This is a genomic window from Sphingobium lactosutens (assembly GCF_013393185.1).
GTDB lineage: Bacteria > Pseudomonadota > Alphaproteobacteria > Sphingomonadales > Sphingomonadaceae > Sphingobium > Sphingobium lactosutens_A.
In genome coordinates this window covers 61,695-115,998 of record NZ_QJQX01000080.1, presented here as the reverse complement: position 1 = coordinate 115,998, position 54,304 = coordinate 61,695, and the positions used below count along the sequence as shown (strand labels likewise).

Annotated in this window: 59 protein-coding genes and 1 pseudogene (2 of these 60 only partly in view); 26 read left to right on the top strand and 34 right to left on the bottom strand. The window is 64.9% G+C overall.

Going from position 1 to position 54,304, the window contains the following annotated elements:
* Window positions 1–147, top strand: partial view of a DUF1134 domain-containing protein gene (locus DM806_RS23360; protein ID WP_179045554.1) — the end only. Its footprint begins 663 nt before the window's first position; 147 of the gene's 810 nt are visible here — the last part of the coding sequence; its start codon lies off the left edge, out of view; the stop codon is at window positions 145–147.
* Window positions 148–153: 6 nt separating this feature from the next.
* Here the strand turns inward: DM806_RS23360 and dinB are convergent, their stop codons facing one another.
* From dinB to DM806_RS23340, 4 genes are read right to left on the bottom strand one after another with little or no spacing between them, the layout of a single operon-like run.
* Window positions 154–1,233, bottom strand: coding sequence for a DNA polymerase IV (gene dinB / locus DM806_RS23355; RefSeq protein WP_179045553.1), 1,080 nt, complete (start codon window positions 1,231–1,233; stop codon window positions 154–156).
* 52 nt (window positions 1,234–1,285) lie between these two features.
* Window positions 1,286–1,837, bottom strand: a complete 552-nt coding sequence (locus tag DM806_RS23350) for a hypothetical protein (RefSeq protein ID WP_179045552.1) — start codon at window positions 1,835–1,837, stop codon at window positions 1,286–1,288.
* 3 nt (window positions 1,838–1,840) lie between these two features.
* The gene (locus DM806_RS23345) at window positions 1,841–2,365 is read right to left on the bottom strand and encodes a DUF177 domain-containing protein (protein ID WP_179045551.1); all 525 of its coding nucleotides are present in this window, start codon (window positions 2,363–2,365) and stop codon (window positions 1,841–1,843) included.
* Complete coding sequence (locus DM806_RS23340; protein ID WP_179045550.1) at window positions 2,362–2,886, bottom strand: ubiquinol-cytochrome C chaperone family protein; 525 nt, start codon at window positions 2,884–2,886, stop codon at window positions 2,362–2,364. The genes DM806_RS23345 and DM806_RS23340 overlap by 4 nt, the downstream gene beginning before the upstream one ends.
* Window positions 2,887–3,050: 164 nt before the next feature.
* Here DM806_RS23340 and DM806_RS23335 point away from each other — a divergent pair, with 164 nt between their 5' ends.
* Complete coding sequence (locus tag DM806_RS23335; protein WP_179045549.1) at window positions 3,051–3,560, top strand: outer membrane protein assembly factor BamE; 510 nt, start codon at window positions 3,051–3,053, stop codon at window positions 3,558–3,560.
* 52 nt (window positions 3,561–3,612) lie between these two features.
* On the opposite strand, the gene DM806_RS23330 is transcribed toward DM806_RS23335, so the two are convergent.
* The 3 genes from DM806_RS23330 to DM806_RS23320 all read right to left on the bottom strand — a co-directional run bounded on the left by DM806_RS23330 (window position 3,613) and on the right by DM806_RS23320 (window position 5,700).
* Window positions 3,613–4,509 (bottom strand): pirin family protein, encoded by an 897-nt coding sequence (locus tag DM806_RS23330; protein ID WP_179045548.1) that lies wholly within the window; start codon window positions 4,507–4,509, stop codon window positions 3,613–3,615.
* Window positions 4,510–4,544: 35 nt separating this feature from the next.
* Entirely contained in the window at window positions 4,545–4,865 is a 321-nt protein-coding gene (locus DM806_RS23325; protein ID WP_179045547.1) for a hypothetical protein, read from the bottom strand.
* 136 nt (window positions 4,866–5,001) lie between these two features.
* Entirely contained in the window at window positions 5,002–5,700 is a 699-nt protein-coding gene (locus tag DM806_RS23320; protein ID WP_179045546.1) for a pirin family protein, read from the bottom strand.
* 124 nt (window positions 5,701–5,824) lie between these two features.
* On the opposite strand from DM806_RS23320, the gene DM806_RS23315 reads away from it, so the two are divergent.
* Both DM806_RS23315 and DM806_RS23310 read left to right on the top strand, forming a co-directional pair.
* Complete coding sequence (locus tag DM806_RS23315) at window positions 5,825–6,754, top strand: LysR family transcriptional regulator (RefSeq protein ID WP_179045545.1); 930 nt, start codon at window positions 5,825–5,827, stop codon at window positions 6,752–6,754.
* A 249-nt stretch (window positions 6,755–7,003) separates the two neighbouring features.
* Window positions 7,004–7,555 (top strand): arsenate reductase/protein-tyrosine-phosphatase family protein, encoded by a 552-nt coding sequence (locus DM806_RS23310; RefSeq protein WP_179045544.1) that lies wholly within the window; start codon window positions 7,004–7,006, stop codon window positions 7,553–7,555.
* On the opposite strand, the gene DM806_RS23305 is transcribed toward DM806_RS23310, so the two are convergent.
* The 4 genes from DM806_RS23305 to DM806_RS23290 form a co-directional block, all read right to left on the bottom strand.
* Window positions 7,527–8,738, bottom strand: coding sequence for a carboxylate--amine ligase (locus tag DM806_RS23305; protein WP_179045543.1), 1,212 nt, complete (start codon window positions 8,736–8,738; stop codon window positions 7,527–7,529). The genes DM806_RS23310 and DM806_RS23305 overlap by 29 nt on opposite strands.
* Window positions 8,735–9,715 (bottom strand): polysaccharide deacetylase family protein, encoded by a 981-nt coding sequence (locus tag DM806_RS23300; RefSeq protein ID WP_179045542.1) that lies wholly within the window; start codon window positions 9,713–9,715, stop codon window positions 8,735–8,737. The genes DM806_RS23305 and DM806_RS23300 overlap by 4 nt, the downstream gene beginning before the upstream one ends.
* A gap of 158 nt (window positions 9,716–9,873) precedes the next feature.
* The gene (locus DM806_RS23295) at window positions 9,874–10,371 is read right to left on the bottom strand and encodes a flavin reductase family protein (protein ID WP_179045541.1); all 498 of its coding nucleotides are present in this window, start codon (window positions 10,369–10,371) and stop codon (window positions 9,874–9,876) included.
* Window positions 10,372–10,492: 121 nt separating this feature from the next.
* Window positions 10,493–12,754 (bottom strand): NADP-dependent malic enzyme, encoded by a 2,262-nt coding sequence (locus DM806_RS23290; RefSeq protein ID WP_179045540.1) that lies wholly within the window; start codon window positions 12,752–12,754, stop codon window positions 10,493–10,495.
* A 139-nt stretch (window positions 12,755–12,893) separates the two neighbouring features.
* Between DM806_RS23290 and mutS the strand changes: the two genes are divergently transcribed.
* The gene (mutS, locus tag DM806_RS23285; protein ID WP_179045539.1) at window positions 12,894–15,554 is read left to right on the top strand and encodes a DNA mismatch repair protein MutS; all 2,661 of its coding nucleotides are present in this window, start codon (window positions 12,894–12,896) and stop codon (window positions 15,552–15,554) included.
* Window positions 15,555–15,563: 9 nt separating this feature from the next.
* Window positions 15,564–18,326, top strand: a complete 2,763-nt coding sequence (locus tag DM806_RS23280; RefSeq protein WP_179045538.1) for a [protein-PII] uridylyltransferase — start codon at window positions 15,564–15,566, stop codon at window positions 18,324–18,326.
* 70 nt (window positions 18,327–18,396) lie between these two features.
* Here DM806_RS23280 and DM806_RS23275 read toward each other — a convergent pair whose 3' ends face one another.
* From DM806_RS23275 to DM806_RS23215, 13 genes and pseudogenes are all read right to left on the bottom strand, one after another.
* A complete protein-coding gene (locus DM806_RS23275) occupies window positions 18,397–18,900 on the bottom strand; it encodes a L,D-transpeptidase family protein (RefSeq protein WP_179045537.1) in 504 nt (167 codons plus the stop codon).
* On the bottom strand, window positions 18,897–19,970 hold the full coding sequence (gene ribA / locus DM806_RS23270; protein WP_179045536.1) for a GTP cyclohydrolase II: 1,074 nt from the start codon (window positions 19,968–19,970) through the stop codon (window positions 18,897–18,899). The genes DM806_RS23275 and ribA overlap by 4 nt, the downstream gene beginning before the upstream one ends.
* Window positions 19,970–20,767 carry an exodeoxyribonuclease III gene (gene xth, locus DM806_RS23265; RefSeq protein ID WP_179045535.1) on the bottom strand — a complete coding sequence of 266 codons (798 nt, stop codon included), beginning with the start codon at window positions 20,765–20,767 and terminating at the stop codon, window positions 19,970–19,972. Before xth ends, ribA begins: the two co-directional genes overlap by 1 nt.
* 269 nt (window positions 20,768–21,036) lie before the next feature.
* Window positions 21,037–21,678, bottom strand: a complete 642-nt coding sequence (locus DM806_RS23260; protein ID WP_179045534.1) for a LolA family protein — start codon at window positions 21,676–21,678, stop codon at window positions 21,037–21,039.
* A 419-nt stretch (window positions 21,679–22,097) separates the two neighbouring features.
* On the bottom strand, window positions 22,098–24,425 hold the full coding sequence (locus DM806_RS23255) for an FtsK/SpoIIIE family DNA translocase (RefSeq protein WP_179045533.1): 2,328 nt from the start codon (window positions 24,423–24,425) through the stop codon (window positions 22,098–22,100).
* A 113-nt stretch (window positions 24,426–24,538) separates the two neighbouring features.
* Window positions 24,539–25,018 (bottom strand): GNAT family N-acetyltransferase, encoded by a 480-nt coding sequence (locus tag DM806_RS23250; protein ID WP_179045532.1) that lies wholly within the window; start codon window positions 25,016–25,018, stop codon window positions 24,539–24,541.
* Entirely contained in the window at window positions 25,015–25,926 is a 912-nt protein-coding gene (locus DM806_RS23245; protein WP_179045531.1) for a DMT family transporter, read from the bottom strand. The genes DM806_RS23250 and DM806_RS23245 overlap by 4 nt, the downstream gene beginning before the upstream one ends.
* Window positions 25,927–25,934: 8 nt before the next feature.
* Window positions 25,935–26,063, bottom strand: a pseudogene (locus DM806_RS23240) (biopolymer transporter ExbD); the annotation flags it as partial.
* A 203-nt stretch (window positions 26,064–26,266) separates the two neighbouring features.
* Window positions 26,267–27,427, bottom strand: coding sequence for a flavodoxin-dependent (E)-4-hydroxy-3-methylbut-2-enyl-diphosphate synthase (ispG, locus tag DM806_RS23235; protein WP_179045530.1), 1,161 nt, complete (start codon window positions 27,425–27,427; stop codon window positions 26,267–26,269).
* Window positions 27,428–27,479: 52 nt separating this feature from the next.
* Window positions 27,480–28,781, bottom strand: coding sequence for an OmpP1/FadL family transporter (locus tag DM806_RS23230; RefSeq protein WP_179045529.1), 1,302 nt, complete (start codon window positions 28,779–28,781; stop codon window positions 27,480–27,482).
* Between the two features lie 422 nt (window positions 28,782–29,203).
* Entirely contained in the window at window positions 29,204–30,580 is a 1,377-nt protein-coding gene (pgmG, locus tag DM806_RS23225; protein WP_179045528.1) for a phosphoglucomutase/phosphomannomutase PgmG, read from the bottom strand.
* Complete coding sequence (locus DM806_RS23220) at window positions 30,577–31,017, bottom strand: J domain-containing protein (RefSeq protein ID WP_179045527.1); 441 nt, start codon at window positions 31,015–31,017, stop codon at window positions 30,577–30,579. The genes pgmG and DM806_RS23220 overlap by 4 nt, the downstream gene beginning before the upstream one ends.
* A complete protein-coding gene (locus tag DM806_RS23215; RefSeq protein ID WP_179045526.1) occupies window positions 31,017–31,823 on the bottom strand; it encodes a division plane positioning ATPase MipZ in 807 nt (268 codons plus the stop codon). Before DM806_RS23215 ends, DM806_RS23220 begins: the two co-directional genes overlap by 1 nt.
* A 109-nt stretch (window positions 31,824–31,932) precedes the next feature.
* Here DM806_RS23215 and panC point away from each other — a divergent pair, with 109 nt between their 5' ends.
* Window positions 31,933–32,778, top strand: coding sequence for a pantoate--beta-alanine ligase (panC, locus tag DM806_RS23210; protein ID WP_179045525.1), 846 nt, complete (start codon window positions 31,933–31,935; stop codon window positions 32,776–32,778).
* A 105-nt stretch (window positions 32,779–32,883) separates the two neighbouring features.
* Here the strand turns inward: panC and DM806_RS23205 are convergent, their stop codons facing one another.
* Both DM806_RS23205 and hemE read right to left on the bottom strand, forming a co-directional pair.
* On the bottom strand, window positions 32,884–33,324 hold the full coding sequence (locus tag DM806_RS23205) for a CopD family protein (protein WP_179045524.1): 441 nt from the start codon (window positions 33,322–33,324) through the stop codon (window positions 32,884–32,886).
* A 69-nt stretch (window positions 33,325–33,393) separates the two neighbouring features.
* Window positions 33,394–34,437: a uroporphyrinogen decarboxylase gene (gene hemE / locus DM806_RS23200; RefSeq protein ID WP_179045523.1), complete on the bottom strand. Its 1,044-nt coding sequence runs from the start codon at window positions 34,435–34,437 to the stop codon at window positions 33,394–33,396.
* Window positions 34,438–34,726: 289 nt separating this feature from the next.
* Here hemE and DM806_RS23195 point away from each other — a divergent pair, with 289 nt between their 5' ends.
* The 12 genes from DM806_RS23195 (at window position 34,727) to DM806_RS23140 (ending at window position 42,224) form a co-directional block, all read left to right on the top strand.
* Complete coding sequence (locus DM806_RS23195) at window positions 34,727–35,554, top strand: pyruvate, water dikinase regulatory protein (RefSeq protein ID WP_179045522.1); 828 nt, start codon at window positions 34,727–34,729, stop codon at window positions 35,552–35,554.
* Window positions 35,551–36,168 (top strand): Maf family protein, encoded by a 618-nt coding sequence (locus DM806_RS23190; RefSeq protein ID WP_179045521.1) that lies wholly within the window; start codon window positions 35,551–35,553, stop codon window positions 36,166–36,168. The genes DM806_RS23195 and DM806_RS23190 overlap by 4 nt, the downstream gene beginning before the upstream one ends.
* Complete coding sequence (aroE, locus tag DM806_RS23185) at window positions 36,165–36,992, top strand: shikimate dehydrogenase (protein ID WP_179045520.1); 828 nt, start codon at window positions 36,165–36,167, stop codon at window positions 36,990–36,992. The genes DM806_RS23190 and aroE overlap by 4 nt, the downstream gene beginning before the upstream one ends.
* 13 nt (window positions 36,993–37,005) lie before the next feature.
* Entirely contained in the window at window positions 37,006–37,599 is a 594-nt protein-coding gene (coaE, locus tag DM806_RS23180) for a dephospho-CoA kinase (RefSeq protein WP_179045519.1), read from the top strand.
* Window positions 37,600–37,631: 32 nt separating this feature from the next.
* A complete protein-coding gene (gene dnaQ, locus DM806_RS23175; RefSeq protein ID WP_179045518.1) occupies window positions 37,632–38,324 on the top strand; it encodes a DNA polymerase III subunit epsilon in 693 nt (230 codons plus the stop codon).
* Between the two features lie 84 nt (window positions 38,325–38,408).
* Window positions 38,409–39,002, top strand: a complete 594-nt coding sequence (hpf, locus tag DM806_RS23170) for a ribosome hibernation-promoting factor, HPF/YfiA family (protein ID WP_179045517.1) — start codon at window positions 38,409–38,411, stop codon at window positions 39,000–39,002.
* Window positions 39,003–39,124: 122 nt separating this feature from the next.
* Entirely contained in the window at window positions 39,125–39,592 is a 468-nt protein-coding gene (locus DM806_RS23165) for a PTS sugar transporter subunit IIA (RefSeq protein WP_179045516.1), read from the top strand.
* Window positions 39,552–40,049 carry a PaaI family thioesterase gene (locus DM806_RS23160; protein WP_179045515.1) on the top strand — a complete coding sequence of 166 codons (498 nt, stop codon included), beginning with the start codon at window positions 39,552–39,554 and terminating at the stop codon, window positions 40,047–40,049. Before DM806_RS23165 ends, DM806_RS23160 begins: the two co-directional genes overlap by 41 nt.
* Window positions 40,039–40,380: a DUF1491 family protein gene (locus tag DM806_RS23155; RefSeq protein ID WP_256869448.1), complete on the top strand. Its 342-nt coding sequence runs from the start codon at window positions 40,039–40,041 to the stop codon at window positions 40,378–40,380. The genes DM806_RS23160 and DM806_RS23155 overlap by 11 nt, the downstream gene beginning before the upstream one ends.
* 175 nt (window positions 40,381–40,555) lie before the next feature.
* Complete coding sequence (locus tag DM806_RS23150; protein WP_179045514.1) at window positions 40,556–41,206, top strand: cell wall hydrolase; 651 nt, start codon at window positions 40,556–40,558, stop codon at window positions 41,204–41,206.
* A gap of 107 nt (window positions 41,207–41,313) precedes the next feature.
* The gene (locus DM806_RS23145; RefSeq protein WP_179045513.1) at window positions 41,314–41,808 is read left to right on the top strand and encodes an MmcB family DNA repair protein; all 495 of its coding nucleotides are present in this window, start codon (window positions 41,314–41,316) and stop codon (window positions 41,806–41,808) included.
* 17 nt (window positions 41,809–41,825) lie between these two features.
* Window positions 41,826–42,224 (top strand): hypothetical protein, encoded by a 399-nt coding sequence (locus DM806_RS23140; RefSeq protein ID WP_179045512.1) that lies wholly within the window; start codon window positions 41,826–41,828, stop codon window positions 42,222–42,224.
* A gap of 21 nt (window positions 42,225–42,245) precedes the next feature.
* On the opposite strand, the gene DM806_RS23135 is transcribed toward DM806_RS23140, so the two are convergent.
* A complete protein-coding gene (locus tag DM806_RS23135; protein WP_179045511.1) occupies window positions 42,246–42,857 on the bottom strand; it encodes an ankyrin repeat domain-containing protein in 612 nt (203 codons plus the stop codon).
* Window positions 42,858–42,898: 41 nt separating this feature from the next.
* Between DM806_RS23135 and DM806_RS23130 the strand changes: the two genes are divergently transcribed.
* The 4 genes from DM806_RS23130 to DM806_RS23115 are packed head-to-tail and all read left to right on the top strand — an operon-like array spanning window position 42,899 to window position 44,954.
* Complete coding sequence (locus tag DM806_RS23130) at window positions 42,899–43,567, top strand: SCO family protein (protein WP_179045510.1); 669 nt, start codon at window positions 42,899–42,901, stop codon at window positions 43,565–43,567.
* Window positions 43,555–43,992 carry a YcgN family cysteine cluster protein gene (locus tag DM806_RS23125; protein WP_179045509.1) on the top strand — a complete coding sequence of 146 codons (438 nt, stop codon included), beginning with the start codon at window positions 43,555–43,557 and terminating at the stop codon, window positions 43,990–43,992. The genes DM806_RS23130 and DM806_RS23125 overlap by 13 nt, the downstream gene beginning before the upstream one ends.
* Window positions 43,973–44,689, top strand: coding sequence for a M48 family metallopeptidase (locus DM806_RS23120; protein WP_179045508.1), 717 nt, complete (start codon window positions 43,973–43,975; stop codon window positions 44,687–44,689). The genes DM806_RS23125 and DM806_RS23120 overlap by 20 nt, the downstream gene beginning before the upstream one ends.
* 4 nt (window positions 44,690–44,693) lie before the next feature.
* A complete protein-coding gene (locus DM806_RS23115) occupies window positions 44,694–44,954 on the top strand; it encodes a hypothetical protein (protein WP_179045507.1) in 261 nt (86 codons plus the stop codon).
* Window positions 44,955–45,020: 66 nt separating this feature from the next.
* Here DM806_RS23115 and DM806_RS23110 read toward each other — a convergent pair whose 3' ends face one another.
* Window positions 45,021–45,281, bottom strand: coding sequence for a hypothetical protein (locus DM806_RS23110; protein WP_179045506.1), 261 nt, complete (start codon window positions 45,279–45,281; stop codon window positions 45,021–45,023).
* A 72-nt stretch (window positions 45,282–45,353) separates the two neighbouring features.
* Window positions 45,354–46,178 (bottom strand): oxygen-dependent tRNA uridine(34) hydroxylase TrhO, encoded by an 825-nt coding sequence (gene trhO / locus DM806_RS23105; RefSeq protein ID WP_179045505.1) that lies wholly within the window; start codon window positions 46,176–46,178, stop codon window positions 45,354–45,356.
* A 65-nt stretch (window positions 46,179–46,243) separates the two neighbouring features.
* Here trhO and pdeM point away from each other — a divergent pair, with 65 nt between their 5' ends.
* Both pdeM and DM806_RS23095 read left to right on the top strand, forming a co-directional pair.
* Window positions 46,244–46,903: a ligase-associated DNA damage response endonuclease PdeM gene (pdeM, locus tag DM806_RS23100; RefSeq protein ID WP_179045504.1), complete on the top strand. Its 660-nt coding sequence runs from the start codon at window positions 46,244–46,246 to the stop codon at window positions 46,901–46,903.
* Window positions 46,904–47,091: 188 nt separating this feature from the next.
* Window positions 47,092–49,890 (top strand): TonB-dependent receptor, encoded by a 2,799-nt coding sequence (locus tag DM806_RS23095; protein WP_179045503.1) that lies wholly within the window; start codon window positions 47,092–47,094, stop codon window positions 49,888–49,890.
* Here the strand turns inward: DM806_RS23095 and DM806_RS23090 are convergent.
* The gene (locus DM806_RS23090) at window positions 49,868–50,614 is read right to left on the bottom strand and encodes a YggS family pyridoxal phosphate-dependent enzyme (protein WP_179045502.1); all 747 of its coding nucleotides are present in this window, start codon (window positions 50,612–50,614) and stop codon (window positions 49,868–49,870) included. The genes DM806_RS23095 and DM806_RS23090 overlap by 23 nt on opposite strands.
* A 22-nt stretch (window positions 50,615–50,636) precedes the next feature.
* Here DM806_RS23090 and DM806_RS23085 point away from each other — a divergent pair, with 22 nt between their 5' ends.
* On the top strand, window positions 50,637–51,209 hold the full coding sequence (locus tag DM806_RS23085; RefSeq protein ID WP_179045605.1) for a thiamine phosphate synthase: 573 nt from the start codon (window positions 50,637–50,639) through the stop codon (window positions 51,207–51,209).
* 55 nt (window positions 51,210–51,264) lie between these two features.
* On the opposite strand, the gene DM806_RS23080 is transcribed toward DM806_RS23085, so the two are convergent.
* The 4 genes from DM806_RS23080 to ruvB form a co-directional block, all read right to left on the bottom strand.
* Entirely contained in the window at window positions 51,265–51,666 is a 402-nt protein-coding gene (locus DM806_RS23080; protein ID WP_179045501.1) for a type II toxin-antitoxin system VapC family toxin, read from the bottom strand.
* Between the two features lie 3 nt (window positions 51,667–51,669).
* Window positions 51,670–51,903 carry an antitoxin gene (locus DM806_RS23075; RefSeq protein WP_179045500.1) on the bottom strand — a complete coding sequence of 78 codons (234 nt, stop codon included), beginning with the start codon at window positions 51,901–51,903 and terminating at the stop codon, window positions 51,670–51,672.
* Between the two features lie 43 nt (window positions 51,904–51,946).
* Window positions 51,947–53,689: an AMP-dependent synthetase/ligase gene (locus DM806_RS23070; protein WP_179045604.1), complete on the bottom strand. Its 1,743-nt coding sequence runs from the start codon at window positions 53,687–53,689 to the stop codon at window positions 51,947–51,949.
* Between the two features lie 190 nt (window positions 53,690–53,879).
* Window positions 53,880–54,304 carry the final stretch of a Holliday junction branch migration DNA helicase RuvB gene (gene ruvB, locus DM806_RS23065; RefSeq protein WP_179045499.1) on the bottom strand. It continues 595 nt past the right edge of the window, so only the last 425 of its 1,020 coding nucleotides appear in the window; its start codon lies off the right edge, out of view; it ends in the stop codon at window positions 53,880–53,882.

Genomic DNA, 54,304 nt, shown 5'->3' with positions numbered 1-54,304 from the left:
GCTTATCTGGTGGGCGGCTTCACCGCGAGCTATCTGCGCTGGGGTAATGTTGTGCTGATCCCGATCCGGCTGGGGGTGGGCTATCGGCTGGGCGTCAACGCCGGTTACATGAAGTTCACCGAAAAGCGGAACTGGCTGCCCTTCTGACAGGCGTCACAGCAACAGGGCGAGCTGCTCGCCCTGTTCGCCTTCTTCTTCCGCCTCCAGATTATGCACCCCCAGCCCCAATAGCCGCGCGCCCATGCGCAGCGGCAACTGAGCCCGCAGCAAGTCCCGCGCCGCCTGCGCCAGTTGATCCGGCGATCGCACCGGCGCTGAAAAGCTGCGCGACCGGGTGATGATGCGGAAATCCGCGAACTTCACCTTCAGCACCACCGTCCGGCCCCAGGCCTGCGCCTTCTCGATCCGGGTCCAGAGATTCGCCGCGATCCGGTCCAGTTCCGCCACCAGAGCCGCCTCCTCGACCAGATCGTCGAAGAACGTATCCTCGACGCTCACCGACTTGCGCTCCTGCCGTTCGCGCACTGGCCGGTCGTCCTCGCCGCGAGAGGCGCGGTAATAATAGTCGGCCGAACTGCCGAAATGGGCGTGGAGAAAGCGCATGTCGCGGTCGCGCAGGTCCGCGCCGGTCTCGATCCCCAGTTCCTGCATCCGCTTCGCCGTGACCGGCCCCACGCCATGGATGCGCCGCACCGGCATGGCGGCGATGAAGGCCGCCCCCTCGCTCGGCCGCACCACGCAGATGCCGTCGGGCTTGTTCTGGTCCGACGCCAGCTTGGCGATCAGCTTGTTGTAGGACACGCCGGCCGATGCGGTGAGACCGGTTTCCTCCCGGATCATCCGCCTGATCTCTTCGGCCACCTGCGTCGCCGACGCGATGCCGAACTTGTTCACCGTGACGTCCAGATAGGCCTCGTCCAGCGAGAGCGGCTGGATCATGTCGGTGAAGCGGCTGAATATCTCCCGCACCTGCGCGGACACGGCGCGATACACCTCAAAGCGGGGCTTCACGAAAATGAGGTCGGTGCAGAGCCGCCGCGCCCGCGCACCGGGCATGGCCGATCGCACACCAAACTTGCGCGCTTCATAGCTGCATGTCGCCACCACCCCGCGCGGCCCACCGCCGCCCACCGCGATCGGCTTGCCGCGCAGCGCGGGATCGTCGCGCTGCTCCACCGACGCATAAAAGGCGTCCATGTCGATATGGATGATCTTGCGCAGCGGCGAGTCCATGGCGTCACCCTATGCCACAGCGCGGAACGAAAGGGAAACGCCGGAGCTGTCGTCAGCGAAGGATACGCAGATTGTCGAGCAGCGATTCGAGATGCGCGCGGCTCAACCGGCTCCAGACATTATAGGTGCAGCGCTGCCCGCCGATCCGCAGATAGGCGAGCGATTCAAGCCCCTTGCCGGACGGATTGGCGGCCGGATAGGGCTTTGCGCCCATCAGCCCATAACCGGCGAAGGCGGGCGCGGGCAGCTTGCGCAGATCACGCGTCGATGGCCATTGCTTCGTCAGCCGCTCGCGCTGGACGCTATCGGGCTGGTCATCATCGGGCAGCAGGCCGGTCCCGGCAAAGCCATAGGCGCTGCGCATGCCGGGAAGGTCGAAGGCCACCGCCCAGCCGCCGCTGAAATTGGCGGCCCGCGCCACACCCTGCGCCCGCCCGTCCGACACCAGACCAAGCGGCGCGCAATCAGCGCGATTCTCCGCCTTGGCCCATTGGCCGCGCACGATCGTCTCACCAATCAGGGGCGCCGAGATCCGTCGTGCCGGCCGCGCCTGCACGCCCGCTGCCCCGCCAATCAAAAGCGTGGCGGGGATCAGCCGCCGCATCGTCTATTTCTTGTCCTTGAGGCCAAGCAGCGCGGCGAAGGGGCTGGCCTGCTCCTCGCTCAGCACGCCCGCCTCTTTCAGATAGGTATCGGCATCCGGCGATCGCGGGAAAGGCGTCACCGCCAGCGCCACCGTCTCGGCCACTGCTTCGCCCATATCGACCACCTGCCCGTCAAAGCCGATCGTGTCGCAATCCTCGGCGTCCAGTTCCAGTTCCTCGCCCTCGGGCACGCCTTCGCCCTCGACCACGAAACGCAGCACGAAATCGGTGTCGATCGTCTCGGGCACCGGCACACCGGTCGCGACGCAGGGCTGGGCCAGCGCCGCGCGCACCCGTCCCCGCGCCATGATCGCGCCATTCTCTTCCGTCAGGCTGTAATCCGCCTCCAGCCGATCGAAGGACGACAGGCCGAAGCGGCGCGCCAATGCCTCGCGCTCGGTCGCATCGGCTTCGATATGGGTATCCCCGGTCAGCCGCTTGACCTGATCGGCCTTCACGGGACGGGAAAATTCAGGGGTATCGGTCATCCAAGATCTCCTGCCAGCAGGGCGTCGCGCGTCAGGCAACCCAGCCGCGTCCAGCGCTCGCGCAGCCTGCCCTCGACATGAGCGACCGCCGCATCGGCGACGCCTGCGCCGCGATAGAGGTTACGGCGCAGCGCCTCAGCAAAATCCGCGCCTTCGGTCAACGCCGCACGATAAGCGCTGATCCGTCCGCCGAGCGCGCTCATCATTCGGCCAACATGCTTGCCGACCACGACATCGCCCACGCCCTCCTGCCGCAACTGCCCGTCCATGTCGTCGACGAACAACTCGGTCAGCCAGACGCTTTCCTGGGTTGCGCCCAACTGCTCCAGCCGGATCAGCGCCTGCGCCAATATGGCGACGATCATGTCGAACCGGCCGTCGAGCGTGTCGGGCACGGCGCCGTCCACATACCAGTGCGGCTGCCGCCCTTCGCCGACCACCGCATGATAGAGCGGCCGCAACCCCTCCCGCGGATCGGTGCGACCGAAGAAGCGCTGGAGGAAGGAGGAGGTGCTGGGCATGATCGGGACGGCTTTTCATGACGGATCGGCCGGCCACGCGCCGTCCGATGTTTTGCGCCCCTTGCCGGGGCTTGCGCATTTCCATATTGATCGCTGCGCCGCCCAATGCAATGGCGGCATCAGTTTTATCGGGTTCGCGGGACATGCCCCCGCAGGAGACGTTCATGCCTCAGTTCAGCCGCCATTCCCGCCGCGGGCGCGTCTTGATCGCCGTCGGCCTCAGCGCGCTGCTGCTCGGCACGTCAGCCTGCACCCGCATCCGCACGCATCAGGGCTATCAGGTCGATAAGCTGCTGGTGGACTCGGTCCAGCCCGGCATCGACAATCGCGCATCGGTGGAAGGCACGCTGGGCCGCCCCAGCTTCGCCTCGCAATTCGGTGAGCAGGACTGGTATTATGTCTCGCGCAACATGCGCTCGCTCGCCTTCTCCAACCCCAAGCCGGTCGACCAGACCGTGCTGCGCGTGCGCTTCGACGCGGCCGGCAACGTCGTGGCGGTCGATCGCATGGGGCTGGAACAGGTCGCGCACATCTCGCCGACCGGCGACAAGACCCCGACGCTGGGCCGCCATCGCAGCCTGTTCGACGAGATTTTCGGCAATATCGGCGCGGTCGGCGCCGGCGGCATGGGCGGTGCGGGTGGTCCCGGCAGCGGCGGCCCGAACGGCAGCTAGAAAGCATAACGCCCGGCCTCTCCAGAGACCGGGCGTTTGCTTTTGGGTGATATCAGGCCGGCAGCGGGATGAACTCGCTTTCCTCCGGCACCGGGGCGAAGCGCTGGGCCTGCCAGTCGGCCTTGGCCTGCTCGATCCGATCGGCCGAGGAAGAGACGAAGTTCCAGTAGATGTTGCGCTTCTCCGGCAGCGGCTCGCCGCCCAGCAGCATCAGCCGCGCACCGCCCCTGGCCCGCAGGACGATCTCCGCGCCGGGCTTGAACACCACCAGTTCCCCGGTTGCAAAGCCGCCGGTCTGGCCGATCACCTCGACCTCGCCCGCCACGACATAGATGGCGCGTTCGACATGCTCGGCCTTGAGCTGATAGCGCGCGCCGTCCTGCAGCGCGATGTCGGCATAGACCATGTCGGAATAGGTCTTCACCGGCGACACTAGGCCGTCGGAGCTGCCCGCGATCAGGGTGAGGCGCGTCCCCGCATCCTCGATGGTCGGAATCTCGTGCGCTTTGTGATGGGAAAAACCGGGATCGGTTTCCTCAAACTGCGTCGGCAGCGCAACCCAGGTCTGGAGGCCGAACAGCTTGCCGCCCCTGGCGCGGTTCTCGTCGGAGGTACGTTCGCTATGGACGATGCCGCTGCCCGCCGTCATCCAGTTCACCTCGCCCGGCCGGATCGGCTGGATCGACCCGACCGAGTCACGATGCAATATCTCACCATCCAGCAGGTAGGTCACGGTGGCGAGGCCGATATGCGGGTGGGGACGGACGTCCAGCCCTTCGCCACTGTTGAAGACTGCCTCGCCCATCTGGTCGAAGAAGATGAAAGGCCCGACCATGCGGCGATGCGCGGACGGCAGCGCCCGGCGGACGGAAAAGCCGTCGCCCAGGTCACGGACGGGGGGAAGGATGATCATGTCGACGCCGTCGACCTCGGAAGTGCGGATGGACATGGGACTGGACCTTTCGGGATCGGAAAATGGGAGGGTCAGGCGCCGAGCAGCGCCAGCGCTTCGATCTGGCCGCGGGAAAAGCCCTGCGCGGCGAGCGTGGGAACATGGCGTTCCGCGATCCGGCGGGTACGGCCGGTTTCGCAGAGGAAATCGCGGACCGGAAGCAGATGGGTGGGCAGGGCCACCGGGGCATCCTTCTTCGGCCCGATCAGCGCGTCGACCGCATGGGCGATGCGCGATCGCATCGAACCGGCGGCGGCGGGCTGGCCGCAACCGCAATCGGCGACGGCGGAAAGGGTGGCCTGCACGTCCTGCCATTCGGCGGGGCTGAGGCGCGGGGTTGCGATGTTCAGCATGGGCAGAGCCTCCTTCGTCTTCGTCCTGATGCAATCCTTCTAGCCCATCAACACTTTGCGGATCAGAGGGATAAAATCGGTGGATCTGTTCGATAGAGTTGAAAAGGGCGCGCGGGTTACGCGCCCTCTCCTGTCGTCAGGCTGCGTCGACCAGCACGATCTCGCTATCCTCGATCGCGGTGACGCGGATCACGTCGAGATCGCTGATCGCAACGCCATCACGAGCGTTGACGCGGACGCCGTCGATTTCGATCGCGCCGGTCGCGGGCACCAGATAGGCCTTGCGATCCTTGGCCGTAGGATATTCGGCGCTGTCACCGGCCTTCAGCGTCGCCGCGACGATCCGCGCATCGGTGCGGATCGGCAGCGCGTCATTGTCATTCTCATAGCCCGACGCCAGCGTCACGAACTGACCGGAGCGTTCGCCCTTGGGAAAGGGTCGCGCACCCCAACTGGGCGCTTCGCCGTCGCGGGTGGGGAGAATCCAGATCTGGAAGATCTTCGTGGTCACATCCTCCAGATTATATTCCGAATGGCGGATGCCGGTGCCGGCGCTCATCACCTGCACGTCGCCCGCTTCGGTGCGCCCCTTGTTGCCCAGGCTGTCCTGATGGGTGATCGCGCCTTCGCGGACATAGGTGATGATTTCCATGTCGCGATGCGGGTGCGGCGGGAAGCCGGTCTGCGGCGCGATGGTGTCGTCGTTCCAGACGCGCAGATTGCCCCAGTGCATCCGCTTCGGGTCATGATAGCCCGCGAACGAGAAATGATGCTTGGCATCCAGCCAGCCATGGTTAGCGCCGCCGAGGCTGTCAAAAGGGCGAAGTTCGATCATGTCCGTATCTCCTGTGGGACGCCGCCAAGGGAAGTGGGCGTCCCTGTTGGAGATGGCTCTAGACCTTGCCGACTTTCTTGGTCAGAGAGATAAAATCAGTCTAACTGTTCGAGGAAATGGAAAAGTGAATAATCCCGGCACGCCGACCTTCGACCAGTTGCGGATCTTCCTGACCATCGTCGACACGGGCAGCTTCGCCGGCGCGGGGCGCAAGCTCAACCGCGCCGTGTCCGTCATCAGCTATGGCATCGCCAATCTGGAGGCGCAGCTGGGATTGCTGCTGTTCGACCGGGAAGGGACGAAGAAGCCGCAGCTAACCGTGGCCGGGCGCGCGCTGCTAGCGGAGGTCCGCTCCATTTCGCACGGGATCGACGGGCTGCGCGCCAAGGTGAAGGGGCTGCTCGACGGGCTGGAGGCGGAGGTCAATCTGGCGGTCGACGTCATGCTGCCGGCCGAACGACTGGGCAAGGTGCTGCGCGCCTTTGCGAAAGAATTTCCGACGGTGCAGTTGCGCCTCCATGCCGAAGCGCTGGGCGCGATCGTCGCCATGGTGCTGGACAAGGGCGCAGTGATCGGCCTGTCCGGCCCGCTATCGGCGGGCGTCGAGGGGATAGAGAGCATGGCGGCCGGATCGGTGCCGATGGTGCCGGTCGCCGCCCCCGATCATCCGCTCGGCCGGATGGAGACGATCCTGCCGGGTGCCGGGCGCGACTATACCCAGCTGGTGCTGACCGACCGGTCGCGCTTCACCGAGGGGCAGGATTATTCGGTGTCCAGTCCCAAGACCTGGCGCCTGGCCGATCTCGGCGCAAAACATGCGCTGCTGCGCGAGGGGATCGGCTGGGGCAATATGCCGCTGCCGATGATCGAGCCGGATCTGGTGGCGGGTACCTTGGTGCGCCTCGCCATGCCCGATCACAGCGGCGGCACTTATCGCTTTTCGGGCATATGGCGGCGCGACACGCCGCCCGGTCCCGCCGCCTCCTGGCTGCTCGACCAATTCGTGGCGCTGGGCCGGGACGACCGGGAACTGGATGGCATGGGCGACGTCTGACCGGCCGCCATCGCGAGCGACCGATCGACAACGGGCCTACGCTGACGCAAGACATCCCGGTCCCGAGTCACCGGAGCCGCGATATGGCAACGGAACGGCAAGACTTCCCGCGCTACCATGACCGATGGGATCGAAGCGTTCACGGTTCCATTTGTCTTTGATGATCGCATATTGCGAGCCGTCGGCTGTTTCAGCCGACTCCAGAATGCTCTAGCGAGGGTTCATGCGCAGCTTATCCCTTCACCATCCATGATCCGCCGCAACTTCGGCACCGTGCGGGGGCTGGTGCGCCTTTGTCTCTCCTATCCGCAACTGATGCTGGGCTTTTCGGCGAGCCGTCGGCCCGATCCGGCCAGCGTGACCCGCCTGGTCTTCGTCTGCCAGGGCAATATCTGCCGCAGCGCCTTCGCCGATGTCGCTGCACGGCGGCTGGGCCTGCGCACCGCCTCCTTCGGCCTGTCGACCACGACGGGGCGGGCGGCCCATCCCCTCGCCATCGCCACAGCCGAAGCGCTGGGGCATGATCTGTCCGCGCATCGCGCCATCGATCTGGCCGATTATGTTCCGGAAGAAGGCGACCTGCTGCTCGCCATGGAAGTGCGGCAGTTGCACCGTCTGGCCGCCGATCCGCGCGTCCGGAATCTGCCGCGCCTGTTGCTGGGTCGCTGGACCCGGCCCCTAATGCCGCATTTGCATGACCCATATGGACTGGACGATCGCTATATGGCGCAATGCCTGTCCCGGATCGATCACGCGATCACGCGGTTGGCGGTCAGCTTTCCCGGCGCACGGCTTTCCTGACCATCTGCATCATGTCCCGCAGCCAGGGCCGGATATCGGACGGCGTGAAGACATAATAGCGGGTCCGCGGATCGACGAAGCCCAGCAGATAGCCCAGCAGATCCGCAACCGGACGCCGGCGGAAGAAGGGATCGCCGATCCGTCCCGGCTTCAACAGCAGACGGACCAGTCGCTTGGTCTCCGGCACCATGTATCGGGCGCGCAGATCATCGCGCGGCGCAGGCGCCGGATCGTCCTGTCCCAGTACCGTGCGCCGATAGGCTTCCCAGGCGAAGTGAGCGCCGCAATGCCAGGCCAGCGGCAGGCTGCCCCAGTAGCGGCCGTTGACCTCCATCAGCCAATAGTCCCCGGTCGCCGCATCATAGCGATATTCGACCATCGCCTGCCCTTCCCAGTCGAGGATATGAAGCAGCTTTTCCGACAAGGCCATTTGCGCGCGGTGATCGCCGGTCGGCTCGGCCCGGCACAGGGTGGAAACGCCGCCTTCGGGCGGCCATTCGTGCAGGCGACGATGCTGGAAACACAGGGTGGCGTGCCCATCCTGCATGTAGAGCATCTGGCCCAGGCCCACGCCACGGCAATATTGCTGGATCATCGGCCAGTGACCCAGCGGAACATAGCGATCCAGCAGCGCCATGAGCTGCTCGGGCGTGCGAATATATTCGGTCTTCAGCCATTCCAGCCCGGCATCGGCCAGGGCCGGCATGATATCCGGCGGATTGGCCCATTTCGCCACCAGCGGGTAGCGCATGTCCGCGACGCGCGCGGCGCAATCCTCCCCCGCCTGCGGCTGCCAGGTCTGGGGCACGCGCAATCCCGCCTGCTTGGCCAGATCGAGCGTGCGCCGCTTGTCGATCACCCGCTCCAGCCGGTCCGGCCGCGGCACCAGCAGATGACAATCCCCCATACGCGGCGGCAACGATGCCAGATCGATGAGGTCATTTTCGGAAATGGCGAAAACCGCGCGAGCGCCGGTGCGGGCGATCAGGCCGGGCAGCCAGGTCGAGGCAGGCCCGTCAGGCCGCGGAATCACTGCGGCGCAATGGCGCGACACGGCCGCGATCGCCAGTGGATCGCGCGCGATTCCGTGCACGCAAACGCCATGCTCGCCCAGTTCCCGAACAATCGTCAGGCTGATCGCATTTTCGAGGCCGACGACCAGCGCAATGGGGCGATCCGTCACGCAGGCATCAGCCGGCGCTCATAGCGCCATGTCGCCCAGGCCTGCTGCGCCAGGCGCAGGCCGGTACGCAAGCGGCTCGGCCGAGCGCGCGTGAAATCCGGCCTGGGCCTGGCGGCCATTTCCGGCGAGAGATCGCGGAAGCCCGCGCCGCGCAGGGGCGGAATCCTGGCCGCTTCCCGGCAAAGCGCTTCAAACCGCGCCTTGACCGAACCATTGGGGCGGCGGCGGTCGCGCGAAAGCATTTCGAAACTGTGAGTCACGACGACGAAGGCATCATGGCCCTGCTGCGCGGCATGGCGCATTCCGGCGCGCATTTCCGCCGCCGACATGGCGCAGACCTGCGCCGGGCGAAAACCCCCTGGCCGATCGGCGATGCCCGATACCGGCAGTTCGATCACATCGCCCATGCGCAACGCTCCAATCTGCCGGGAATCGGCCGATATGCGACAATCCCGGCCGAGATAGGCCGGGTTGACACTGCTGTCCCAGAGGATGCCGATCGCCGCAAGCGCCCGGAGCGTGTCGTCATTGGCGCCGAAATTCCCCGCGCGAAAGGCCGTGATCGGCGGCGCTCCCGCCTCTTCCAGCAACCGTTTGGCAAGGCCCAGCAGGACGATCTGGTCGGCTAGCGTGAAGTCTCCGATATTGCGGCCCTGTCGCCCTTCGACAGGCGACTGCCGCACCCAGGCAAGCCATTCGGTATGGATATGCGCCTGTACTTCATGCCCGCGCCGGACGATCTCCCCGACGACGGGCTTGAGAAAATCGGCGCCATGCACCAGCGCGGGCATGGGATCGAGGAAGAAGACGCCTTTCAGGCCATGGCGATCAAGCCGGTCCATCTGCCAGCCGATGCCGACTTTCTGGCCCTGCGCTTCCGCCCAGATCGACCGGCGCAGATTCTCCTCAAGGCTCGCGCCCCGCTGGTGCAGCGAAGAAGAAAGTTCCGTGTCGATGGTGATGAGCAGCGCGGTCATGCAGCGATCCGGTCAGGGGCAACGGGCCCGACATAGGCAATATGGGTTAAGGAGCAGTAATATGTCCCCCACATGTCCGGCCGGTCACATATCGGAAAGATGGTGCTGACCGTCAATCCATCCTGTCCATGGCAGAAGCCGCCGCAGGCCGCCTTCCTTCACTCCAGCAGGGAAAATTCGCCGTAATTGCCCTGAAAGAAGAGCAGCGGCCGTCCGGGCCGTTCCACTTCCAGCGCCACCACCCGGCCGAGCACGATATAATGATCGCCCGCCTCGTGCACCGCATCGAGCGTGCAGTCGATCCAGGCGACCACATCATCCAGGATCGGCGATCCATTGGCCGAGACGCGATGGGCGATGCCGGCGAACTTGTCGGCTCCCGACCCGGCGATCTGGCGGCAAAGCTGCGTCTGGTCGCTGGCAAGGACATTGACGCAGAAGCGCCCGACCTTCTCGATCCGCGGCCAGCTGCCCGACGTCCTGGCCGGGAAGAAGGCGACCAGCGGCGGATCGAGCGACACGGAGGTGAAGGAGCCGACGACCATGCCCACCGGCGCGCCGTCCGCCTCTACCGCGGTCACGACGCACACGCCGGTCGGATAGTGGCCCAGCACGCGCCGGAAGGTCGCACTATCGAAACTGGTGGCCACGCTCATGCCCTTGGTCGCTCCCTTGGCGGATCATCATCCTTCCCTGTCGCCTGAGGCAGGAGCGTTGCAAGTGAAAAAGCGCGGCCGACCGACAAGCAATGCTCAGCGATCGGCCGATAATCGGGATTCAGAGCGCGGTGCCGCCCGCCGCCAGTACGGCCAGGGTCAGCAGTTCCGACGCGTTGGAGGACATGGTGGCGATCTGCACCGATTTCTCCATGCCGACCAGCACCGGCCCGATCATCGATGTGCCGCCCAGTTCGCGCAGCAGCTTGGCCGAGATATTGGCCGATTGCAGGCCCGGCATGACCAGCACATTGGCCGGGCCGGACAGGCGGCTGAACGGGTAATTTTTCATGACGGCGGGATTGAGCGCCGCGTCGGGCGTCATTTCGCCTTCATATTCGAAATCGACGTCCCGCATATCCAGCACCTTCACCGCATCGCGCACATTGTCGAGGAAGCTGCCCGGCGGGTTGCCGAAATTGGAATAGGACAGGAAGGCGACGCGCGGATCATGGCCCATGCGCCGGGCGACGGCAGCGGTACCCTCGGCAATATCGGCCAGTTCGACCGCGGAAGGCCGCTCATGCACCGTGGTATCGGCCAGGAACACGGTCTTGTCCTTGGCCACCATGACATGGATGCCGAAGGGGGTGCGGCCGGCCGCCGGGTCCATCACCCGCTTCACTTCGCGCAGGGTCTGCGCATAGGGGCGCGTGACACCGCTGATCATCGCGTCGGCGACGCCCATCTTGACCAGCAGAGACCCGAAGATGTTGCGATCGCGATTGACCATCCGTTCGCAGTCGCGGCGCAGATAGCCGCGCCGCTGCAACCGCTTGTAGAGCAGATCGACCATCTCGGGCACCAGCGGCGAATTGACGCTGTTGTGCAGTTCGAAGCTCTCCGGGTCGCGCACTCCCAGTTCCTTCAGCTTGTCGAGCACATGGCCGCGGCCGACCAGCACGGGGATGCCATAGCCATGCTCGCGGAACTGGATCGCCGCACGCAGCACGACCTCCTCCTCCGCCTCGGCGAAGACCACGCGCTTGGGGTTGGCGCGGGCGACTTCATAGGCGGTGGTGAGGACGGTGGTGGTGGGATTGAGACGGGCCTTCAGCGACTGGCGATAGGCGGCCAGGTCCTCGATCGGCTTCTGCGCCACGCCGGTCGCCATCGCCGCCTCGGCAACGGCGGCGGGCACCACTTCCATCAGGCGCGGGTCGAAGGGGGCGGGAATGATATAGTCCGGGCCGAAGCTGTGCGACCGGCCATAGGCCTTGGCCACTTCCTCGGGCACCTGTTCGCGCGCCAGATCGGCGATCGCCTTGGCGGCGGCCAGCTTCATCGCCTCGTTGATCCCGGTCGCCCGCACGTCGAGCGCGCCGCGGAAGATGAAGGGGAAGCCGAGGACGTTGTTCACCTGATTGGGGAAGTCCGACCGGCCGGTGGCGACGATCACGTCGGGGCGGACGGCGTGGGCGTCGGGCGGCAGGATTTCGGGGTCGGGATTGGCCATGGCGAAGATGATCGGCTTGTCCGCCATCGACTTGACCATGTCCTGCGACATGGCGCCGGCAACCGACAGGCCCAGGAACACGTCGGCGCCCTTCACCGCCTCGGCCAGCGTGCGCGCGTCGGTCCGGACCGCATGGGCCGACTTCCACTGGTTCATGCCCTCGGTACGGCCCTGATAGATGACACCCTTGCTGTCGCACATGATGACATTGTCGTGAGGAACGCCCAGCGCCTTGATCAGCTCGGTGCAGCTGATGGAGGCGGCCCCCGCGCCATTCACCACCACCTTCATGTCCTTCATGTCGCGGCCGGTCAGCAGCGCGGCGTTGATGACCCCCGCCGCCGCGATGATCGCCGTGCCATGCTGGTCGTCATGGAACACCGGAATGTTCATCCGCTCCTTGAGCGTCTGTTCGATGATGAAGCATTCGGGCGCCTTGATGTCCTCAAGGTTGATGCCGCCGAAGGTCGGCTCCATCAGCTCGACCGCATCGATGAACCGGTCGACATCCTCGGTCTTCAGCTCGATATCGATGGAATCGACGTCGGCGAAGCGCTTGAACAGCACCGCCTTGCCTTCCATCACCGGCTTGGACGCCAGCGCGCCCAGATTGCCCAAGCCCAGGATCGCCGTACCGTTGGAGATGACCGCGACCAGATTGCCCTTGGCGGTATAGTCATAGGCGGTCGCCGGGTCTTCGGCGATCGCCCGCACCGGCACCGCGACGCCGGGCGAATAGGCAAGGGAGAGGTCGCGCTGCGTGGCCATCGGCTTGGACGCGATGATCTCGATCTTGCCGGGACGGCCGGTAGAGTGGAAGAACAGCGCCTCGCGCTCGGAGAATTCCACATTCGACTTATCGGTCATGGCGGCCACCCATATATTGGAATAAGAAGGCCGCCCTAGCGGTAATTTTATCCTGTGGGCAAGTGCGAGAAGCGCAATTTTCCTGCCTTTCCGCGAAGCTCTGGTTTCAGCGGTGGGATCAGGCTATCGCCTTTCCCCCATGGCAAAATCGACCGACACCGCGCCCGCCGCCGCCTCCCAGCCGACCCCGATGATGGCGCAATATCTGGCGCTGAAGGCGGAGGCGCAGGACTGCCTGCTCTTCTACCGGATGGGCGATTTCTTCGAGCTGTTCTTCGACGACGCCAAGATGGCGGCCGCGACGCTCGATATCGCGCTGACCAGCCGGGGCGAGCATGGCGGGACGCCGATCCCGATGTGCGGCGTACCAGTGCACAGCGCCGAGGGCTATCTGGCGCGCCTCATCAAGGGCGGCCACCGCGTCGCCATCGCCGAGCAGACCGAAACCCCGGCACAGGCCAAGGCGCGCGGGGGCAAGACGCTCGTGGCGCGGGCCATCGTCCGCTACGTCACCGCCGGCACGCTGACCGAGGAAACGCTGCTCGACAGCCGACGCGACAATATGCTGGTCGCGCTGGCGCAGGTTGGCGGAGAGGGATCGGGCGAGATCGGCATCGCCGCCGCCGATATTTCCACCGGCCGGTTCGAGACGATGACCTGCCCGATGGGCGACCTGCCCGCCGAACTGGCCCGGCTGCGGCCGAGCGAGACGGTGGTGGCCGAAGGATCGACCATCGACGTCGTGGATACCCACCCGTTCGACCGTGCCGCCTTCTCCAGCAGCCGGGCCGAGGATGCGCTGAAGCGCCTGTTCGGCGTCGCCACCCTGGACGGCTTCGGCCAGTTCGGCCGCGCGGAGCTGGCGGCGATGGGCGGCCTCATCGCCTATCTCGACCATGCCGGCAAAGGCACCTTGCCCTTCCTTGCCCCGCCTTTGCGCAAGACCAGCGGCGGCCATGTCGCGATCGACGCGGCAACGCGCGAGAGTCTGGAGATCATCGCCACCATGGCCGGCTCCCGCGCGGGCAGTCTGCTGGGCGCGATCGACCGCACCGTCACCGGCGCCGGCGCCCGCCTGCTGGGGCAGGATCTGTCCGCGCCATTGATGGACCTCGCCACGATCGAGGCGCGGCTGGGCCTCGTCCAGCTGTTCCACGATGATTCCATCCTGCGCGACCAGCTCCGCGCCGCGCTGCGCGCATTGCCCGATATCGGTCGCGCGCTGGGCCGCGTCGCGGTCGGGCGCGGCAGCCCGCGCGATCTTGGCCAGCTCCGCGATGGCCTCGGCGAAGCGCGCCTGCTGCGCGAGCGGCTGGGGCGCCTCGCCGACGCGCCGCAGCTTCTGCTGCAACTGCTACCCGCGCTCGATGGCCATGGCGAACTGGTCGACGCCCTGTCGCGCGCGCTGGTGCCCGCGCCACCGACCGAGACGAACAATGGCGGCTATATCGCCGACGGCTATGATCCCGCGCTCGACGAACTGCGCCGCATGGCGGGCGACGGTCGCCGCGCCATCGCCGCGCTCGAAGCGAAATATCGCGAGCAGACGGGCATAGGCTCGCTCAAGATCCGTCATAACGGCGTGCTCGGCTATCATGTCGAGGTGCCCGCCCGCGCCGCCGATGCGCTGATGGCACCCGACAGCGGCTTTACCCATCGCCAGACGCTGGCCGGTGTCGTGCGCTTCAACTCGATCGACTTGCATGAGGAAGCCGGGCGCGTGGCGCAGGCCGGCGCCCATGCGCTGGTCGCCGAAGCCGCGCATCTGGAAGACCTCATCAACGCCGTGCTCGACCGCAAGGCCGACATCGCCCGCGCCGCCGATGCGCTCGCCCGGCTCGACGTCGCAGCCGCGCTCGCCGAACGCGCGGCGGAAGGCGGCTGGCAGCGCCCGCATTTCGTGCCGGATGATGGTGCGGGCCAATGCCTCGACATCGTCGGCGGCCGTCACCCGGTGGTTGAGGATGCCCTGCGCCGCGAGGGCCAGCCCTTCGTCGCCAACGACTGCCGCCTCAATGAAGGCGACCGGCTCTGGCTCGTCACCGGCCCGAACATGGGCGGCAAGTCGACCTTCCTGCGGCAGAATGCGCTGATCGTCATCCTGGCGCAGGCGGGCGGCTACGTCCCCGCCGAAGCGGCGACGCTGACGCTGGTCGACCGCCTGTTCAGCCGCGTCGGCGCATCGGACAATCTGGCCAAGGGCCGCTCCACCTTCATGGTCGAGATGGTCGAGACGGCGGCGATCCTCGCCCAGGCGACGGAACGCAGCTTCGTCATCCTCGACGAGGTCGGGCGCGGCACATCGACCTATGACGGCCTTGCGCTGGCCTGGTCGGTGGTGGAAGCGGTGCATGAGGTCAATCGCTGCCGCTGCCTGTTCGCGACCCATTATCATGAACTGACGCGCCTCGCCGAAAGCCTCTCCTCGCTCTCGCTCCACCATGTCCGCGCGCGCGAGTGGAAAGGCGACCTCATCCTACTACACGAACTGGCCGAAGGACCGGCGGACCGCAGCTATGGCCTCGCTGTCGCGCGTCTCGCGGGCCTGCCGCCCGCCGTGCTCAAGCGCGCCAAGGATGTGCTGTCACGGCTGGAAGCAGGCAAGGCGAAGACCGGCGGGATCGCCGCCGGCCTCGACGACCTGCCGCTTTTCGCCGCCATCGCGGTGCAGGAAGAGGAGAAGGCCGACCCGCTGCGCGCCGCGATCGAGGCGATCGACGCCGACGCCTTGTCCCCGCGTGACGCACTCGATCATATATATCGACTGAAACAACTGGCCGCCGACGTGGTGCACGACTAGAGAACAGATATGGTCATGCAGTTCCCCGCCTTGGGAGCGCGCCGCGCGATCATCGACCGGCGCGCGATTTCCGACAGGATCAACGCCCTTGCGCTGGAGCATCGGGGCGATCCGATGCGGCTGCGCGGTGCGATCGTGAAGGAACTGAAGGCCGCGCTGGACCATGGCCGGGGCGAGGTCGCCAAGCGGTTGGAGGCGAAACCCACGCGCGGACGCGAGGCAGTCAGCGCCTTCGCCTTCCTGATCGACCAGATCATCCGCCTGCTCTACGACGCCACCACCCATCATCTCTACCCCTCCGGCAACCGTAGCACCGGCGAGCGGATCGCGCTGATCGCGGTGGGCGGCTATGGCCGTGGCGAGATGGCGCCGCACAGCGATGTCGATATCGGCTTCATCACCCCCTGGAAGCCGACCGGCTGGACCGAGCAAGTGATCGAATCCATGCTCTATTCGCTGTGGGATCTGGGCCTCAAGGTCGGGCACAGCAGCCGTTCGGTCGACGAGACGATGCGCATGGCGAAGAGCGACCTCACCGTCCGCACCGCCCTGCTGGAGGCGCGCTATATCTGGGGCGACCGTGCCCTGTACGAGGAAACGTCCGCCCGCTTCGATGCCGAGGTGATGCAGGGCAATGCCCGCGCCTTCGTCACCGAGAAGCTGGAGGAGCGCGACGAGCGCCACAGGCGCATGGGCGACAGCCGCTATGTCGTCGAACCCAATGTGAAGGAAGGCAAGGGCGGACTGCGCGACCTGCACACGCTCTTCTGGATCGGCAAATATGTGAACCGGGTGCGATCGGTCGCCGATCTGGTCGATGTCGGCCTGCTGACGCAGAGCGAACTGCGCCAGTTCCAGAAGGCGGAGGATTTCCTCTGGGCCGTGCGCTGTCACCTCCACACCATCACCGGGCGCGCCGAAGACCGGCTGACCTTCGACCTGCAACTCGAAACCGCGACGCGGATGCATTTCATCGGGCGTGCGGGACGGTCGGGGGTCGAGCGCTTCATGCGCTATTATTTCCTGAACGCGAAGACGGTAGGCGACCTCACCGCCGTATTCCTGGCGCATCTGGACGACCAGATGGGGCCCAAGGGGCGGCGTTATATCCCGTCCATCTTCCGCCGTCCCAAGAAGCTGGACGGATTCGTGCTAGAACGGGGACGGCTGGCGCTGCCGAGTGACGATTTCTTCCAGGCGGATCCGGTGCGAATGCTGGAGATCTTCGCCGTGGCGGACAAGCACGGGCTTCAGATCCACCCCAGCGCCATGCGCGCCGCCAGCCGCGACGCCGGCCTGATCAGCGCAAAGGTGCGCAAGGATCCCCGTGCCAACGCCGCCTTCATGGACGTGCTGACCTCTCCGCGCGATCCCGAAACGGTGCTGCGCTGGATGAATGAATCGACTGTCTTCGGCCGTTTCATCCCCGACTTCCGCCGCGTCGTCGCGCAGATGCAGTTCGACATGTATCATCATTATACGGTCGACGAGCATACCATCCGTGCGGTCGGACTGCTGGCCCGGATCGAGAAGGGCGAACTGGGGCAGGATCATCCGCTCTCGACCGATCTGATGGGCCGCCTGATCTCGCGCCGGGTTCTGTATGTCGCCGTATTGTTGCACGACATCGCCAAGGGGCGTGGCGGCGATCACAGCCTGCTGGGCGCGGAGGTGGCGGAACATCTCTGTCCTCGCCTCGGCCTCAGCCCGGCCGAGACCGAGACGGTCGCCTGGCTGGTGCGCTATCACCTCCTCATGTCGGCGACCGCGTTCAAGCGCGATCTGGCCGACTACAAGACGATCCTCGATTTCGTCGATGTGGTGCAAAGTCCCGAGCGGCTGCGCCTGCTGCTCTGCCTCACCGTGGTCGACATTCGCGCCGTGGGACCGGGCGTCTGGAATAGCTGGAAGCGGCAGTTGCTGGGCGATCTCTACGACTCGGCGGAGGAAGTGCTGCGCCTCGGCCACAAGCAGAAGGGGCGCAGCGAACGGGTCGCCGCCAAGCAGGTCGCGCTGCGCGCGGCCCTGGGCATGAACGAAGCCGCGTTCGAGGCATTCAGCAAGCGATTGCCCGAATCCTACTGGATCGCCGAGCCGGAGGACATCCTCGTCCATAACGCCCAGCATATATTGGAATCCGGCGACGCCCAGCTGTCGATCGCGGCACAATATTATCCGCAGCGCGGCGCGACGCTGGTCACGGTCTATGCGACCGACCATCCGGGCCTCTTCTACCGCATCGCCGGCGCCATCCATCTGGCCGGCGGCAACATCATCGATGCGCGCATCCATACGACGCGCGACGGCGTCGCCATCGACAATTTCCTGGTGCAGGATCCGCTCGGTGGCGCCTTCCACAGCCCCGAACAGCTGACGCGCATCCGCAATGCGATCGAGGATTCGCTGTCCAACCGGCATCGGCTGATCACCAAGCTCGCGGCGCGCCCCCTGCCCCGCACCCGCGCCGAAGCCTTCCGTATCGAGCCCAATGTGCTGATCGACAACAAGGCGTCGAACCGCTTCACCGTGGTCGAGGTGAACGCCCGCGACCGTCCGGCTCTGCTGTTCAGCCTCGCCAATGCGCTGTTCCAGTCGAAGCTGACAGTCCACAGCGCGCATGTCGCCACCTATGGCGAACGCGCGGTCGACACCTTCTACATCACCGACCTGCTGGGCGGAAAGATCGAGAGCAAGGCCCGGCTCCAGACGCTGGAGCGCCGCCTGCTCGAAGCCGCCGGCGGCGAGGTCGGCGAAGCGCTGGAGATGGCGTAGAAATTACTCCTCCGTTCGCTGCGCCTGTCGAAGGGCGCGCGCCTGCTTCGACAGGCGCAGCGAACGGATGTTACGGAAGAATCTCCATTACATCGCCCGGCGCCAGCAAGGGCAACAGCCGCAGCATGTCCGTCCGCTCCACCGCGACGCAGCCCGCCGTGGGACGTCCTTCGGACAGATGGAAGAAGATCGCGCTGCCCTGCCCCGGCACCGGTGGCGCATCATTATGCCCCAGCACGACGATCACATCATAGGCGTCGTCCCCCCGGATCAGATTTTCGGCGGAAAAGGGGCGGGGCAGACGAACCGGGCGATTATAGGCCGGGTCGTCCACGCCGTCCGACCAGCCATCGCCGGCGCGCACCCAGCGCCACGGCAGACGGATGCCGGCCGCCTCGACCTTGCCCGGCCGCAGCAGCACGCCCCGGATCGGCCATGTCCCGATCGGTGTGCAACCATCCCCTTCCCGCTTGTCCACCGCCGCACAGGCGCCGCCACGCCCGATCGTGCAGGGCATGACGATATCGCCGAAACGCAGGCGCCCCGCGCCACATTCGACGCCGATGACACTCATAGCTGGTGGCCGGTCCGGTCGCGCTTGGTCGCCAGATAGCGTTCATTATGCGGGTTGGTGGGCAGGATGATCGGCAAGCGCTCGGCCACCTTGATGCCAGCCTCCTCCAGCCCGACCACCTTGTTCGGATTGTTGGTCAGCAGTCGCACCTCGCCGACGCCCAGCAGATCGAGCATCCGCGCCGCCACCGAGAAATCGCGCGCGTCGATCGCGAATCCCAGCCGCACATTGGCGTCGACCGTGTCGAACCCCTGATCCTGCATCGCATAGGCGCGCAACTTGTTGACCAGGCCGATGCCCCGCCCCTCCTGCCGCAGATAGAGCAATATACCCCAGGGCGCGTCGGCGATCTGGTGCAGCGCCTCATGCAGTTGCGGCCCGCAATCGCATTTCAGGCTGCCCAGCACGTCTCCGGTCAGGCATTCGCTGTGCAACCGGATAACCGGCGGCGAACTATCCCGCTTGCCGACGATCAGCGCGACATGCTCGCGCGGTTCGTCCGGGCTACGGAAGGCAACGATCTCGGCACTTTCGCTGGCCGACACCGGCAATCGCGCACGTGTCGCGACAGCGAGATGGACAGCATCGTCATAGGCGGCGATGTCGTCCGCACTGACCTCCACCTCGACCGGGCCATCGTCCTGACGCAGGAAATAGGCGGGCAATATCCCGGCCAGCCGGGCCAGCCTTAGCGCCGCCTTGGCGGCTTGCGGGGCCGACAGCGAACGGGCGCGGAACGGCCCCTTGAGCGGCGAGGCAAGATCGAGCACCGGATCGGCGATCGCTGTCGCCACGTCCGCATCGATCCACGGCGTGCGTTCGACCAGCACCGGCAATTCGGGATCGGCCGCCGCCAACTGGTTGGCGAGCTTCAGCGTCTCGGCCCGCGCGGCGGAAATGAGTATGTCGGCTTCGCTGTCGGGATCGAAGCCACCGAGCGTCACCGCGTCGGCACCCTCGATCGCCATCAGCCGGATCGCGCCGTCGGGGGCGCTCAGGCGCACCGCCCAGCCCCGGCGCAGCGCGTCAATGGCGCGGGCGGCGTTGCGGGCGGCGGGATCGGTCGCCATCAGAAGGCGAACTCGGTGATGATCGGTATATGGTCCGACGGCTTGATCCAGCTGCGCGCGGGTTCGACCACGCGGTGGCTGATCGCCTTGTCCGCGACATCCTTGGTCATCCACATATGATCGAGGCGGCGGCCACGATCCGATTCCGCCCAATCCTTCGCGCGATAGCTCCACCAGGTGTAGAGCCGCGCGGGTGCGGGATGGAAATGGCGGCCGATATCGACCCAGTCGTTCGACGCCTGAAGCCGGTCGAGAATCTCGCACTCGATCGGCGTATGACTGACGACGTTCAGCAACTGCTTGTGGCTCCACACGTCGCATTCCAGCGGCGCGATGTTGAAGTCGCCGGTCAGGATGGTCGGCTTGTCCTCCAGATCGGAGGACCACTGGATCATGCGTTCGAGGAAATCGAGCTTCTGGCCGAACTTGGGATTCACCTCCCGGTCGGGCACGTCGCCACCGGCGGGAACATAGACATTCTCGATCCGCACGCCATTGTCGAGCCGTACGCCGACGTGACGCGCCTCGCCATTGGCCTGCCAGTCGAGCCGGTCGTCCTCGTGAATCGGCAACTTGCTCATGATCGCGACGCCATGGTGCATCCGCTGCCCGTTCAGCACCTGATGCACATAGCCCAGCCGCTTGAACATCTCGGTGGGGTAAATCTCGTTCACCACCTTTGTTTCCTGAAGGCAGAGAATGTCGGGCGCTTCTTGCCGCAGCAGCTGTTCGACGATGTCGATGCGCGCGCGGACGCTGTTGATGTTCCAGGAGCAAATAGAGAGCGTATCGGCCATGCGGCAAGCCCTAGAAGTGCGCGCGGGCTTGTGCAAGCACCCGACAAAGTAAGACCCCCGCTCCGGGGGCGTGGAACGGGGGTCTCGATCGCGCCCTTGAAGCGCTTTGCGACGAGAGCTGGGGACCGGGTAACAGGGGGGAAATCCCGGTTTTGTCTCTCGCCGTGGGTTCCTGATTAGCGCCCCGCATATGAGCGGCAGATGAACGAAAACGAAAGTTTTTCGGGCTGTCCCGCAGGGCGCTCGGGCCACCCCGCGGCACGGCTGAATCAGCCGCCGGCCGAACGGCCCTTGGGTCGCGGGTCGGTCCAGCGGAAGGCGGAGTCGGCGACCGGCACGCCATAACGCTGGTTGGTCAGGCGCACCGCCGTGCGGTTATTCTGCGAATCGAGCGCCACCCAGCCGTAGAGCTGCAAGCCCGCCGGACTGGCCGGATCGCGCTTGAAGATCATGCTGATGGTGCCGAACTCCGGCCGCTTGGGATCGCGTGCCTCAACGCTCAGGATCGACGGATCGCCGGTCGGCACGACCTTGCCGAACTTCGACAGATCCTTATTGGGATCGAGCAGCGCGCCCAGCGGCGAATTGCCGATCGGCCAGCGCTGCACCTGCCGCACCTCATAGTCGATCATGGTCAGCGCCTTGCCGTCGCCTACGATCAACAACGGCACGCCCTTCTGATACTGGAAGCGGATCTTGCCGGGCTGCTTGATGGTCAACTGCCCGGTCAGCGTCTGGCCGTTGCGGTCGGTCTGGCTGAAATCGGCGGTCATGGTGGTGACGGCGCGGATATAGGCGTTGACCTGGGCAAGATCGGATTGGCCCAGTTGCTGGGCCATCGCAGGGATGGTCGGCACGACCATAGGCGTGGCGGCAAGGGCAAGCGCGAGGGGCGCAATGATGCGCTTCATGGCGTTCAACTCCATCTGTTCTGGAAGGATGGGATTAGGCGGCGGGGCTTGAACCCGTTGTGAACCCGCCTGTTCCGAAACTGCAAGGATCTGGGGTGATGGGGGAGAGCATCCGCTGGATATCTGGCACTGGATATCGGGACAAGCTCTATCCCCCATGCTCCCGCCTCGCCATGCCGGTCTTTCCGGCGGCACCGCTCCAATTATGTTATCGGCGCGGCAGCAGCAGGGGCACGCCTAGACGCTTTCGGCGCCAAAAAAAAGGCCGATCTGACGACCGGCCCTGAAAGTTTTTAGGAGAGGATGCCTGAAAGGCCCGTTCCCTATGCCTCTCGATCGCTCATGCTGCAAATGCGAAGGGCGAAAGCACGATTGCGTGACGTGCAATCGTCCCGGATTCAAGCCGCTTTTCCGACGCTTCAGATCGGATTCCCATTTTCATCGCGCAGCACTTCGCGGCGGCCAACATGGTTGGGCGGGCCGACCAGCCCTTCCTCTTCCATTCGCTCTATCAGGCGCGCGGCGCTGTTGTAGCCGACGCGGAGCTGGCGCTGGAGCCAGCTGGTCGACGCCTTCTGATTCTCGAACACCAGCTGGCACGCCTTGCGGAACAGCTGCGCGTCGGGGCTGTCATCGCCCAGATCGACACCATCGAGCGCGAAGCTGCCCTCTTCCGGCTCCTCGGTCACGGCGGAGATATAGTCGGGCTGGCCCTGCGCGCGCCAATGGTCGGCGACCACGCGCACTTCGTCATCCGACACGAAGGGACCATGGACGCGGGTCAGACCCTTGCCGCCATGCATGTAGAGCATGTCGCCCTTGCCCAGCAGCTGTTCGGCGCCCTGTTCGCCCAGGATGGTGCGGCTGTCGATCTTCGACGTCACGAAGAAACTGATGCGGGTCGGCAGGTTCGCCTTGATGACGCCGGTGATGACGTCGACCGAGGGGCGCTGGGTCGCAAGGATCAGGTGGATGCCTGCCGCGCGCGCTTTTTGCGCCAGACGCTGGATCAGGAATTCGACTTCCTTGCCGGCCGTCATCATCAGGTCGGCCAGCTCGTCGACCACCACCACGATCTGTGGCAGCGGCTGGAAATCGAGCTGTTCCTCCTCATAGATCGGCTTGCCGGTTTCGGGGTCGTAGCCGGTCTGGACACGGCGGCCGAGCGGCTTGCCCTTGGCCTTCGCGGCGCGGACCTTCTCATTATAATTGGCAAGGTTGCGGACCGAGATCGACGCCATCATGCGATAGCGATCCTCCATCTGCTCCACCGCCCATTTGAGTGCCCGGATCGCCTTGGCCGGCTCGGTGACGACTGGGGAGAGCAGATGCGGGATGTCGTCATAGGTCGACAGTTCCAGCATCTTGGGATCGATCATGATCAGGCGCAGCTGATCCGGAGTCATCCGGTAGAGCAGCGACAGGATCATGGCGTTGAGGCCGACCGACTTACCCGAACCGGTGGTACCGGCGATCAGCAAATGCGGCATGGGAGCAAGGTCGGCGATGATCGGCTCGCCCGAGATATTCTTGCCCAGGATGATCGGCAGCGTCGCTTCCTGCCCGAACTGTTCCGACGTGATGAGTTCGCGGAAGGACACACCCTCGCGGTTTGCGTTGGGCAGCTCGATGCCGATGACGGTGCGGCCGGGAATGGTCGCGACGCGCGCCGACAGCGCCGACATGTTGCGCGCGATATCGTCGGCCAGCGCGATCACGCGGCTCGCCTTGATGCCCGGTGCCGGCTCCAGTTCATACATGGTGACGACCGGGCCGGGGCGGACCTCGACGATATTGCCCTTCACGTGGAAGTCGTCGAGCACGGACTCCAACAGCCGGGCGTTGCGCTCCAGCGCCGCCTTGTCGATCTTGCCACCCTGGCTAGCAGGAATCGGATTGAGCAGGTCGGGCGACGGCAGCGAGCTGTTGCCGAACAGATCGTCCTGCGACACCGGCGCCATGCTGCGCTGCGCCGGGGCTGGCTTGGGCGTCTGGATGGTGATGGGCGGCTTGGGTTCGTTCGACACCTGCTTGCGCGGGGCGATGACGCGCTCGGCCCGGTCATCCTCTTGGTCCTCGTCACCCTCGACCGCCGGCGCGCCACCGGCAAAGGCCAGGCTGGGACGCGGCAGGTTGAAGCGGGGCAAGGTCGGGCGACGCAGCGCGATGATCGGCTTTTCCAGCGCCAGGCTGCGATAGCAGGTGAAGAGGCCAGCGATCAGCGTCACGACGATCAGCACGCCCTTGATCCAGGGCGCGGCGGCAGGCACCTGCGCGGTCAGGCTGGCAACGCCCTTGGCCGTGACGAGGCCGATCACTCCGCCCCATCCCGCGGGCAGGCCGACCAGCGGATCGGTCTGGAACAGGGCCAGCGCGATGCCGATCAGGACGATGCCGAACAGGCATTTGCCGAACTGCGCCTTCCACCCGCTCATATCCTGGTCGCCCCAGAGGCGGCGCGCGGTCACTGCCATCAGCGGCAGGAGCAAAGCGACCGGCACGCCCAGCAGCCAGAGCAGAAAATCGGCGGCCCAGGCGCCGGGCGCCTGCATGATGTTGGCGACATGCTCGCCCGCGACCGTGTTCATCGACGGATCGCTGGGGGCATAGCTTAGCAACGCGAGCGCCAGGAACAGGGTCGCCAGCATCAGCGTGATCGCGCCGATCAGCGCACCGCTGCGAATGAGGCTACGCTTCAGCATTTCGCGCCACTCCGGCGATCGTTTCACGGTGCGGCCGACGGCCATAAAACTGCATGTCCCCCAAATGTTCCAGATCGGCACAATGCCTCCGGGGGTGACTCCACGTCAAGCCTGCGCCCTTCAGCTCGTCCCGAAGACTTTATCCGAAGGCATGGATTTCAGGAGGTCGCGAGAGCCCTGAGCGCATCCCCATCGACGCGCTGCACCGTCCATTCGTCCATCGGCTTCGCTCCGATCGCGCGATAGACCGCAATGGCGGGTTCGTTCCAATCGAGCACCGACCATTCCAGCCGGGCGCAGTCACGGTCGATGGCCAGCTGCGCCAGACGCGCCAGCAGCGCCTTGCCAGCGCCCAACCCGCGCGCCTGCGGCAACACGAACAGATCCTCCAGATAAAGGCCGGGCCGCCCCTCGAAGGTCGAGAAATTATGGAAGAAGAGGGCGAAGCCGATCGCCGCGTCGTCATGCTCGGCGATCAGCACTTCCACCATCGGGCGCGCGCCGAACAGATAGCGGGCCAGCGTCTCGCGATCCGTCTTCACCTCATGCGCCAGCCGCTCATAATCGGCCAGCGCGCGGATGAAATCATGGATGGTCCCGATATCGTCAGCCACTGCTTCGCGAATGATGATGCTCATGCCGTCCCCGCTTCCACATGGGCCCCCTGATGATCAAGGGCATTTGCCCGTTTCGCGCGCGCCGCGATAAGGCAGCCGGCCACGATCAGCAACGCCCCCGTCACGGTCGCGACCGTCAGCCGGTCGCCGAATATCAACCAGCCGATGATCGCCGCCCAGATGAAGGCGCTATATTCGACCGGGATCAGCCGCTGCGCCTCCGCCCGCGCATAGGCCCAGGCCAGCGCCGCAAGCGAGGTGAAGGCCAGGGTCGCGGCGAGCAGCACGAGCGGAATGGCCTTGGCAGGCGGAATGATCGCCAGCCAGGGTGCGCCCACTGCGAACACGGCCAGCATGATGAGATGCTGGAAAAAGGCGACCTCGATCGGGGAAGCGACCTGCGCCTGCTGCCGCTGGATGATGAGATTCCAGGCGAACAGTATCGCCGAAATGAGTACCGCGATCGCACCCAGCAATGCGTCGCTGTCATAATTGCCCTGCAACCGTCCCGACAGGATGACCCCTACGCCCACCAGCCCCAGCAGCGATGCGCCGATCGCTTCCCGCCCGACGCTTTCCTTGAGCAGCAGCGCCGCCAGATAGAGGGCGATGAGCGGCGCGATGAAGGACAGGGCGATGGCTTCGGCCAGCGGCAGCCGCATGATCGCCCAGAAGAAAAGCGCCGCCATGAAGGCCACGACCACGCCACGCAACAGATGGATGCGCAGCACTGCCCGCGTCGGCCAGCGCTGCCGGGTCAACAGCATCAGCGCCAATCCAAGCAAGCTCCCTGTCACCGCCCGCCAGAACAGCGCGTTATAAAGGCCGATGGAGAGGCTCAGCCCCTTCATCGCCGCGTCCATCACCGAAAAGAGCGCGACGCCAAGGCAGCAGATGGCGAAAGGGATCGCAAAAGAACGCGGAACCATGGAATATTCTATTTTTCGCTCTGGGAAGTCGGTTCGGCGATAAATCCGACCTTTTTATATCCCTGCCGCTGCATCGTGTAGATCACCCCGCCGATACAGCGATAAGGCACATTTCCGCTTCCAATTATGCGCACATCCGATTTTGTATCGGCATAGGGTGCCAGAGCCGCTTCCAACGCCTTGGGGTCTTGCGGGTCGAAAGACTTCCCTCCGATCGTCGCGAGGCAGTTCCCTTCAACGCCGGGAACCGCACTCAACCTCAGCATCGGTCGTTCATCATGCGACTTCTCGCAACCCGTCAATGCAGCGACGCCCATCAAGCCGACGATGCATTTGGCCGTCATTCCGCCGCCTGCACCTTGCCGGCGTCGGTCGTTTCGGCCTCCAGCTTCTCCGCCTCGATCTCCGCTGCCTTGGCCTCGACCAGCTTCACGATATGGTCGACCATGTCGGCGTCCTGGATCGTGTGGTCGGTGACGCCCGACAGATAGACCATATGTTTGCCATTACCGCCGCCGGTCAGGCCGATATCGGTTTCGCGCGCTTCGCCCGGACCGTTGACGACGCAACCCAGCACCGACAGCGAGAGCGGCGTATTGATATGCTGCAATCGCTCCTCCAGCGCCTGGACGGTGCGGATCACGTCGAAACCCTGCCGCGCGCAGGAGGGGCAGGAGATGACCTTGACCCCACGGGTGCGGATGCCGAGCGATTTCAGTATCTCGTAGCCAACCCGCACTTCCTCCTCCGGTTCGGCGGAGAGCGACACGCGGATCGTGTCGCCGATGCCGGCCCAGAGCAGGTTGCCGATGCCGATCGCGCTCTTCACCGTGCCGCCGATCAGGCCACCCGCCTCGGTGATGCCCAGATGCAGCGGGCAATCGACCGCCTCGGCCAGCTGCATATAGGCGGCGACGGCGAGGAACACGTCGCTCGCCTTCACCGCAACCTTATATTCGTGGAAATCCTGGTCCTGGAGCAGTTTGATATGGTCGAGCGCGCTTTCGACCAGCGCCTCGGGGCACGGTTCACCATATTTTTCGAGCAGATCTTTCTCGAGGCTCCCGGCATTGACACCGATGCGGATCGAGCAGCCATTGGCCTTGGCCGCGTCGACCACTTCCTTCACCCGCTTTTCCGAGCCGATATTGCCCGGATTGATGCGCAAGCAGGCTGCGCCGGCGTCAGCCGCTTCCAGCGCGCGCTTGTAATGGAAATGGATGTCCGCAACGATCGGCACGCGGACGGCGCGGACGATCTGCTGGAGCGCGGCGGTCGATTCCTCGTCGGGGCAGGACACGCGGATGATGTCGACGCCCGCATCCTCGCAGCGGCGGATCTGGTCGATGGTCGCCTTGACGTCATGGGTCAGCGTGTTGGTCATGGTCTGGACCGTGACCGGCGCGCCACCGCCGACGGGGACATTGCCGACCATGATCTGCCGCGACTGCCGCCGCGCAATGTCGCGCCAGGGGCGCAGGCCGGGATTATGATCGGACATGAAAAAGGGGCTCCGTATTCTACGAAGCCCCTATAGTGATTTTTGGTGACGGTTAGAAGCGCAGGGTTACGGATGCGGCGACCTGGTCCGCATTGCCGCTGGTCTGCGCCAGAGTGGTCGCAGTGACGGTCGCGGGCGCAGGATAATAGCCGTCCGGACGGATGATATTCGCCTTCTCGACGAAGGTGTGGGCGTAGCTGACATTGAGCGCCAGCGACTGCGAGACGTTCCAGGTCGCGCCACCGGTCAGCCAGACGCGATCGCCATCGGGCACGCGCGTGGTCAGGTGCTGCGGATTGGTCGGGCTGCGATCGAACATGGTGCCGGCGCGCAGGGTCAGGGCCGGGCCGACATCATATTCGCCGCCGACGCTGACCGAATAGCTGTCCTTGTAATCCAGTTCCTTGTTCGTCGTACCAGTGGCGGAGGTTACGGCGATACCCTTGAACTTCGACCAGTTATACCATTTGCCGGTGATCATCGCGCGCAGTTGCGGCGTCAGCTTGTGCATCATGCTGACGGTGACAATGTCGGGCAGGTTGAGCGGCGCGGTCGCAGCGAATTCGCCATTGCCTGCCGCGATCGGACCAAGCAGGCCCGACACGGTTTGGGTGCCGGCCAGCTTGTGCTTGATGCCGGAGCGATAATGGACGCCGAAATTGGTATCGCCTGTCGTGTAGAACAGGCCGGCATTCCAGCCGACCGACCAGTCGTCGCCCTTCAACTGGGCAAAGCCGTCGGTGGGGGCCAGCGGCGAAAGCTGCGGCAGGGCGTTGGTCAGGTTCGCCTTGACATATTGCACATCGACACCGCCGCCGATCGACAGATTGTCGGTCAGCTTATAAGCGGCGGACGGCTGGATATTATAGGTTTTGAGGTCGGTGTAGATCGAGTCATAGCGACCGAAGAAGCCGTCATCATACTCCAGCTTCAGGCCGAAAGGCGCGTTGACACCCAAGCCGACCCACAGCCGGTCACTGACCTGCGCGCTGGCGTAGAAGCTGGGGATCGGGATCACGCTCTCGAACGGTTGGCCGCCGTCATTGCCGCCGACCGGCACGCGGACGGTGGAACCGGGTACGGAGCGGTAGCTGCCGCGATTGGTCTGATGCGCGGACGCCATCAGCGCGGAGCCACCGATCGAGGTCTGGATGCCCGACAACTGGGTCATCGCCGCCGGGTTGAAATAGATTGTCGAAGGATCATCACCCGCCGCCGCACCGCCGGACAGGGCACGGCCGGTTTCGATCGGCGATTGTTCCTGCAGATAGAAGCCGCCTGCGAAGGCCGGAAGTGGGGAAGCCACGGCCGCGGTGACAAGAAGAAAACGGCCCAGATGGCGGCTAAGATACATGGCAAATCCTCTGCTAGATGCGACTCTTCTCATGCCGGACGGCGGCGGTCGAACGCGCCAGGCCGGCTTATGAGCCACGGGGCTTATCAAAGATGTCGTTAATTTCCAGTGTCGAAGCGCGGAAAATAGCCGTTCTTGCCCGAGGCTTCGATGGTTAGTGCGTCTTGGACGCTACGGCACTCGGTGAAAGCGCCATCGGAAAAAAAGGCAAAAAAAAGCCGCCCGGAGGCGGCTATGAAGTTTTAGGAGAGGATGCCTGAAAGGCCCGTTCCTTTTGCAGTGCAGCGTCGTTCGTCGCAAATGCGAAACATGGGGGCGCAATTGCATTTCCTGCAATCGATCGCAAAAATGGACATTTCCCTAGGGGAAAAGTTGCATCCTGAAATGATTGCGATACCAAAAAAATGCATTTGGAGGGCAGATCAGCCTGTGATCGGCCGGATTACGCCCGAATCAGCAAGCTGTGAATCAATCTGCGCCAGCAGCCGCGCCAGCCCGGATTCGTCTGCCGCTTCGGCCCGCGCGACCAAAGCCGCCTGGGTATTGGATGCACGCAGCAGCCACCAGCCGTCGATTGTGCGCACCCGCACGCCGTCAATCTCGCACAGATCCGCGCCCATCTTTAGCAGACGCGCCCGCACCTCCTCCACCACGGCAAATTTGCGCGCCTCCGCCACCGGAAAGCGCAGTTCGGGGGTGATGATGCTGGTCGGCAAGTCATCGCACAGGGCAGTGACGCCACGTCCCAGCACTCCCGTCAGACGGATCAGACGCACGGCAGCGTAGAGACCATCGTCATAGCCATGATAATCGTCGGCGAAGAAAAGATGACCGGTTGTCTCGCCACCCAGCGGACTGGCAATCTGCTTCATTCTGGACTTGATATGGCTGTGGCCGGTCTTCCACATGTCAGGCTTCCCGCCGCACGCCGCAATGCGGTCGAAGACGGTCTGGCTGGCCTTCACATCCGCGACGATCGACGCGCCGGGGTGGTTTTTCAGAACCTCCTCCGCAAAAAGGCCGAGCAGTTGATCACCTGCGATCGCCCGCCCTTGCCCGTCGATCACGCCGATCCGGTCGCCATCGCCATCGAAAGCCACGCCGAAATCGAGTTGCTTGCGCAGGACAAGCGCCCGTAGGTCGGCCAGATTCCGGTCTTCGGAAGGATCGGGATGATGATGGGGAAAATGGCCGTCCACCTGGGTGAAGAGCAGATGATGCTCACCCGGCAGGAGTTGCGCGAGCTTCTCCACCACCGGACCAGCCGCGCCATTGCCAGCGTCCCAGCCGATGCGGCAGGCCGGGCCGTAGAAGCCCCGCACCAGCCGCGCGACATAGGCTTCCATAATGTCGACCGTCTCGACCCGGCCGGTACCGGAGGTCCAGTCGCCTGCGGCCGCCATCGCGCCCAGGGCCTGAATGTCATCCCCGAAAAAGGGCGCATGCCCCTTCACCAGCTTGAAGCCGTTCTGGTCGCCGGGATTATGGCTGCCGGTTATCTGAATGCCGCCGTCCACATCGCCGGTCATCTCGGCATGATATAGCATGGGCGTCGGTCCCAGTCCGATGCGGACGACATCGATTCCGGTCCCGGTCAGCCCCTCGACCAGCGCCGATTCCAGCGTCGGCGAACTCAACCGCCCGTCATAGCCGACCGCGACGCGCCGACCGCCAGACCGGGCGATGATCGTGCCGAAACTGCGGCCCAGCGCCCAAGCGTCGGCAGGGTGCAATGTCTCGCCTACCGTACCGCGCAAATCATAGTCGCGCAGCAGGGTCGGGTCGAACCGATGCGTCACCGCTGCTTCTGTTTCTGGTCGGCGAGCAGCAGATCGCGCGCGGCGTTGATCTGCGCGGCAAGCGCTTCGGTGCCGCCCTTGTCGGGATGGACCGAGGCGATCAGACGGCGGTGCGCGGTACGGATTGCCCTGGCATCGGCATCGGGCGCCACCCCCAGCAAGGCGCGCGCTTTGACCAGATCATCCGCGCCCGCCGCCACCGGCGGCACGGCGGGACGCCTGCGAGTCCTGGCTCTGGCATTCCCCTGCTTGACGAAGAACAGCGCCGCGCCGATCAGCAGGGGCGCACCGATCACCGGCTTGCCCTTTGCCGCCAGCACCGCCCCGACCAATGCCGCGCCCAGCGCCATGCCATCCTTTGCCGTCATGCGTTGCAGCCTTCCAGTCCAGATCAGCCAGATTGCAAGCCCGGCCAGCAACAGCGCCAATGCGCCCATCAGGCCGCGCCGATCAGGTCCAGCGACGCCACGCCGTCGAGCGTGGGCAGGGCCAGGCCGGACACCATTTCGCGCAATTCCTGCCGCGCGGCGATATGGCTCACCCCCAGTTCGCCCAGATGCCCCTTGTCGAGCAGGGTCAGGCCCGAAGGGAACAACTCGCGGAAGATGACGCGTTCCGACAGGCCCGGAATCACGCGGAATCCTACCCGGCGCGACAGCTCCATCAGCGCATCGCCGACGCGCTTCTTGTTGCGGGCGTCATGGTGCTGGACGCGGTTGCGCAGCACGACCCAGTCGATCGTGACACCATCCACCTTCGCCCGCGTCTTGCGCGCGTCGAAGATGAGTTCGGAATAGAAGGACAGGCGGCGGACCTTGAAGGTTTCCGGGTCGACCTGGCCGATCAGGTCGAAATCGACGAAACTGTCGTTCATCGGCGTGACCAGCGTATTGGCGTGGGGCGCCAGATGCCGGGCATAGATATCGTCGCGGCCGGGCGTGTCGACGACCAGGAAATCCTTGCCTTGCGCCAGCATGATGACCTGATCGTCGAGCGCGTCGATGCTCTCGCCGGTGAACACGGCATAATCGGGCATGGGCAGTTCGATCCCGCGCCGGCGCGCGGTTTCGCCGCGATTTTCCATATAGCGGGTAACGGTCCGCTGACGCGGATCGAGGTCGATCATGCCCACCCGGTGGCCCAGCGTGGAGAGCGCGATGGCGGTGTGGACCGCAGTGGTCGATTTGCCTGTGCCGCCCTTTTCATTGGCGAAGACGATGAGATGCGGCTGCGGATTCGCCATCGGACCCTGATAACCCCGTTGATTGTCGCAATGCGTGTTGACGGTCGCGCCGGCACAGGCCTAGCAGAACGCCCCATATCATCCTGCCCTTATCGGAGCCCTTCCTCCCGTGCAAACGCTGCGTGACCTGTCCGCCCTCCGCTCTGCCGTCGATGCGCTGAAAAGTGATGGAAAGCCGTTGGCTCTGGTGCCGACCATGGGCGCCCTGCATGACGGGCATATGGCGTTGGTGGAGGAAGCGCGGCGGCATGGCCGGCATGTCGCGGTGTCGATCTTCGTCAACCCGAAGCAGTTCGGCCCGAACGAGGATCTGGACGCTTATCCGCGACGCGAGGCGAAGGACGCCCAGATGCTTCAGAGCGCCGGTGTCGACATCCTCTGGGCGCCAACGGTCGAAGTGATGTATCCCGGCGGTTTCGCCACCAATGTCAGCGTAACCGGAATCAGCGACGGCCTCGACGGCGCGGCGCGGCCGGGTCATTTCGATGGCGTCGCCACCGTCGTCACCAAGCTGTTCAACCAGGTGCGGCCCGACGTCGCCATCTTCGGCGAGAAGGATTATCAGCAACTGGCGGTCATCCGCCGCTTCGTTGCGGACCTCGATCTCCCCATCGAGATTGTCGGCCTGCCGACCCAGCGGGCTGAGGACGGCCTCGCCCTCTCCTCGCGCAACGCCTATCTGACCGAGGAAGAGCGCAAGGCCGCGCTCGCCTTGCCCCGCGCGCTGGGCGAGGCGAAGCGGCAGATCGAAAAGGGGGAACCGGTCGAGGGCGCGCTGGCCAAGGCGATCGCCTCGCTCGCGGCGCATGGGTTCGACCCAATCGACTATGTGACGCTGTGCGACGCGGCGACGCTGGAGCCGATGGCGGTGCTGAATCGCCCTGCCCGGCTGCTCGGCGCAGCGAAGCTCGGCACCACCCGCCTCATCGACAATATTGCGGTCGATCCCGCTTAACTTCGCACATTTCCCGCAGATTTCGACATTTTATTGCGCGGGCCTGATCCTATTCGTGGGTCGTCCCCGATCATAGCCGCATTGATCCCTGTAGGACAGCGGCCGTCAGAAGGGCTTCACGATCACGCAGATCACGATGACCGCGGCCGCGATGCCCGGAATCTCGTTCAGCATCCGCAGTTTCTTGTCGCTGAAAGGCCGCTCTCCCGTTGCCAGCTTCTTCGCATAGCCCGCGATCCAGCCATGATAGCCCGACAGACCCAGCACGAAGAGCAGCTTCAGGTGGAACCAGCCGAAATGCCAGGCGCCGATCTCCACCATCAGCATCAGGCCGAACAGCCAGACCAGTAGGAGCGATGGATTGAGGATGATCTTGAGCAAGCGCGTTTCCCGCTCGATCCAGCGCTTATCCTCGGGCGATCCGGGCACGGTTTCCTGATGATAGACGAAGAAGCGCGGCATCATGAACAGCCCCGCCATCAGGAAGATGACGAAAATGACATGGGCGGCCTTCACCCAGAGATAGGCGGCGCCAAGATAGGCCATCAGTCGGTAACTCCTTGAAGCGATTTCAAGTCAGACGGAACGTCTGACGGCTCGGAAATCGCGCTAATATCAGCTTCGCACGTAAGTAATGAGCGCTTCGACATGCGCAATGGGCGTGTCGGGCAGGATGCCATGGCCAAGGTTGAAGATATGCGGACGGTCGGCGAAGGCGGCGCGGATAGTGTCGACCGCCTCCTCCACCGCTCGGCCGCCAGCAATCAGCGCCAGCGGATCGAGATTGCCCTGCACCGGCATGCCCTGCGGCAGCGCCCGGTTGGCCCAGTGCGGATCAATCGTCTCGTCGACGCCGACCGCATCGACGCCAGTCCGCGCCGCATAGTCGGCCAGCTTCGCCCCCGCCCCCTTGGGAAAGCCGATGACGGGTATATCGGGATGGATCGCCTTCAGCCGCTCGACGATCCGCCGGTTCGGCTCGATCACCCAGCGTTCGAACTGGAGCGGAGCGAGGCTCCCGGCCCAGCTGTCGAACAGCTGCACCGCCTCCACGCCGGCCTCGATCTGGCCCGACAGATAGATGACGGTCGCGTCGACGATCGCGTCGATCAGAGCAGAGAATCTATCGGGTTCGTTATAGGCCATGCGACGGGCGGCGCTGTGATCCTTGCTGCCCTGTCCTGCCACCATATAGGTCGAGATGGTCCAGGGACTGCCTGCAAAGCCCAGGAAGGTCACGTCCGGGTCCAGCGCCGCCTTCACCTGCCGGACGGTCTCGTAGACCGCCTCGAAGCGGCTGAAATCGGGTTTCAGCGTCGACAGGTCGGTCTCGGCCAGGATCGGGGCTAGGCGCGGACCTTCGCCAGCCTCAAACCAGAGCTGCTGTCCCATCGCATAAGGGACGATCAATATGTCGGAAAAGAGGATCGCGCCGTCGAAGCCGAAGCGGCGGAGCGGCTGGAGCGTCACCTCCGCCGCGGCGGCGCTGTCATAGACGAGTTCGAGGAAACCGCCCTTGTCCGCACGCAGCGCGCGATATTCGGGTAGGTAACGGCCGGCCTGGCGCATCAGCCACATCGGCGGGACGACAGGACGGTCGCCCTTGAGGACGCCCAAAAGGGGCTTGTCGGCGCGGGCCACCGGGGCGTCGAAGCTCATCAGACTCTCTCTTTAATTTTAGATTCAAAGGATGGTGGAGATAGTTGGTCCGTTGGCAGCGGGGTTTATGCGTTGTGCCCGCTTTTGCCAACAGCTTGACTCCGGTGAGTCACGGAAGCGGTGGCGAGTCAGAGTCGCTATCCACGTTATCCACAGGCTGTGGAGGAAAAATCGGACCTGTTGGGGGTCTGTGGATAAGATTCCGGTCAATGGGGACGGGAAAAGGGGCGATATTTATCCACAGATTCATCCCTTGCTTTATCCACAGCCTCCCCACAGAGATGTGCCCATGGCGCGCATCCACCTTCATCTCCTGTCTGACTCCACCGGCGAGACGCTGGAGAATATCGCGAAGGCGGCGATCGGGCTGTTCGAGAATGTCGAGGCGATCCGCCATTTCTGGCCGATGGTGCGGTCCGAGGTCCATCTCGACCGGATCATGGAGGAAATCGCCGCCAATCCGGGATTGGTGCTCTTCACCCTGACCAATCATATGCTGCGCCGCCGGCTGGAAACGCGCTGCCGCGCACTCGGCCTGCCGCATGTCGCGGCGCTGGACAGCGTGGCCGACGCCCTGTCCAACATATTGGGGCAGGAGACGCGGACCCGGCCGGGGCGCAAACATATCCTCGACGAAGCCTATTTCGCCCGGATCGAGGCGATCCAGTTCACCATCGCCCATGACGATGGCGTGGGGCATGAAAATTGGGAGGAGGCGGACATCGTGCTGGCGGGCGTGTCGCGCGCGTCCAAGACACCGACGTCCATCTATCTCGCCAATCGCGGCTACAAGACCGCCAATATCCCGCTGGTGCCGGAATCCCCGCCGCCGCGCAGCCTCTACAGCCTGAAACATCCGATGGTCGTCGGGCTGACCGTCAGCCCTGAACGGCTGGTGCAGATCCGCCGCAACCGGCTCCTTTCCCTCAACCAGGCGCCTGAAACCAGCTATGTTGATCTGGAAAAGGTGCAGGATGAACTGTCCTTCGCCCGGCGCATGTTCGCCGACAATGGGTGGCCGGTGATCGACATGACGCGACGCTCGATCGAGGAGGCCGCCGCCGCCATCATCAATCTGTTCAATGACCGCGAACTGGCGGTCGGAGGGGAATCATGATCGTCCTTGCCTCGCAAAGTGCGAGCCGTCGCGCATTGCTCAGCGCCGCGCAGGTGCCGTTCGAGGCGCTGTCTCCGGGCGTCGATGAGGAAGCGGCCAAGGAAGCGCTGCGTGCCGACGGCCTCGATGCGCGGGCGCTGGCCGATGCGCTGGCGGAGTTGAAGGCGCTCAAGGTGTCGCGGCGGGTGCCGGGCGGCCTGGTGCTGGGCTGCGACCAGACATTGAGTCTGGCGGGGGGCATCGGCGATGGCGAAGAACGCGGCGAGATGATCGACAAGGCGGTCGACCGTGCCGATGCCGAGCGCATCCTGAAGCTGTTGTCGGGGCGGGTGCACCATCTCCACAGCGCGGCGGTGATCGCGCTCAATGGCGAGGCGATCTGGCGCCATGTCGAGCGGGTGCGGATGACGGTGCGGCCCTTGTCCGACGCCTTCATCCAATCCTATCTCGATGCCGATTGGGAGGAGTTGCGCTGGTGCGTGGGCTGCTACCGGATCGAGGGGCCGGGGGTGCAGATCTTCAGCAAGGTGGAAGGCAGCCAGTTCGCGATTCAGGGCCTGCCGCTGCTGCCTTTGCTTGACTTTCTGCGCGTGCGGGGCGTTCTGGCGGCATGACCGACAAGCTCCCTTATGCCGAAGTGATCGGCGATCCGATCGCGCACAGCAAATCGCCACTGATCCATAATTTCTGGCTCCAGGCGCTGGATATCGAGGCGGAATATAAGAAGACGCATGTGACGCCCGACGGGCTGGCGGCCTATTTCCTCGCACGACGCGCCGATCCCGACTGGCTGGGCTGTAACGTCACCATCCCGCACAAGATCGCGGTGATGGACTATACCGACGATCCGGGCGGCGTGCGGGAGCGGATCGGGGCGATGAATACCATCGCGTCGGAAACCGGTGGCCCGCTGATCGGCACCAATACCGATGCGGGCGGTTTCCTCCAGCCGTTACTGCGCGACAAGTGGAAGGGGCAGAGCGCGGTGCTGGTCGGCGCGGGCGGCGCGGCGCGGGCGATCCTGTTCGCGCTCACCAGCCTTGGCGTGCCCGACATCACCATCATGGCGCGCGATCCGGCCAAGGCGCAGGCGCTGCTCGATCGCGCTGGGGTAAAGGGCCGGGCGATCGGCATGGACGATGCGCTGCCCGCCGTCGACCTGCTGGTCAACTCGACTTCGCTTGGCATGGTGGGTCAGCCGCTGCTGGAACTGGACCTTTCGCCGCTGCCGGAGAGCGCGACCGTCTATGACATCGTCTACACGCCGCTGGAAACGGCGCTACTGAAGGCAGCGCGGGCGCGGGGCCTCAAGACGCTCGACGGGCTTGAAATGCTGATCGGGCAGGCGGCGCTCGCCTTCGACATCTTCTTCGATGCCGAGGCTCCGCGCGATCTGGACGCGGAATTGCGCGCGCTGCTGCTTGCCGTAGACGAATAAGAGCCGCGGACTGATGAAGGTTTACGGCCTCACCGGCTCGATCGGCATGGGCAAGTCGGCGGTCGCGGCGATGTTCCGGCGTGAAGGCGTAGCCCTGTTCGATGCCGATGCGGAGGTGCATCGGCTGCAAGGACCGGGCGGTCGGCTGCTGCCGGCGATCGAGGCACGCTTTCCCGGTACGACCGGACCCAGGGGCGTCGACCGGGCGAAGCTGGGCGCGGCGGTGTTCGGCCATCCGCAGGAGCGAAAGGCGCTTGAGGCCATCGTCCATCCGGCGGTTCGGGATTCGCGTGAAATATTCCTGCGCCGGCATCGGTCGCGCGCTTTCGTGATCCTCGACATTCCGCTGCTGTTCGAGACGCATGGGCAGAAGCGGCTGGACGGAGTCATCGTCGTCAGCGCCCCGGCCTGGAAACAGCGCAAGCGAGTCCTGGTGCGGCCGGGTATGACGGTGGCCAAATTCCGCCAGATCGTCCATCTGCAAACCCCCGATGCTGAAAAGCGGCGTCGGGCCGACCATATCATCTTTACGGGTACGACATTTGCCGCGACCCGCGCACAGGTCAGGCGTCTGGTCGCTTGCCTTGGCGCGAAGACAGGCAGATAAGGGTTGGCCCACAGAGTCGAATGAAGAGGGCGATGCGCGAAGTCATTTTCGATACCGAAACGACGGGCTTCGATCCCGCATCCGGCGACCGACTGGTCGAAATCGGCTGTATCGAACTCATCAACCGCGTGCCGAGTGGTCGGACCTTCCACGCTTATTATCATCCCGAGCGCGATATGCCGGCAGCTGCTTTCGCGGTGCATGGCCTGTCGGCGGACTTTCTGCGCGACAAGCCCCTGTTCGCAAAGGGCGCTGCGGAATTGCTGGAATTTATCGAGGACAGCCCGCTGGTCGCGCACAATGCGCGTTTCGACTTCGGATTCCTCAATCACGAATTGAAGCTGTGCGGCTATCCCGACATATCGATGGACCGCATGATCGACACTGTCGCCATCGCGCGCACCCTGCATCCCGGCGCCAAGCACAGCCTGGACGCGCTCTGCACCCGCTATGGCATCGACCGCAGCCATCGCGTCAAACATGGCGCGCTGCTCGACGCCGAATTGCTCGCGCAACTTTACATCGAGTTGACCGGAGGCCGTCAGATCGGCCTGGGTCTGGCACAGGAGGAAGCGAAAGAGATCGTCAGGGTGGAACTGATGGAAACTCCCTTGGTTCGCCCTGTTCGTCCTGCGCGGGCCTTCCCGGCCAGCGCGCAGGAGCTGGAACGGCATGCAGCGTTTGTCGCGACGCTCAAGGAGCCGCTCTGGCTGCAGGAGGCATAGGCCGACAGGCACGCTGCCGGCCTCATGGTTCCAAGCCAACCGGGCCGTCCTCCCGGCGACCCGGCAAGAATAAGGAGAAGGCATATGGATATTCGTGTTTCCGGGCATCAGGTCGAAACGGGTGAGGCGCTCAAGCGCCACGTTGTCGACCGGCTCGAAGCGATGGCCGAGAAATATTTTTCCCGCACGATTTCCGCTCAGGTGACCTTCCGGCCGGCTCCGCATGGCGCCTTCCATTGCGATATCGTGTGTCATGTCATGACCGGCCTGATCCTGAAGGGTGCGGGCGAGGCACAGGAAGCGCATCCGGCCTTCGAACAGGCATCGGATCGCATCGAAAAGCAGCTTCGCCGCTATATGCGCCGCCTGAAGGATCGCAGCATGCAGGCCGCCGCCGCCGAGGCGCAGCGCGTCAATGGCTATAGCGTCGACGATATCGACGGCGCGGGCTATACCATCTTCGCCACCGTGGCCGAGGAGGAGGAACCGATCGACGCACCGTTGATCGTGGCCGAAACGCGGGTCGACATTCCGGAGGCGAGCGTATCCGATGCGGTGATGATGCTGGATCTGCGCAACACGAATGCGTTGTTGTTCCTCAACGCCGGCACATCGGCCTATAACATGGTCTACCGCCGTCATGACGGCACGATCGGCTGGGTCGAACCGCGCGGCTGATCCTGGCGTGCCCGGCCCCGTCGCCTTGACCTCCGGGTGCAGGCAGCTTATGGGGCCGGGCTTTCATTGTCGGAGGATCGCGCGAGGACCCGACTGCGCGGCTCGGCCATTTCGGATTGACCATGGTTAGTTTCAACGACATCGTTTCGCCCGAAGCGCTCGCGACGGGGCTGGCGGCGAACGGCAAGAAGGCGCTTTTCCAGAAAATCGCTGCTCTGGCGGCATGCGCCTATGAACTGGACGCCGACGAGGTGGGCGATGCCCTGTTCGAACGTGAACGGCTGGGATCGACCGGTTTCGGTGGTGGTGTCGCCATCCCCCATGCGAAGATTGCCGGCCTCGACAAGATGTGCGGCGTGGTCGTGCTGCTTGAACCGGCGGTGCCGTTCGATGCGGTGGACGAGGCGGCGGTCGATGTCGTCTTCGCCCTGCTGTCGCCGCTGGACAGCGGGGCCGAGCATCTCAAGACGCTGGCGCGCGTGTCCCGCTATCTGCGTGACGAAAATAATGTCGCGCGCCTGCGCGGCGCCAGGTCGACCGAGGCGCTGCATGCGCTGCTGGCGGGTGGCGAGGCGCGTGACGCAGCCTGAGGCGCCGGCCGCCACCAGTGGCGAGGCCGCGCATTTTCGAGCGCTTGAAAATCTCTACCGCTCCGCGCCGATCAACCGGCTGTTCCGGTCGGAACTGATGATCGACGAACCGGGCCGGTCGGTCATCGATTTCGATGTCGACGAAAGCCAGTTCCACGCCGCCGGCGCGGTGCATGGCACCGTCTATTTCAAAATGCTGGACGATGCGGCCTTCTACGCCGCCAACAGCCTGGTCAGCGACCGTTTCTTGCTGACCACCGCCTTCAACCTGCTTTTCACCCGGCCGATCGGTCCGGGACGCATCCGGGCCGAGGGCCGCTGGATCAGCGGCAAGCGCCGGGTCTATGTGGCCGAGGCGAGCCTGATCGACGCCAGCGGCGAGGAAGTGGGGCGGGGTACCGGCACCTTCATGCGCTCGCAATTCCCGCTGTCATCGCTCCCCGGATATGTCGGCTGATCCACGGCTGACCAGCGCGATGCTGGTCGGGGCGTTGCGCCGCCGCGTGGCGGCAGTGGGCGGCTTTGTCACCATATTGGCCAAGGGCGATGAGATCAGCGGTATAATCCTGCTACAACTGCTTGAAAAGGGACAGGAAACCGGTCTTTTGGAGCGGGTGCCGAACTTTGCCGGCGGTTATGCGTTGATGCGCTGTGGACCCTCTCCCGAAGAGGGACCCGAGGCGCTGGACCAGTATATCGCGCGGCGGCGCAGGTCGGACCCGGACCTTTGGCTGATAGAACTCGATGTCCCGGAAGGGGAACGCTTCGCCGCTGAAACGATCTGCTGATCGTTGACTCACCGTCATGAGCCGTGCAGAGGCGCCCAACGCCAACGCGCAGGTTGCCGAAATCGCCCATTGGGGGGCGGGTGCGGTAAACACGCAGACGGGAGGCGGCCGGTCGTCGCGAAGAATATGGGTTAATGCGACGCCCAGGCCAAGAACCGCACGTTTTTGAACCGGAATGAGTTTTCGTCTTAAAGCTGCCATCTTCGCAGCCTTTGCCCTCTCCGCTGCCGCAGCGGTTTCGGCCTCTGACATGTCGGTCGCGAGCGAGACGCTCGTCACCTCTTCCTCGCTTCCTATCGAAGCCATGAACGGACAGAAGTCCGTCACGTTCGCCGCGCCGCGCGAAGTCGCGCAGCCGCTGGCTACCGCCCCCAAGGGCGCAAACGGTTTTTCGACCGACCCCGATTTCCAGGCGAACAGCCTCGCTGCTCTGGTCGACGCCCAAGGCGCGCCCGAGGAGCTTGACGGCGACATGAAGTGCCTGGCCGGTGCGGTCTATTTCGAATCCAAGGGCGAAAGCCTGGAAGGCCAACTGGCCGTCGCGCGCGTGATCATCAATCGCGCCAAATCCGGTCGCTTCGCTGACAGCCTGTGCGGTGTCGTATACCAGCCGAGCCAGTTCAGCTTCGTGCGCGGCCATGGCATGCCGCCGATTCGCACCGGCAGCGACAGCTGGCGCGAAGCCGTCGCCATCGCCCAGATCGCGATGGAAGACAGCTGGGACAGCCGCGCCGAGGGCGCGCTCTTCTTCCACGCCCGCCGCGTCTCGCCCGATTGGGGCAAGACCAAGCTGGCGTCGATCGACAACCATATCTTCTATCGCTGATATCGCCCCGCGCCGTTGGCGGCGTGGCAGCACCGATTGGCTGAAGGCCGGTTCGGACATCCGAATCGGCCTTTTCTTTTGTTCCTATAATGTTCTAATATCGGCCCATGGATACCGCTTCCCCCGACACCTGTTCCTCGCTGACCGATGGCACCGCGCTGGCGGTGGCGCGGGGGACGCTGCGCCTTTTCTTCCGCCACGATATGAGCGGCATATTGGAAGTCCCGCTGCCCAATGGCCGCCGCGCGGACATCATGGCGATCGACAGCGCCGGGCGGCTGACCATCGTCGAGATCAAGTGCAGCCGCGCCGACCTGCTGGGCGACATGAAGTGGCCCGATTATTTCGACTATTGCGACCGTTTCTTCTGGGCGGTGCCGGCCGGGTTCGATCTCAGTCCGTTTGAAAGCGAGGCGCTGTGGCCGACCCGCACCGGGCTGATCGTCGCCGACCAATATGATGCCGAACTGGTGCGCCCCGCGCCGGTGGAGCCGCTGGCGGCCGCCCGGCGCAAGGCGGAGACGCTGCGCTTCGCCCGGCGCGCCGCACGACGGTTGACGGCGCTCAGCGACCCGGACCATGCTGCCGAATTAGGTTGGTAGGTCAGACAGGGAGACGCATGCGGTCCCATCTGGAGTTTCGATCGGGAGCGTTGCGCGATCCGCCGGGCACAGCGCCGGCGGGCGAGATGCTGGCGTGGCAACTGGCGATCGCGCTGCCGGTCCATGGCTATCGCATCCGCAAGATCGTAGCCGAGGATTGGGGATGGTGCGTGGTGCTGGCGAATCCCGGCTTTTCACTCTGGATCGGATGCGGTCCCTATCCCGACCATCCGAACGGCCATCTCTGCTTCATCGCGCCATCGAAGCCGCGGGTGTGGAGCTGGCTCGGCCGCGTCGACACGACAGGGGTGGTGGAGCGGCTCGCGGCTGCGCTCGAATCCTGCATACTGAAAAGCGGCGTCGCGCATCATCTGCGCTGGTGGAGCGAGGAGGAAGTGCGGGCCGGGCGCGGATGAAGGCACCCGACCGCCGGGAATTCAGAACACCGGACCCTGCACCGGTCCGGCCGGCTTGGCGACGCTCTTGGCCGCGTCCAGCGCTTCGGTGAGGCCGGGTGTGCGGCTGTCGCGCTGGGCATAGTCGCGGGCGGACATGCCGGCGATGCTGTCGCGCTTGTCGGGATTGGCGCCCTGCGCCACCAGCAGGCGGACGATGCCGACATCGCGCAACTGGACCGCGCGGATCAGCGGGGTCTCGCCGCTGCCATTGGCCTTGTCGACCTGCGCCTTGTAGGCCAGCAGCGTACGTACGCCTTCCTCGAACCGGCCCTGCACCGCATCCATCAGCGGCGTGTTGCCGTCATTGTCGGTCAGGTTGGGATTGGCGTCCTTGGCCAGCAGGAAGGTCAGCCAGGTCGCGTCGCGGCGCGCGACGATGATGTGCAGCGCATTTTCGCCGGTGGTGACGTCGCGACTGTTGATGACGGTGGAGCCTGGCTTCTGGATCAGGTCGGTGACTTTCTGGCCGTCCTTGTCCTTCACCGCCTTCAGGAAATTATAATTGTCCGAAAACTGCGCCTGCGCCGGGCCGGGCGCCAGCAGCGCCAGCGCGATCGACCCAAGGATAGCGGAAACATAGCTCTTCTTCATCATCGCGCCCCGTTGCATTGCAAATCGCGTCCTAGCAAGGCATGGCTGGCCATGCCATGAACAAAGACGTCGCACTTGCCGCTTTGCCGCTGCTCGCCCTGCTCGCTGCCTGCAATATGGGCGCGGGGGGCAATGGATCAAGCGCCGACAGCGCGCAGGGGGAACTGGTCGGCGCCCGGATCGGCGCGCCCTTCACCCTCACCAACCAGGACGGCAAACCGACCCGCTGGGACGATTTCAAAGGCCAGTATCGCCTGGTCTATTTCGGCTATACCTATTGCCCGGACGTGTGCCCGGTCGACCTGCAACGGATCATGCAGGCCTTCGCGAAGTTCGAGAAGGCAAAGCCGGCGCTGGCGGCCAAGGTGCAGCCGATGCTGATCAGCGTCGATCCCGATCGCGACACGCCCGCCATACTCAAGACCTATGTCGCCGCCTTCCACCCGCGCCTGATCGGCCTCACCGGCACGAAGGAGCAGATTGCGAAGGTCGCCAAGGATTTCGTGGTAATCTACAATCCCGAAAAGGCCGGGCCCGAAAAATCGGGCGGAACGACCGACTATCTGGTAAGCCACAGCCGCACGCCCTATCTGTTCGATGGCGACGGCAAGCCGGTGGCGCTGGTCCCGGTGGATGATCCGGGCACGCCGGACGTGGACGAAGGTTCGCCCGACATGGTGCTCGCCTTCCTTGAAAAATGGATCAAGTGACGAACTTCTGGGAAAAGCCCCTCGACAAGCTCGACCGCGCCGAATGGGAGGCGCTGTGCGACGGCTGCGGCAAATGCTGCCTGCACAAGGCCGAGGATGAAGATACGGGGCATATCTACCCCACCAATGTCGCCTGCCGCCTGCTCGACCGGCAGAGCGGGCAATGCAGCAATTACAAGGACCGGCGCAAATTCGTGCCCGACTGCGTGCGGCTGACCCCGACCAAGGTGAAGCAGATCAGCTGGCTGCCGCGTACCTGCGCCTATCGGCTGCGGGGCGAGGGACTGCCGCTGCCGGAATGGCATTATCTGGTCTGCGGCGATCGGGAAGCGGTGCATCGCGCCGGGGAGTCGGTGCGCGGCTGGACCGTGGCGGAGGCGGACGCGGGCGACTGGGAAAATCATCTTGTCGACCGCGAACTTTGAGTCCGAGGCTACGATCCTGGTCGACGGCGTCGCCGTGCCGGTGCGCGTGCTGCGGTCGGCGCGGGCGCGCAGCTATCGGCTGACGATCGACGGCGCGCGGGGCGGACTGCGCCTGTCGCTGCCGGCGCGGGCGAACCTCAAGAAAGCGCTCGGCTGGGCGCAGGACCATGAAGGCTGGGTTCGCGCCCAGATGGCCAGGCAGCCGGCGATCACGCCGCTGGCGCATGGCGCGGTCTTCCCGCTGGAGGGGCGCGAGGTGACGATCCACTGGGTCGAAGGCGCGACGCGGACCATTCGTCTGGAAGGCGACCGGTTGCTGCTGGGCGGCGCGGCGGAATCGGTCGGTGCGCGCGTGCGGCGCTGGCTCGTGACGCGGGCGAAGGCGGTGCTGGAGACCGAAAGCCAGGAACTGGCGCGCGACCATGGCCTGATCGTCGCGTCGGTCGGCGTGGGCGATCCGCGCAGCCGCTGGGGCAGTTGCGCCTCTTCGGGGGCGATCCGCTACAGCTGGCGGCTGATCCTCTGCCCGCCCGAGGTCCGGCGCGCGACCGTGGCGCATGAACTGGCGCATCTGCTGCACATGGACCACAGCCCGGCCTTCCATGCCGCGCACCGGCGCATTCATGGCGCCGATCCCCGACCGGCGCGCGAATGGCTGCGTGTCCATGGCGCGGGCCTGCATCGCTATCGGGGATAGCCGGGTGGCACGCAGGAAACGCTATCTGACCGCGACCATGCCCGACGGCTATGTGAAGACGATCGGGCCGACGGCGGACGCTTTCACCCATTATTGGCGGATCGTCGCCGTGCTGGAAAGCGGCAAGACGGAAGTCTTCTGGGGCCATTGCCGCTCCCTCGCCGAAGCGAAGAAGCTGAAAGGTCCGGCCGCGGATGGCGCAAAGATGCGCGGCTGGAAAAGCTATGTGTTCGAGATAGCCGAACTGGTCGAGACGACGGCTTGAGCCAGAGCGCTCCTCGAATGGCCAGCGGCGCGCCATCGCCACTGACCGCGAGGGATAAGCGGAACTCTATGACGGATCGGTCGGTGAATCGCGCAAGATGGCCGTAATCTGTTCGTCCGCCTTGGTCGCTTCAGCGATGAGCAGGCGCAATGCCTTGGCGGTATCTTCCAGCAGCCCGTCCCCAAGAGGCCGCTCACCATTGATGAAACGGCGGATGGCCCGCTCGTCTATGCCAAGGCGCCGCGAGAAAGCCGTGGTCCCACCAAATAGTTGAACGCAATAAGCAAAATGCTCACGGCGCTCATCAGTTGAAATTGGCGCGGTCATCATTTTCCCCTTTTTTGTTCGCTGTCAGTGGTCACGGGCTATCTCGTATGTGCGGCGAATTATCTGCACCCCTCAGCCCCGATGCGGCCAGGCGCCCAGTTCGTCGCCGGGGCAATCATGCTCCGCTTCGCGCGGGTGGGGCAGGCCGCAGCCGCGGCAGGTGGTGTAGTCGCCAGGCTTCAGACCATGGCCCACCGTCACCCGCTCGTCGAAGACATAGCAGTCGCCCTGCCAGCGGCTGTCGGCTTGCGGCATTTCCTCCAGATAGCGCAGGATGCCGCCCTTGAGGTGATAGACATCGTCGAAACCGCGCGCCTTCACCAGCGCGGTCGATTTCTCGCAGCGTATGCCGCCGGTGCAGAACATGGCGATCTTCGGCGTGCGGCCCTGCGCCTTCAGGTCGGCGGCGAAATCGTCGAACCAGCTGGGAAATTCGCGGAAGGATCGGGTCGCCGGGTCGATCGCATTTTCGAACGTGCCGCAGGCGACCTCATAGGCGTTGCGGGTGTCGATGATGACCGTGTCAGGATCTGCGATCAGCGCGTTCCAGTCGGCCGGGTCGAGATGGGTGCCCGCCCGGTTGGCGGGGTCGAGGTCGCCCGCGCCCAGCGTCACGATTTCCGCTTTCACCTTGATCTTCATCCGGGCGAAGGGGGCTTCATGGGCCTGCGCATATTTGACGTCCGTATCGGCGCAGCCGGGCAGGGCGCGGACATGGGCGATCAGGGCGGCGATGGCGTCGGCCTCGCCCGCGACCGTCCCGTTAATCCCTTCACCCGCCACGATCAGCGTGCCGCAGGTGCCAAGGTCGGCGCACAGCGCCTTCAGGTCGGCAGCGACAGCCTGCGGATCGGCAAAATGGGTGAAATGGTAGAGGGCAGCGACGGTGTAGGACATGGCGGACCCTATAGTCGCTTGGCCGGCCTCTTGAAAGCCGGGCCGGACAGGCGCATAGGCAGGCCATGGTTCCCCTTTCGTTCGCAGGTCATGATTTTCTGGCGCTGCCCGAGGCCGCGCTCTTTTGGCCGGACCGGGGCGCTTTGCTGGTGGCCGACCTGCATTTCGAAAAGGCGAGCTGGTACGCCCGCTTCGGCCAGTTCCTGCCCCCGCATGACAGCCAGGCGACGCTGGACGTGATCGAGGCGCTGGTGGCACGCACCGGTGCGCGCGCAGTATTTTCGCTGGGCGACAGCTTCCATGACAGCGACGGCGCCGCTCGGCTCGACGCAAAAGCGCGGAATCGTTTGATTTCCCTTACGGAAAGGCTGGACTGGACCTGGATAACCGGTAATCATGATGCCGGTGTCACGATCATGCCGGGGGGGAGGCGCGTGACGGAGGCGGAGGTCGAGGGGATCTGGTTGCGGCATGAGGCCGAGCCGGGCGATCCCAGACCTGAAATTTCCGGTCATTTCCACCCCAAGCTGCGCCTGTCCTTGCGTGGACGGCATGTGTCGCGACGCTGTTTCGTGGGATCGGCGACCAAGCTGATTCTGCCTGCGCTCGGCGCGCTGACAGGGGGACTGGATGCGGGTAATGGGGAGATTCGCCGTGTGGTGGGGCCGGATGCGGCCGCCCTCGTGCCGGTCGCGGACCGGCTGCTGCGCTTTCCCTTATCGTAATCCGACGCTACGGAAACCGGAAATTAACCTGTTGCTGTTAGGCAACAGATGATGATTTTCTGGCCGCTTCACCAATTGGAAAGCGCTGAAAAACGGGGCTATCTTGCCTTGTGCCTGCTGTGGCAGCATAATCACCCACATCCCGAAGCGACAGAAAGTTGCGCGGGCCAGGAGAGGATCGAACCATCATGACAGACAAGAGTCTCTGGCTGACGACCGTTTGCGCTGCCGCACTGGGCTTGGCAGCGCCTGCATTCGCGCAGGACGATGCCGCACCGCAGGCCGCCGCGGAGGAACCGGGCGCCGACATCATCGTGACCGCCACCCGTCGCGCAAGCCCCCTGTCCGATGTCCCGATCGCCGTATCGGCCGTCGGCGCACATGCGATGCAGAATAGCGGCGCCAGCGACATCCGCACGCTGAACCAGCTGGCCCCCTCGTTGCTCGTGTCCTCGACCGGGTCCGAAGCCAATGCCTCGGCCCGTATCCGCGGCATCGGCACGGTGGGCGACAATCCGGGACTGGAAAGTTCGGTGGCGGTGTTCATCGACGGCGTCTATCGCTCGCGCACCGGCGCGGGCCTTAACGAACTGGGCGAGATCGAGCGGGTCGAGGTGCTGCGCGGGCCGCAGGGCACGCTGTTCGGCCGCAATGCATCGGCGGGCCTCATCAACATCATCAGCAAGGCGCCGGAAAACACCTTCCACGCCAAGGGCGAAGTCACCTACGGCAATTACGACTATTGGCGCCTGTCGGGCCGCGTCACCGGACCCGTGGCCGACGGCATCGCGCTGGCGCTGGACGGCGTGTGGAGCAAGCGCGACGGTTTTTACAAGCTGGTCGACGCGACCGGCGCGAAGGTCGGCGATACCAATGATCGCGACCGCTATTTCCTGCGCGGACAGGCGCTGATCGAGCCGAACGACGCGCTCTCCATCCGCTTGATCGGCGACTATACTAATCGCGACGAAAGCTGCTGCGGCGCGGCCTATATCGAGGCGCGCGAACGGCGTCCGGCGGCCGGTGGAGGCTATACGACTGCGCCCTTCAACCGGATCGCGGCGATCCTGGCGGGGCAGGGCAGCACCATAGCCGCCGACCCCTATGACCGCGAACTCAGCATCACGCCGGGCCGCGACTATGTGAGCAAGCTGAAGGACTGGGGCGTGTCTGGCGAGGTCAATTATGATTTCGGCGGCGCGACGCTGACCAGCATTACCGCCTATCGCGACTATAAATCCCGAGACTATGGCGATTATGACTATAATCGCGCCGACCTGCTCTATCGCGATCCCAACACCTACCGCCAGTTCAAGACCTTCACCCAGGAACTCCGTCTCCAGGGATCGGCCTTTGGCGAGGTGCTGGACTGGCTGGTCGGCGGCTATTACGCCAATGAAAAACTGACGCTTCAGGACAATATCCGTTTCGGTGCGGATTATGGTCGCTTCGCCGCCTGCCGCCTGATGGCCGGTGCCAGCGTCAATAGCAACTTCACGGCGCAGCAACTGGCGGCCTGCGGCAGCGGCCTTGCCACTCAGCCGCTGATCACCGGCACGCAGGCGCAGCTCAATGCCGGGCTGACCGCCGCTTTGATCGGGCGCGGCGTACCTCCGGCGGTCGCCGCAGCGCAGGCGGGCGCGATCTCGACGGGCCTTGGCAACGGGCTGCGCGCGCTGGCGGCGATCCCGTCCGGCACCGGCGACGTCGCCTCGCTCTATCATCAGAAGAGCGAGAATTGGGCGCTCTTCACCCATAATATCATCAACATCACCAAGCGGCTCGATCTGACCCTGGGTCTGCGCTACACGCATGAAACCAAGCGGTTCTCGGCCGATTTCAACAACAACAACGCGACCTGCGCGGCGCTCCAGTCCTCGGCCCTGCCGGGGATCGCGACCAACGCGGCGCTGGGCAGCGCGGCGACGCTGGCCGGCGGCATCCTGACGCTGGGCTGCCTCGGCAACGGCTCCACCACGCTCAATGCGCTCGACCTCAACGACAAGATCAGCGACGGTGAATTTTCCGGCACGGCGGTGCTGTCCTGGAAGCCGATCGACGATCTGCTGCTTTATGGCAGCTATTCGAAGGGCTATAAGGCGGGCGGCTACAATCTCGACCGGTTCCAGCTGGGATCGACGGGCCTGAACGCCATTCCCGCCGTGTTCGCGCCGCGTAGCAATGCCGATGTCACCAGCCTGCGCTTCGCGGCGGAAAAGGTCGATTCCTTTGAAGTGGGCCTGAAATTCAGCCAGCCCAAATGGAGCGCGAACATCGCCGCCTTCCGGCAGGAGTTCAAGAATTTCCAGCTCAACACCTTCAACGGCACCAGCTTCGTCGTGCAGAATATCAATGGCTGCGACAGCGCGCTGAGCGCCGCGCGGACCTGTGACAGCGGCGATGTCGGGCCGGGCCTGATCAGCCAGGGCGTGGAACTGGAACTGTCGGCGACGCCGGCGCGCAATTTCCGCGTGTCGGGCGGCTTCACCTATGCCCGCGCCAAATTCGCCAACCGTCTGGTCGGCAGCAGCGACGGCAGCGTGCCGCTCGACCCGGCATTGTTCCTGCTGCCCGGTTCGATCAACAGCAACGCGCCCACGGCCGTCACCACCGCCAGCGTCGCCTGGACGCCGGAGATCGGATCATCGGGTCTGTCCGCGCTCTTCTATGTCGATGGTCGCATGACCAGCGATTATAATACCGGCTCCGACCTGTTCCCCGAAAAGCGGCAGGACGGTTATGCGATCGTGAACGCCCGCGTTGGTATTCGCGGCAAGGACCAGCGTTGGGCGGTCGAATTCTGGGGCCAGAATATCTTCAACCAGGATTATACCCAGGTCGCCTTTTCCAGCCCGCTCCAGTCGAGCAGCCCGGCGACATCGACCACGGGCCAGTTCGCGCTGGGCGCACCGATGGCGAACCAGCTCATCTCGGCCTATCTGGCCGAACCGCGCACCTACGGCGTCACTTTGCGCGGGAGTTTCTGAGCATCCCTCTCCCGCTCGCCGGTACGGGTCGAGCGGGGGAAGGCCTTTCCCCGAACAGGGCGGTGCCGACGCGAATGTCGGTCGCGCCCAGCATGATCGCCGTTTCATAATCGCCCGACATGCCCATGGAGAGACGCGGCAGGCCTTCCTCCCGCGCCATCTTCGCCAGCAGCGCGAAGAAGGGCGCGGCCTCTATTTCGGCCGGGGGCACACACATCAGACCCAGCAGCGGAATATCGGCATCGCGTGCGGCGGCGATCAGCGCGGGGGTATCGGCGATGGCGCAGCCGCCCTTCTGCTCCTCCGCACCGATATTGACCTGAATGAAGCAGGGGAGGCGCTTGCCTGCCGCATCCATCGCCTTGGCCAGCGCGGTCAGCAGCGAAGGCCGGTCCAGCCCATGGATGACGTCGAACAAAGCGACCGCCTCGGCCGCCTTGTTGGACTGGAGTTGCCCGACCAGATGCAGTTCGATGTCGGCCTGCTCCTCGCGCAGTGTCGGCCATTTTTCCTGACTTTCCTGCACGCGATTCTCGCCGAAGGCGCGCTGCCCGGCCTCGATCAGCGGGCGGATGGCGTCGGCGTCATGCGTCTTGGACACGGCGATCAGGCGGATATCGTCGGCGGTGCGCTGCGTCAGGCGGGCGGCGCGGTCGATGCTGTCGCGGAGCGTGGCGAGGCGCTGGGCGGCGTCCTGCACGGCAGGAGAAGTGGCGGTCGTCATGCGCGCTGCTATAGGGATGGCCATGCACCGCCGCCACCGCAAAAAGCTGCCCGGCCTCTGGCTGATCACCGACGAGCGGGTGCCGGATGACGCCCTGCTGGCAGCGGCGGCGCGGCTGCTGAGGGGGCAGGCGGGAATAATCTTTCGCCACTATCGCACCGAAGCGCGCGCGGGGCGGGAATTGTTCGAGGCGCTTCGCGTCATAGCCCGGCGGCGGCGGCTGGTGCTGCTCCTGGCAGGCGACCGGCGCGACGCAGCGGCGTGGAAGGCGGATGGCTGGCATGGGCGCGCACATTTGGGGCGTGGTTGGGAGCCGTTGCGCCGGAGCATGATCCGCAGCGTGCCGGCGCATGACGGGCGGGAAATCGTCACGGCCAGGCGGGCAGGGGCGGACATGCTGTTGCTCTCGCCACTCTTCCCCACCCGATCGCATCCCGGCGCGCCGGCGCTGGGACGGGTGCGCTTCGCGGCGCTGGCGCGGCAGGCGGACTGCGCCGTCATGGCGCTGGGCGGCGTGAAGGCAGAGCATCGCAAGATGTTGCGCGGCATCGGTGCGGATGGCTGGGCGGCGATCGATGGGCTGGTGCTGGTGTAGGGCGAGGGTAGATGTGGACCGGAAGACTGCCGCAGTCGCATACCTGCATAATGTATCAGTCGGCCCTTAACCAGTTGACGATACGGAGTTTTTCTACGCGCTCAAACTCCCGGACATTGTCAGTCACGAGCGTCGCTCCAAGGGTGAGAGCATGTGCTGTGATCAGCATGTCGTTCGCGCCGATCGGCGTGCCGCGGCGTTCCAGAGTCGCGCGCAGCCGCCCATAATGCCTATCCGCATCATCGCCTAACGGGAGGATGGGAATGAGTTCGAGTATCGTTTCCAGTTGGGCGGTCAGCCGTTCCGATCCGCGCCGCTCCGCGCCATAGCGCAACTCGCTTGCGACGATGATGCTGGTCGCGATTTCGCTCTCACCGACTTCGGCGATCTGTGTGGCGATGACGCCTTGAGGATGCCGGACGAGGTCCGACAGGATATTGGTGTCGAGGAGAAACATGATTCAGAATGCAACCGGCTCGGCAGGCCCATCACCAATCGGATCGAAATCCTCTTCAATCGGCTGCAGGCTTTGCAGGCGGGCAAGCAGTGACGGCGTGGGGGCTGGCTCGATGATGATGCGCGAGCCTTCTTTTCGCATGATCGCTTCGTCGCCCGGCAATTCGAACTCCCGGGGGATGCGCACGGCCTGACTGCGGCCATTCTTGAACAGTTTGACATGTCGTTCGATGTTCATGCCGAAATCCTAGCATATGACGTGGCATATGCCAACGAGCGCCTCACCCCTTGTAGAGCGCGTCCAGCCGGTCAGCGTAGCGCTTGCGGATCACATGGCGGCGGATCTTCATCGAGGGGGTCATTTCCTCATTCTCGATGGTGAAGGCTTCGTCGGCCAGGATGAAGCGGCGGACGCGCTCGATCACCGACAGGTCGTCATTCACCCGGTCGACCGCCACGCGCAAGGCCGCCTGATAGGCAGGATCGGACGTAGCAGCCTCCACCATGATGCCGCGTTCGGTGGCCCATTCGCGGGTCCAGTCGGCGTCGGGTACGATCAGGCCGACCAGATAGGGGCGGCGGTCGCCATGGACCATGGCCTGCCCGATCTCGCTCTGGAGCGTCAGCATGCCCTCGACCTTCTGCGGTGAGACATTATCGCCCTTGTCATTGACGATCAGATCCTTCTTGCGATCGGTGATGCGGATGCGGCCGCGGCTGTCGATCTCGCCGATATCGCCGGTGTGGAGCCAGCCATCCTTGAGCGCTTTTTCCGTCTCGGCCGGGTTGCGCCAATAGCCGTGCATGACCAGCTCGCCACGCACGAGGATCTCGCCATCCTCGGCGATCCGGACTTCCACCCCGTCGAGCGGCGGGCCGACCGTGTCCATGGCGATGCCGGCGGCGGGGCGGTTGCAGCTCACCACCGGCCCGGCCTCGGTCTGGCCATAGCCCTGGAGCAGGGTCAGGCCCATGGCGTCGAAGAACAGGCCGACGTCGGGATTGAGCGGCGCGCCGCCCGATACCAGCGCCTTCATCCGTCCGCCGAAGCGCGCGCGGATCTTGGGAATCAGGGTGCGCGACAGCAGCGCCTTCATCGGCAGGTCGAGGATCGACGTCTTGCCGGCCTGCTCCTTGGCCGCGATGCGCAGCGCCTGGCCCAGCAGATAGGTCGGGAATTTGCCCTGCTTCTCGATCGACTTGATGATGCGCGTGCGCAGCACCTCGAACAGGCGGGGGACGACGACCATGATGGTCGGGCGCGCTTCCTCGATGTTGGAGGCAAGCTTTTCCAGCCCTTCGGCATAATAGATCTGCCCGCCCAGCAGCATCGGCAGGAACTGGCCACCGCTATGCTCATAGGCATGGGAGAGGGGGAGGAAGGACAGGAATATCTCGTCGCCCCAGCCGAAATCCTCCGCCACGACCTTGCCCGCGCCCTCGACATTGGCGAGGATCGCGCCATGATGCTGCATCACCCCGCGCGGCGCGCCGCCGGTGCCGCTGGTGTAGATGATGCAGGCCTGCTCGTTGCGCGTCGCGGTCTGGCTGGCGGCGATGGCGTCCACATCCGCGGAATGGGCGCCAAGCAGGTCGCTCCATAGGTGGCAGGCGCAGGTGCCCTGCGCGCCGCGCAGCGGCTCCATGCCGATGACGAAGCTGGCCTGCGACCGGACCACGGCGGGCATCAGCGCCTGCGCCAGCTTGGCGGTCGACACGATGACGGCGCGGGCGCCGCTGTCGGTCAGGATATGCTGGTGATCGCGCGTCGTGTTGGTGGTGTAGGTCGGCACGGTGATGCAGCCCGCCGCCATGATGGCGAGGTCGGCGATGCAGAATTCGGGGCGGTTCTCGCTGACCAGCATCACCGGATCGCCCGGCTTCAATCCCTGCGCCTTCAATGCGGCGGCGAGCGAGGCGACCTGCCGCGCGGTGTCGGCCCAGCTCAGCGATTGCCACTGGCCGCCGCTCTTGCGCCAGAGGAAGGGGGCATCGCCCTTTTCCTGCGCGCGGGTGAAGAACATGGTGACGAGGTTGGGAAATTTCTCGATGGCCCTCAAGGCTCGACTCCTGCGGTTTCCGGTGCGTCTGGCGCGCGCCTGTGCGTTGGGCAAGGCTATAACGATGCCCTGCCGTAACGGCCATGACTTTCGGATTGTTGCATTTTGCTTTTACGGGATTTCCGGTCGGATGAGTCCATCCGATCGGAAATCTTCAGTCGAACAGACCGTCCTGCGATCCGGCCGGCGGATTGAGACCCAGATGCTTCCAGCCCGGACCGTTGAGGCAACGGCCGCGCGCGGTGCGGGCGATGAGGCCGAGCTGGATCAGATAAGGCTCGATCACTTCCTCGATCGTGTCGCGCGCTTCGGACAGGCCCGCCGCCAGCGTCTCGACACCGACCGGCCCGCCCCGATAGATATCGGCGATCATCATCAGATAGCGCCGGTCCATGAGGTCAAGGCCAAGCTGGTCGACCTCCAGCCGCTGGAGCGCGGCGTCGGCGACCTTGCGATCGACCGAAGGTGCGCCCGCGACATTAGCGAAGTCGCGCACCCGGCGCAGCAGCCGCCCGGAGATACGCGGCGTGCCCCGCGAGCGGCGCGCAATCTCGATCGCCCCGTCGGAGGTGATGGGAA

What these genes read in the sequence shown, in the direction of transcription:
- mutS (WP_179045539.1), top strand. Translation starts at nt 12,894, where the DNA reads ATGGCAAAATCGACCGACACCGCGCCCGCCGCCGCCTCCCAGCCGACC.
- pdeM (WP_179045504.1), top strand. Translation starts at nt 46,244, where the DNA reads ATGGTTCCCCTTTCGTTCGCAGGTCATGATTTTCTGGCGCTGCCCGAG.
- DM806_RS23350 (WP_179045552.1), bottom strand. Translation starts at nt 1,837, where the DNA reads ATGCGGCGGCTGATCCCCGCCACGCTTTTGATTGGCGGGGCAGCGGGC.
- DM806_RS23255 (WP_179045533.1), bottom strand. Translation starts at nt 24,425, where the DNA reads ATGGCCGTCGGCCGCACCGTGAAACGATCGCCGGAGTGGCGCGAAATG.
- DM806_RS23250 (WP_179045532.1), bottom strand. Translation starts at nt 25,018, where the DNA reads ATGAGCATCATCATTCGCGAAGCAGTGGCTGACGATATCGGGACCATC.
- DM806_RS23130 (WP_179045510.1), top strand. Translation starts at nt 42,899, where the DNA reads ATGGCTGGCCATGCCATGAACAAAGACGTCGCACTTGCCGCTTTGCCG.
- DM806_RS23340 (WP_179045550.1), bottom strand. Translation starts at nt 2,886, where the DNA reads ATGCCCAGCACCTCCTCCTTCCTCCAGCGCTTCTTCGGTCGCACCGAT.
- DM806_RS23140 (WP_179045512.1), top strand. Translation starts at nt 41,826, where the DNA reads ATGCGGTCCCATCTGGAGTTTCGATCGGGAGCGTTGCGCGATCCGCCG.
- DM806_RS23320 (WP_179045546.1), bottom strand. Translation starts at nt 5,700, where the DNA reads ATGATCGAACTTCGCCCTTTTGACAGCCTCGGCGGCGCTAACCATGGC.
- DM806_RS23310 (WP_179045544.1), top strand. Translation starts at nt 7,004, where the DNA reads ATGATCCGCCGCAACTTCGGCACCGTGCGGGGGCTGGTGCGCCTTTGT.
- DM806_RS23260 (WP_179045534.1), bottom strand. Translation starts at nt 21,678, where the DNA reads ATGAAGCGCATCATTGCGCCCCTCGCGCTTGCCCTTGCCGCCACGCCT.
- DM806_RS23125 (WP_179045509.1), top strand. Translation starts at nt 43,555, where the DNA reads ATGGATCAAGTGACGAACTTCTGGGAAAAGCCCCTCGACAAGCTCGAC.
- ribA (WP_179045536.1), bottom strand. Translation starts at nt 19,970, where the DNA reads ATGGCGACCGATCCCGCCGCCCGCAACGCCGCCCGCGCCATTGACGCG.
- DM806_RS23090 (WP_179045502.1), bottom strand. Translation starts at nt 50,614, where the DNA reads ATGACGACCGCCACTTCTCCTGCCGTGCAGGACGCCGCCCAGCGCCTC.
- DM806_RS23165 (WP_179045516.1), top strand. Translation starts at nt 39,125, where the DNA reads ATGGTTAGTTTCAACGACATCGTTTCGCCCGAAGCGCTCGCGACGGGG.
- aroE (WP_179045520.1), top strand. Translation starts at nt 36,165, where the DNA reads ATGACCGACAAGCTCCCTTATGCCGAAGTGATCGGCGATCCGATCGCG.
- DM806_RS23160 (WP_179045515.1), top strand. Translation starts at nt 39,552, where the DNA reads ATGCGCTGCTGGCGGGTGGCGAGGCGCGTGACGCAGCCTGAGGCGCCG.
- DM806_RS23080 (WP_179045501.1), bottom strand. Translation starts at nt 51,666, where the DNA reads ATGTTTCTCCTCGACACCAATATCCTGTCGGACCTCGTCCGGCATCCT.
- DM806_RS23345 (WP_179045551.1), bottom strand. Translation starts at nt 2,365, where the DNA reads ATGACCGATACCCCTGAATTTTCCCGTCCCGTGAAGGCCGATCAGGTC.
- DM806_RS23145 (WP_179045513.1), top strand. Translation starts at nt 41,314, where the DNA reads ATGGATACCGCTTCCCCCGACACCTGTTCCTCGCTGACCGATGGCACC.
- trhO (WP_179045505.1), bottom strand. Translation starts at nt 46,178, where the DNA reads ATGTCCTACACCGTCGCTGCCCTCTACCATTTCACCCATTTTGCCGAT.
- DM806_RS23205 (WP_179045524.1), bottom strand. Translation starts at nt 33,324, where the DNA reads ATGGCCTATCTTGGCGCCGCCTATCTCTGGGTGAAGGCCGCCCATGTC.
- coaE (WP_179045519.1), top strand. Translation starts at nt 37,006, where the DNA reads ATGAAGGTTTACGGCCTCACCGGCTCGATCGGCATGGGCAAGTCGGCG.
- dinB (WP_179045553.1), bottom strand. Translation starts at nt 1,233, where the DNA reads ATGGACTCGCCGCTGCGCAAGATCATCCATATCGACATGGACGCCTTT.
- DM806_RS23135 (WP_179045511.1), bottom strand. Translation starts at nt 42,857, where the DNA reads ATGAAGAAGAGCTATGTTTCCGCTATCCTTGGGTCGATCGCGCTGGCG.
- DM806_RS23325 (WP_179045547.1), bottom strand. Translation starts at nt 4,865, where the DNA reads ATGCTGAACATCGCAACCCCGCGCCTCAGCCCCGCCGAATGGCAGGAC.
- DM806_RS23300 (WP_179045542.1), bottom strand. Translation starts at nt 9,715, where the DNA reads ATGACCGCGCTGCTCATCACCATCGACACGGAACTTTCTTCTTCGCTG.
- DM806_RS23110 (WP_179045506.1), bottom strand. Translation starts at nt 45,281, where the DNA reads ATGACCGCGCCAATTTCAACTGATGAGCGCCGTGAGCATTTTGCTTAT.
- DM806_RS23220 (WP_179045527.1), bottom strand. Translation starts at nt 31,017, where the DNA reads ATGGGCGCATTGGCGCTGTTGCTGGCCGGGCTTGCAATCTGGCTGATC.
- dnaQ (WP_179045518.1), top strand. Translation starts at nt 37,632, where the DNA reads ATGCGCGAAGTCATTTTCGATACCGAAACGACGGGCTTCGATCCCGCA.
- DM806_RS23335 (WP_179045549.1), top strand. Translation starts at nt 3,051, where the DNA reads ATGCCTCAGTTCAGCCGCCATTCCCGCCGCGGGCGCGTCTTGATCGCC.
- DM806_RS23230 (WP_179045529.1), bottom strand. Translation starts at nt 28,781, where the DNA reads ATGTATCTTAGCCGCCATCTGGGCCGTTTTCTTCTTGTCACCGCGGCC.
- DM806_RS23155 (WP_256869448.1), top strand. Translation starts at nt 40,039, where the DNA reads ATGTCGGCTGATCCACGGCTGACCAGCGCGATGCTGGTCGGGGCGTTG.
- DM806_RS23245 (WP_179045531.1), bottom strand. Translation starts at nt 25,926, where the DNA reads ATGGTTCCGCGTTCTTTTGCGATCCCTTTCGCCATCTGCTGCCTTGGC.
- DM806_RS23330 (WP_179045548.1), bottom strand. Translation starts at nt 4,509, where the DNA reads ATGTCCATCCGCACTTCCGAGGTCGACGGCGTCGACATGATCATCCTT.
- DM806_RS23215 (WP_179045526.1), bottom strand. Translation starts at nt 31,823, where the DNA reads ATGGCGAATCCGCAGCCGCATCTCATCGTCTTCGCCAATGAAAAGGGC.
- DM806_RS23190 (WP_179045521.1), top strand. Translation starts at nt 35,551, where the DNA reads ATGATCGTCCTTGCCTCGCAAAGTGCGAGCCGTCGCGCATTGCTCAGC.
- DM806_RS23070 (WP_179045604.1), bottom strand. Translation starts at nt 53,689, where the DNA reads ATGTTCTTCACCCGCGCGCAGGAAAAGGGCGATGCCCCCTTCCTCTGG.
- hemE (WP_179045523.1), bottom strand. Translation starts at nt 34,437, where the DNA reads ATGAGCTTCGACGCCCCGGTGGCCCGCGCCGACAAGCCCCTTTTGGGC.
- hpf (WP_179045517.1), top strand. Translation starts at nt 38,409, where the DNA reads ATGGATATTCGTGTTTCCGGGCATCAGGTCGAAACGGGTGAGGCGCTC.
- xth (WP_179045535.1), bottom strand. Translation starts at nt 20,767, where the DNA reads ATGGCCGATACGCTCTCTATTTGCTCCTGGAACATCAACAGCGTCCGC.
- DM806_RS23295 (WP_179045541.1), bottom strand. Translation starts at nt 10,371, where the DNA reads ATGAGCGTGGCCACCAGTTTCGATAGTGCGACCTTCCGGCGCGTGCTG.
- DM806_RS23195 (WP_179045522.1), top strand. Translation starts at nt 34,727, where the DNA reads ATGGCGCGCATCCACCTTCATCTCCTGTCTGACTCCACCGGCGAGACG.
- DM806_RS23280 (WP_179045538.1), top strand. Translation starts at nt 15,564, where the DNA reads ATGGTCATGCAGTTCCCCGCCTTGGGAGCGCGCCGCGCGATCATCGAC.
- DM806_RS23150 (WP_179045514.1), top strand. Translation starts at nt 40,556, where the DNA reads ATGAGTTTTCGTCTTAAAGCTGCCATCTTCGCAGCCTTTGCCCTCTCC.
- DM806_RS23075 (WP_179045500.1), bottom strand. Translation starts at nt 51,903, where the DNA reads ATGAACATCGAACGACATGTCAAACTGTTCAAGAATGGCCGCAGTCAG.
- DM806_RS23290 (WP_179045540.1), bottom strand. Translation starts at nt 12,754, where the DNA reads ATGACCGATAAGTCGAATGTGGAATTCTCCGAGCGCGAGGCGCTGTTC.
- ispG (WP_179045530.1), bottom strand. Translation starts at nt 27,427, where the DNA reads ATGTCCGATCATAATCCCGGCCTGCGCCCCTGGCGCGACATTGCGCGG.
- DM806_RS23085 (WP_179045605.1), top strand. Translation starts at nt 50,637, where the DNA reads ATGCACCGCCGCCACCGCAAAAAGCTGCCCGGCCTCTGGCTGATCACC.
- DM806_RS23275 (WP_179045537.1), bottom strand. Translation starts at nt 18,900, where the DNA reads ATGAGTGTCATCGGCGTCGAATGTGGCGCGGGGCGCCTGCGTTTCGGC.
- DM806_RS23095 (WP_179045503.1), top strand. Translation starts at nt 47,092, where the DNA reads ATGACAGACAAGAGTCTCTGGCTGACGACCGTTTGCGCTGCCGCACTG.